Below are 55374 nucleotides of genomic sequence, written 5' to 3'. Positions count from 1 at the left end.
GCCTCGTCGCCGACTTGCGCGAAAAGCTCAGCCAGGTCGCCGGCGGCGGCGGCGAAGCCTCGCGCAAGCGCCACACCGCGCGCGGCAAGATGCTGGCACGTGAGCGCGTCGATCTCCTGGTCGATCCCGGCACCTCGTTCCTGGAGCTGTCGCCGCTCGCGGCCTACGGCCTCTATGGCGGCGATGTGCATTCGGCCAGCGTCATCACGGGGGTGGGCCGCATTTCGGGGCGCGAATGCGTGATCGTCGCCAACGATGCCACCATCAAGGGCGGCACCTATTATCCGATGACGGTGAAGAAGCATCTGCGCGCGCAGGACATTGCGCGGCAGAACAATCTACCCTGCGTCTACATGGTGGATTCCGGCGGCGCCTTCCTGCCGCTGCAGGACGAGATCTTTCCGGACGAGCGGCACTTCGGCCGTATTTTCTACAATCAGGCGCAAATGTCGTCGCAGGGCATTCCGCAGATCGCGATCGTGATGGGCTCCTGCACCGCCGGCGGCGCCTATGTGCCGGCGATGTCGGACGAGAGCATCATCGTGCGCAACCAGGGCACCATCTTCCTCGGCGGCCCGCCGCTGGTGAAGGCCGCGACCGGCGAGGTCGTAAGCGCGGAGGAACTCGGCGGCGCCGACGTGCATTCGCGGCAATCCGGCGTGACCGATCACTACGCCCAGAATGATGCGCATGCGATCGGCATTGCCCGGCGTATCGTCGGCACGCTCAAGCCTTCCGCCCGGCCGAACCTGAACATGCATCCGCCGCGTGATCCGCTGTTCGCGGCGGAGGAAATCTACGGCGTGGTGCCGGTCGACGGCCGCAAGCCGTTCGACGTGCGCGACATCATCGCGCGCATCGTCGACGGCTCGGAGTTCGACGAGTTCAAAAAGCTCTATGGCACGACGCTGGTGTGCGGCTTCGCCCATATCTGGGGCTATCCGGTCGGTATCATCGCCAACAACGGCATTCTGTTCAGCGAGAGCTCGCTGAAGGGCGCGCATTTCATCGAGCTGTGCTGCCAGCGCGGCATTCCGCTGGTGTTCCTGCAGAACATCACCGGCTTCATGGTCGGCAAAAAGTACGAGGCCGGCGGCATCGCGCGCGACGGCGCCAAGCTGGTGACCGCGGTCGCGACCGCCTCGGTGCCGAAATTCACCGTCGTGATCGGCGGCTCCTACGGCGCCGGCAATTACGGCATGTGCGGCCGCGCCTACGCGCCGCGGTTCCTGTGGATGTGGCCGAACGCGCGCATCTCGGTGATGGGCGGCGAGCAGGCCTCGATGGTGCTGAGCCAGGTCCGCCGCGACAATATCGAGGCCAAGGGCGACAGCTGGTCCAGGGAAGAGGAGGACAAATTCCGCGAGCCGATCCGCGCGCAATATGAGAGCCAGGGCCATCCCTATTACGCGACCGCGCGTCTCTGGGACGACGGCGTGATCGACCCCGCCGACACGCGCCTCGTGCTCGGCCTCGGCCTCTCGGCCGCGTCGAATGCGCCGATCGAGCCGACCAAATTCGGCCTGTTCAGGATGTGATGTGATGGATAGCTCGAAGCTCTACCGGCGTTTTCACACGCTCCTGATCGCCAATCGCGGCGAGATCGCCTGCCGCGTCATTCGCACCGCGCGCGCCATGGGCCTGCGCACGGTCGCGATCTATTCCGAGGCCGATCGCGAGGCGATGCATGTCGCGCTCGCGGACGAAGCCGTGCTGCTCGGGCCCGCCCCGGCCCGCGACAGCTATCTCAATATCGAGCGCTTGATCGAGGCCGCACGCAAGACCGGCGCGGAGGCCGTGCATCCCGGCTACGGCTTCCTCTCCGAGAATGCCGAGTTCGCGCAGGCCTGCCTCGATGCCGGCCTCGTCTTCGTCGGGCCGACCGCCGAGATGATGAATGCGATGGGCTCGAAGTCCGGCTCGAAGGCGCTGATGGAAAAGGCCGGCGTGCCGCTGGTGCCCGGCTATCACGGCGAGGCCCAGGACGAGGCGACGCTTGCCAAGGCGGCGGACAAGATCGGCTTTCCCGTGCTGGTGAAGGCTTCCGCCGGCGGCGGTGGGCGCGGCATGCGCATCGTGCGGTCCGCCGATGAGTTGGCACCCGCGATCGTCAGCGCCAAGCGCGAGGCCAAGGCCGCGTTCGGCGACGACCGCATGCTGATTGAAAAGTATGTCGACAATCCCCGGCATATCGAGGTGCAGATCATCGGCGACAGCCACGGCAATCTGCTCTCGCTGTTCGAGCGCGAATGCACCTTGCAGCGCCGGCACCAGAAGGTGATCGAGGAGGCGCCGTCGCCGACGCTGAACGCTGCCCAGCGCGAGACGGTCTGCGCCGCCGCGCGCAAGGCGGCGGGTGCGGTCAACTATGTCGGCGCCGGCACGATCGAGTTCGTCTCCGACGGCAAGGACGTGTTCTTCATCGAGATGAACACGCGCTTGCAGGTCGAGCATCCCGTGACCGAGCTGATATCAGGCATCGACCTCGTCGAGTGGCAGCTGCGCGTCGCCTTCGGCGAGGCGCTGCCGCTGAGGCAGCACGAGATCAGGCTCAACGGCCATGCCGTCGAGGCGCGCGTCTACGCTGAGAACCCGACCAAGAACTTCATGCCGTCGGTCGGCAGGATCTCGACCTGGCGGCTGCCGGCGGAAACCGGGGGCTTGCGCATCGATGCCGGCTATCGCGAGGGCGATACGGTCTCGCCGCATTATGACGCCATGCTCGCCAAGGTGATCGCGTGGGCGCCGACGCGGGACGTCGCGATCGAGCGGCTGAACCGCGGGCTGGAAGAGACCGACGTCCGCGGCATCGTCACCAACATCCCGTTCCTGTCGGCGCTGATGACGCATCCGAAGGTGCGGGCGAATGCGATCGACACCGGCTTCATCGAGCGCGAGCTGGCCGTGCTGACCGCCGCCGCGCCGGCGCCTGGAGAGCTTGAGCTCTGCGCCGCGGTCGCCGCAATTGTCAACGAGGAGCGGCAGACGGCGCAGGCGGTAGCGAATTCTCCGTGGCAGACCTTTGGCTGGCAGCCGGTCGGCCGCCGCCAGCGCGGCTTTGCGTTCCGTGTCGGCCATGGTCCGGAGCAGAAGATCACGCTGAACTACGGCAGCGGACCGTCGACGCTGGTGATCGGCGAGCGCGAGCTGGCGTTTACGATCGCGGCGAAGGACGGCGGCTTCGATCTGACGCTCGACGGCGTCAAATCACCGGTTGCGGCTGTGATCGACGGCCATGAGCTGTACCTGCGCACGCGCAACGGCCGCTTCGACCTGCATTGGATCGATCCGTTCGGCGGCGAGAGCGAGGAGCATGTGGGCGAGGACAAGATCGCAGCGCCCTTGCCCGGCACGGTGGTTGCCGTGCTGGCCGAGGAGGGGGCCAAGCTGGAGAAGGGCGCGCCGATCCTCACGCTGGAAGTGATGAAGATGGAGCAGACGCTGCGCGCGCCCTATGCCGGCGTGCTTAAATCCATCAAGTGCAAGGTCGGCGACATCGTGCAGGAGGGCGTCGAGCTCGCTCTGGTCGAACCTTCAGGGGAATGAGATGAGCGATCCTGTCCGCATCATCGAAATGGGGCCGCGCGACGGCCTTCAGAACGAGAAGACGCCCGTCAGCGTCGAGGCCCGCATCGCCTTCATCGAGGCGCTCGTGGCGGCCGGGCTGCACACCGTGGAGGTCGGCGCCTTCGTCTCGCCCAAGGCGATCCCGCAGATGGCAAGCTCGGATGCGGTGCTGCGCGGCGTCGCCCATGTGAAGGACGCCGAGTTCCACGTGCTGGTGCCGAACGAGAAGGGCTATGACGCCGCGCGTGCCGCGGGCGCCAAAGTGGTCTCCGTGTTCGCGGCGGCCTCCGAAGGGTTTTCCCGGGCAAACATCAACTGCACGATTGCGGAGTCCGTCGAGCGCTTCAAGCCTGTGCTGGCGCGCGCTAGGGCCGATGGCGTCAAGGTGCGCGGCTATATCTCCTGCGTGCTGGGCTGCCCGTTCGATGGCGAGATCAAGCCGAAAGCGGTGGCCGATCTCGCGAGCACGCTCTGGGATCTCGGGTGCTATGAGATCTCGCTCGGCGACACCATCGGTGTCGGCACGCCTGACAAGGCGAAGGAGATGCTGCGCGCGGTTGCCGTCAACATCCCGCCGGCCAGGCTCGCGATGCATTTTCACGACACTTACGGCCAGGCGCTCGCCAACCTCTATGCGGGCCTGGAGGAGGGCGTCCACGTCATCGACGCCGCCGCCGGCGGGCTCGGCGGCTGCCCCTATGCGCCGGGTGCGACCGGCAATGTTGCGACCGAGGATGTCGTCTACATGCTGGAGGGCATGGGCGTCAGGACGGGTGTCGATATGGCGAAGCTGCTGGCGGCGACGAACGAGATGAGCATCGTGCTAGGCAAGCCGCCCGTGAGCCGCGTGGCGTCCGCGCTGAACGCCAAGAAGAAGCGTGCGGCTTCGTAGGGTGGGTTAGACCAGCGGCCGCGCAAAGCGCGGTTGCTGGGCGTAACCCACCTTTTTACGTTTCCGCCGAGACGAACGGCGGTGGGTTACGCCTTCCGACTGCGCTTCGCGCAGCCGCAAGGCTAACCCACCCTACAAAGCGTGCCCTAAGCCGCCTTCAGCCCGACATCCGGCAAACGCGGCCGGTTCTTGAGCGCCTTGGCCATCATGGCTTCGACCTCGGCCTTTTCCTGCGGCAGCAACGCCAGGCGCGGCGGGCGGGTCAGCGCGGTGCCGCGGCCCATGATGTGCTCGCACAGCTTGATGCACTGGACGAGGTCCGGGCGGGCATCGAGGTGCAGGAGCGGCATGAACCATTCGTAGAGCGGCATCGCCTCGGCCAAGCGCCCGGCCTTGGCGAGGCGGAACAGCGTCTCGCCTTCGCGCGGGAAGGCGTTGGACATGCCGGAGACCCAGCCGACGGCGCCCATGGCGACGCTCTCGACGATGACGTCGTCGAGGCCCGCGAACAGCACGAAGCGGTCGCCGACCATGTTGCGGGTGTCGATGAAGCGCCGCGTGTCGCCAGAGGAATCCTTGAAGCAGACCACGGTCTCGACGTCGGCGAGCGAGGCGAGGATGTCTGGCGTAACGTCGTTCTTGTAGATCGGCGGGTTGTTGTAGAGCATCACCGGCAGGTCGGTCGCAGAGGCGACGGCGCGGAAATGCGCGGCGGTCTCGTGCGGCTTGGAGGAATAGACCAGCGCCGGCATCACCATGACGCCGTCGATGCCGACGCGTGCGGCCTCCTTCGCGGTTTCCACCGCAAACGCGGTGGTGAATTCGGCGATGCCGCACAGCACGGGCACGCGGCCCTTCGCGACCGACTTCGCGGCCTCCATGATCGCGACCTTCTCCTTGCGCTCCAGCGAGGTGTTCTCGCCGACCGAGCCGCAGACGATCAGGCCGGAGACGCCGTCGCGGATCAAACCGTCCATCACCTTGGCGGTCGCGTCGATGTCGAGCGAGAGATCGTCATGGAATTGGGTGGTGACAGCCGGGAAGACGCCTTCCCAGGCAACGCGGCGGCTCATGGTTTGACTCCAGGTGAATATGCCGGCGGGGGGCTGGAGCCGCCGGCTCTTGTGAAAAGGATGGCGGATGGGATCAGAGCGTCGCGCCGACCTTGCGCAGCTCGGCGAGGACGGGGGCCTTGGGCAGCCAGATCTTGTCGAACTCGGCAATGACGGCCTCGGTGTCCTTGGCGTCGACCTGGCGGATCGGGATCGGCGCCTTCTTGAAGTTCTCGATCAGCGTAGGCTCGTTGCCGGCGAGCTCGTCGATCTGCGCGTCCAGCGTCGTCTTGATCGTCTTGGTGATCAGCTCGCGGTCGGCGGCGGGCAGCGATTGCCAGACGCGGCCGGAGACGACGGCGGCCATCGGCATGAAGACGGCGTTCATCTGCAGGATCACCTTCGACACCTTGTCGAAGCGCTGGTTCCAGGAGAATTCGAGATCGGCCTCGAGGCCGTCGACCTGGCCGTTGGCCATGGCGTCGAACACCTGCGGCGTCGGGATCGGCGTCGGTGCTGCGCCCAGCGAGGAATAGAAATCGCGGTAGACCGGCGTCGGGTTGATGCGCAGCTTCATGCCCTTGATGTCGGCCAGCGAATTCAGGTCCTTGGAGGAGAACACCGCGCGCATGCCGGTGATGCCCCAGCCGAGCCCGATCGTGCCGGTCTCCTGCGGCAGCACCTCGAACAGCTTCACCGCCGCCGGATGCCGCACGAACTTCGCCACCGCCGGCGTCGAGCGCACGATGTAGGGCGCGTTGATCGCGGCGATGTGCGGCACGCGCGAGCCGAGCTCGGCGGCCTGGATGAAGCCCATGTCGAGTGCGCCGGACTGCAATTGCTGCATCATCGCGGTCTCGTTGCCGAGCTGGCCGGAGTGAAACACGGTCAAGGTCAGACGGCCGTTGGTGGCAGCCTTGAGCTCGTCGCCGAATTTGAGCGCGGCCTTGTTCCACGAATGGCCGTTCGGCGTGATCAGGCCGAGGCGGAATTCCTTGGCCTGGGCGAGCGCCAGCGACGGGGCGAACACCGAGGCGGCGGCACTGGCGGCGAGGAAGCGGCGGCGGGAAAGCGGCATGGTCGGGCTCCTTTCGGATGGGACTATTTGACGATGATCAGCGAGAGCGAGGGATAGAGCGAGAGCAGCACCAGGAGGACGCAGGAGATGACGAAGAAGGGCAGCGTCACCATGAACATTCTGCCGGGCTTGGCGCCGGTGACGGCGGCCGCGACGAAGAAGCAAAGCCCGACCGGCGGCGACAAAAGGCCGAGCACGAGGTTGATCACCACGACGACGCCGAATTGCCGGGGGTCGATGTGATAGATCTCGGTGGCGACCGGCAGCAGGATCGGCACCGTCATGATCAGGCCGGGAATGCCGTCGATGACCGTGCCGATCACCAGCAGGATGACGTTGCAGATCAGCATGAAGCTGACCGGGTCCTTGGCGACGGTCTGGATCCAGGCGGCGGTCTCCTGCGGCACCTTGCCGAAGATCAGCACCCAGGAGAACACAGCGGCGGCCGCCACCAGGAACAGCACGATCGCCGAATAGATCGCGCTGCGCAGCATCATCTGCGGCAGCTGCGAGAACTCGAACTCCTTGGTCCAGAACTTTCCGACCAGAGCCGCGGCGACGGCGCCTACGGCCGCCGATTCCGTCGCATTGGCGAGGCCGCCGAGGATGGTGCCGACGATGACGATCGGGATCAGCAGCGTCGGCGAGGTCCGCAGGATGGTCATGACGCGCTGGCGCGGCGTCTGATAGTCCGCGCGTGGATAGTTGTAGATGTAGCCCATCAGCGCGATGACGAGGCAGAACATCACGGTGAGGATGACGCCCGGGACGATGCCGGCGATCAGCATGTCGCTGACCGAGACCTGCGCCAGCACGCTGTAGACCACGAACATCACCGAGGGCGGAATGATCGGGCCGAGCATCCCGCCATAGGCGGTGAGGCCCGCAGCGAAGGTCTTGTCGTAGCCCTTCTTCTCCATCTCCGGGACCATGATCTGCGCCATGATCGCGACCTGCGCGGTCGCCGATCCCAGGATGGACGAGATGAACATGTTGGCGAGGATGTTGACATAGGCGAGCCCGCCCTTGAGCGAGCCGACGAAGGCCATCGCCATGTCGACGATGCGCCGCGTGATGCCGCCGCCATTCATGATCTCGCCGATCAGGATGAACAGCGGGATCGCGATCAGGCCGTAGCTGTCGACGCCGCCGAACAGCTGCAGCGGATAGGACTGGAACAGCACCGGGTTGCCGGACGCCGCGATATAGACGAGTCCAGCGAGGCAGAGGCAGAGGCCGATCGGCACACCGACCAACATGAACGCCATGAAGGCTGCTGACGTGATCATCAATTGACCCCGTCGAGCTCGGAGAGCTGGAAGCCCTTCGGCGGCGTGCGCGGGACCAGCTCGAGATCTTCCAGCAGGTTGGCGAGACCATGAACGGTCATCGACACCGCGAAGATCGGCAGCGTCAGATAGAGCACCCAGGTCGGCCAGTTCAGCGTCTGCGTGCGCTCAGTGTAGAGGAAGTTGAAGGTGTCGGCGGCCAGCTTGCGCCCGTCGAATCCTGCGCGGGCGAGGCCGACCGGGTCCATCCAGAGCACGCAGGTGGCGATCAGCGCGACGCCGAACACCACGACGAGGCCAGTCGAGATCACTTTTGCAAATTTCTGGTGCTGAGCGGACAGTCGCTCCGTCAGCATGGTTACCGCAAAATCGAGTCGCAGCCGCGTCATCGCGGACGCTCCGATGAAGGTCAGCCAGACCACGCAATAAACGGCGGATTCATCGATCCAGTAGATCGGGAAGTGCGAGTAGCGGGTGACGACGTTCACCAGGATCAGGCCGGTAAGCAGGTACATCAGGCCCATCAGCGCGAGCCGCTCGCAGGCGAGCAGGGCACTCGACATCCGGACGATCATGCGTCGGAGGCTGAGTGCGCGCGTGGCCGGCATGGTCTGCTCGATCATGAAAGAGGCCCCGACCCCCAAGATTTGTCGTGCGACTGCCAAATGTATAATTTATACATCTTGGGAGTCAAACGGAGTTTGCGGTCATTTCGGCGGCAGGGGGCGCGTTTGCTGGGCACTTTGCTCGTGATGCCCGGCTTTTGCCGGGCAGCTCGACATGCAAGACAGGGACCGCGTCGGCCGCACGAGTCGGGAAGGACAACGGACGATCAGATGAAACAGCCTCTGAAGCATCGCACCCTGTCGGCTGCGATCGTCGACCAGCTCCGCCAGGCGATCCTCGACGGCACCTATCCGGCCGGATCGCAGCTGCGCCAGGACGCGCTTGGCGAGGCCTATGGCGTCAGCCGCATTCCCGTGCGCGAGGCGCTGTTCCAGCTCGAGGCGGAAGGCCTGGTGCGGATCGTGCCGCAGAAGGGTGCCATCGTCTCGGAGCTGTCGCTGGACGAAATCAACGACGTCTTCGACCTGCGCCGCATCCTGGAGCCCCGCCTGCTAGCGGAGTCGGCGCCGCGTTTCACCCCGGACGATTTCGACGGGCTCGACGACATCCACCGGCGCTTCGAGAAAGCGATCAAGGCGCGCAACGTCAGTGAGTGGGGCCAGCTCAACGCCGACTTCCACATGGCGCTCTACGTCCACGCCCCGCAGCCGCGCACACGCGCGATCGTGTTGTCGCTGCTGCAGACCAGCGACCGCTACACGCGGCTACAGCTCTCCAACACCAAGGCGATGGGCATTGCCGAGAAGGAGCATGCCCAACTGATCGCGCTCTGCCGTGCGCAGAAGGTCGACGAGGCCTGCCGTTTCCTGGAGCGGCACATCGAGGCGGTGCGCAAGGACCTGTTGCAGGTGGTGGCGAGCGCGCCGAAGTCGCGGCGGAAGGAGAATTCGTAGGGTGGGTTAGCCCTGCAGATGCGCGACGCGCATCTGCAGGGCGTAACCCACCACTGTGCGCTTAAGCGGAAACAGAAGAGAGGTGGGGTACGCCCAGCGACTGCGCTTTGCGCAGCCGCTGGTCTAACCCACCCTACGGCAGTTGCGATTGTCGCTACCTGCTCCCGTCCGGTCCCATCACGAGGTCCGGCAGCCAGGTCGAGATGCCCGGCACCAGGCACAACAGCAGCACTGCGAGCATCATCAAGAGCACGAAGGGCAGCGTGCCCCAGATCACCTCGCGCAGGGGAATATCGGGCGCGACGTTGCGGATGACGAAGATGTTGAGGCCGACCGGCGGATGGATCAGCCCCATCTCCATCACAATGGTCATGACGACGCCGAACCAGATGATGTCGAAATTGGCGGCGCGGAGTGGCGGCAGGATGATCGGTGCCGTCATCAGGATGATCGAGACCGGCGGCAGGAAGAAGCCGAGCACGACGACCATGACGAGGATCGCAAACAGCAGCTCCCAGCGCGGCAGGTGCATCGCGACGATGGATTCGGCGACCGATTGCGAGATGTGCAGATAGCTCATGACGTAAGAATAGAGCAGCGACATGCCGATGATCATCATCAGCATGGTCGATTCCCGGATCGTCGACTTCATGATCGGCGCGAGGTCGCTCGGGCGCCACACACTGTAGATCGCGGCGATCAGCGCCAGCGCGAGGAGGCCGCCGAGGCCGGCGGTCTCCGACGGCGTGGCGTAGCCGCCATAGAGCGCGATCATGACGCCGGTGAGCAGCAACACGAAGGGGATCACACGCGGCAGCACGCTGAAGCGTTCGGCAAGCGTATACTCGTCGCGGGTCAGGATCGCAGCCTCCGGGCCGCCATCCTTGTAGACCGCTTCGGCCGCCTTGTATTCCTGGCGGAAGCGGATCACGGCATAGGCGCCGAACAGCGTGACCAGCAGCAGGCCGGGCCCGATGCCGGCGAGGAACAGCCGCCCCAGCGACTTTTCGGCGGCGACCGCGAACAGGATCATGGTGATGGAGGGCGGAAGCAGGATGCCGAGTGTGCCACCCGCCGCGATGATGCCAGCGGCGAAGCCGCCGGAATAGCCGCGCTTGCGCATCTCGGGGATACCGGCCGAGCCGATCGCCGAGCAGGTCGCGGGCGAGGAGCCCGCCATCGCCGCGAACAGCGCGCAGGCGAACACGTTGGCGACGCCGAGACCTCCGGGCACGCGATGCAGCCAGGCATGCAGCGCCGAATAAAGATCCTGGCCCGCGCGCGACTTGCCGATCGCGGCGCCCTTCAGGATGAAGAGCGGGATCGACAGGAGCGTAATCGAGGCCATTTCCTCGTAGACGTTCTGCGTCACCGTATCGAGCGAGGCTGAGGGCATGTAGATGCCCATGAACACGACCGCGACCGCGCCGAGCGCGAACGCAATCGGCATCCCTGAGAACATCACCAGCAGCGTCGCAATGCCGTAGGCGAGGCCAATGCCGAAAACGCTCATGACCGCCTGGCTCCGGTGAAGGGCAGCGCAAGCTGCACGAGGATCTGGAGGCAGAGCAGGCTCATCCCGAGTGCCATCAGCGCGTAGGGGATAGCGAGCGGCGGCGACCACATCGAGTTGGAGACCTGGCCGTCGACATAGGCCTCATGGGCCAGGGTCCACGACTTCCAGGTAAAGAAGGCGCAGAACAGGAACGTGGCGGCATCGACCAGCCAGAGGCGAACCTTGTTCGCGAATGGCGACAGCAGGCCGACGAAAGCCTCGATGCCGATATGACCGCGGTTCTGCTGCACATAGGCGGCCGTCATGAAGGTCGCGCCGACCAGGAGGAACACGGCGGCCTCGTCCTGCCAGTAGTTGGCGGCTTTGAACAGCGCGCGGCTGAGCACGCTGTAGCTCAGGATGATGCAGGCCGCGACCAGCGCAATCGCGGCGAACACGACGATGATGCTGTTGAGGACGGCGAGACCGCGATCGATCGCCGCCGCAGGACCGGTCCCTGCGGCAACGCCCGCGCGGTCGTCACGATCCGGAAGCGGACCGTGGCTCATGCCGCGACGTCGACGGCGAGCTTGAGCAGGTTTGCGGCGGTCGCGGTCTTGGCGCTGTAGTCCTTCCACGCGGTGTCGCGGGCGATGTCGCGCCACTTGCCGACGGTCGCGGCATCGAGCACCGAGATCTTGGCGCCGGCCTTCTCGTAGACCTTGGCGACCTCGACGTCGTCGTCCTGCGCGCCCTTGCGGCCAAAGGCTTCGAGCTCGGTGCCGACCGCGAGCAGGATGTCCTGATGATTCTTCGGCAGCTTGTCGAAAATCGTCTTCGACATCATCAGCGGCTCGAGCATGAACCAGTACGAGGTGCCCGCGCCCGAGGTCAGCGACTTTGCGACCTCTTCGAGCCGGAACGAGATCAGGCTGGTGGAGGAGGTGATGCCGGCGTCGCAGGCGCCGGTCTGCATCGCCGCGTAGATTTCGTTCGACGGCACCGACAGCACCGAGGCACCGGCGGTCTGCAGCACCATGTCCATCTCGCGCGAGCCGCCGCGCACCTTCATGCCCTTGGCATCCTCGGGCGCGACGATCGGCTTGGAGCGGCTGGCGACGCCGCCGGCCTGCCAGACCCAGGTAAGCAGGATGATGCCCTTGTCGGCGAGGAAGTCGGTGAGCGCCTTGCCGACGGGCTCCTTCTTCCAGCGCAGGCCCTGGTCGTAGGTGGTCACGAGGCCCGGCATCAAGCCGATATTGGTCTCCGGCACTTCGCCGCCGGCATAGGGCATCGGATAGAGGCTGATATCGAGCGCGCCCTTGCGCATGGCGGAGAACTGCGCGTTGGTCTTGATCAGCGAGGAGTTCGGATAGATCTCGGCGGCAATGTCGCCATTGCTGCGCTTACTCACTTCGGCGGCGAACATGCGGCACAGTCGATCGCGGAAATCGCCCTTGTCGATGGTGCCGCCCGGGAACTGATGCGAGATCTTCAGCGTGGTCGCGGCCTGCGCGGTGCCGGTGCCGAAGCGGAGAATGGCAGGTGCCGCGATGGCGGTCGCGAGCAGATGGCGGCGCGTGAACATGATGTAATCCCCTTGGACTGTTCTTGTTGGTGTGATTTGGGTCGGGTCTTGTCAGACCGGCGTTCGGGCCCATCCTAGCCGGTCTTCCACCCGATATTCTCTCATCTGATAGTTCGAGACCGAACGCCGCGGCAAGTGCCAGCCGTGCTGCGCTGCACACTTCCTGAGTTTCTTGCCGAGTTCTTGCGCGCCGAGGCATTTTTCGAGCGTTGGTGTCCCGGAGGCCTCGCCAAAATTTATCGGCAGCGGCGTAACAACGCCGACCGGCGATCCGTCGAGCTTGAATAGCGGCGTCCGTCGCTGACAAACACCATCTCGAAGGAAAGATGAACCATGACCATTCGCACCCGCATCGCGCTCGGCGTCTCGGCTGCCGCTCTCTCGCTAGGCCTCGCGTTTGCGCCGGCCGCCTTTGCTCAGGACAAGATGGGCAAGGATGAAGGCATGATGAAAAAGGACACGATGTCCAAGGACGGCATGATGAAGAAGGACACCATGTCCAAGGACGGTATGATGAAGAAGGACCACATGTCGAAGGACGGCATGAAGAAAGACGACGGGATGATGAAAAAGAACTGATCCCTGGTCGTCGTCGCGCATGGCCCCATTGGCGGGCCGCGCCCTCTCGCATTCCGGCGGCGGCATTTGCAGCCGCCTCCGGAATGATGGCTCAGTTCAAGTTCAATTGAACGTGACCAGCGAGTTTTACTTGCGCTTCGCCTTGCGGGCGGCGTAGCGCGCATCGCGCTTGGCCTTCTGCTCGGCCTCGAGCGCAGCCTGCCTCTCAGCCGCTTCCTCGGCTTCCCGCGCGATCCGCGCAGCTTCGGCGGCCTTGGCCTCTTCCTCGAGGCGCTTCTGCTCGGCCTTTTCGGCCTCGCGCGCAGCCTTTGCCTCGGCGCGCTTGGCCGCGAGCGCCTCGCGCTCAGCGCGGCGCGCGATCACCGCCGGATCATCGGGGCCCGGCTGCGACTTGAACTTGTTCAAAAGATTCTTGCGGGCGTCCTGAGCCGCCTTTTGCCGGTCTGCAAAGCCGGGTTCCCTGAATCCACTCATCGACGAGCCTTGTCTTCCTCGCTTTCGATCCTACATCGGTGCCTGTTGGTACGTCGGCTGGGCATAGCAGGCGCCACGCGACGCAGAAGCGTGTACATCTTCGCGCGTCGCGAAGCCACCCATAATCGCAGCCGATCAGGTCAACGAAAAATCGCCCCCCGACGATCTCTCGTAGCCCGAAAAAACTGCTGAAATGTGATGTCCCTCATAGGGGAGCACACGGGCGACGCCTAGCGTCCGCCCCGCTACGAGACGGAGCACGGGCATGACGATCTCAAGACCAAGCCTGAAGGCGCTCGCGATTGCCTTTGCCCTGGCGGGCGTGGCCGGCGCCGCGCTGCTGCTGGCTCGTCCGCAGCCCATTGAAAGTGCAGTGCTGGGAGCGGATTGGGAGTGCACCCAGACCGCGTTCGTGCTCACGAGTTGCGCACCGCGGGTCCAGCAGGCGATCCCTGCGGTCGAAACCTCGCGCAGGGATCCGGTCCCGCCGACCCGAGGCTGACCAGGATGTGACGCGACGCCGCAGAGGTGGTAAAGCCAGCGCGCCAGCGTGACCGGGCGGCCATGTCGAAGCCAGAGTCCAGATCCGAACCGGGCGAGGAGCCCCATCCTCGACCGAACCGTCAGCCCAAGCTGCCGTCCAAACCTCCGTCCGGCGGCGATCGCCGCGGCGCGCTCGCAGGATTGATCATCGCGGTCGTGATCCTCGGCGTCGGCTGGTGGCTTGCCCGGGATCTGACGGCAGCCAGCAAGATGCAGGATTGCCTGATGTCCGGGCGAAGCAATTGCAACGTGATCGAGCCGGCGCGCTAGGCACGCTCCAGCACGGCCTATGGGGCTGAAAAAAATGCCCTGGTCTTAATCATTTGTAACGGGACTTAGCCGATCAAGCAGGGCAGTGATTTCGGCCGGCATCAGCCCGGCGCGCGGCGATTCGTCGATCACGCCCCGGACTCATGGCCATTGAGAGAGCAGGGGGCGAGCACGCATGAGTGCGTCGAAACGCATCAAGATCATCATTCCCGCGGTTTCCGCCATCTCGTTGCTCGCGCTGTCGGCGCAAGCGCAAGAGGCCAGGCCGCCGAAAGACGGCATCGCACCGCCGGCCGGGCCGGCTGCAGGTGCGCCGCCACAGGCCAATCCGACCACGCGCAAGGGCCCTCCGCCGCAGCAGGCGACCCGGCCTGCGCAGCCCGGCGGTCAGCCCCATGCGGGTCACGGTGCCGGCAGCCCGCAGCCCGGACGTCACGTCGCGCGCGGTCCTGCTCCCGCACGTGATTGGGGTGGACACACCTATCGCGGCAATCTTGCGTGGGAGGGTGGGCGCTGGCGCCACGACGTCCGCCATGGCCGATCCGGCTGGTGGTGGGACGTTGGCGGCGTCTGGTATTATTATCCGCAGCGTATGGCCGGCCCGCCCGCCTACATCTCAGATGACTATATCGACGACGTGCCGGTGGCCTACGCCCCGCCTCCGGTGGCCTATGCGCCGCCACCTCCGCCGCCGCCACCGGCTGATCCCGGCGCCAGCGCGCTTGGTGGCGCTATCGTCGGTGGCCTGCTGGGCGGACTGATCTCGGGCAATGCGACCGGGGCCGCCGCTGGCGCGGTCCTTGGCGGCGCGACCGGCGCGATCGCCGGCGCGACCGCGGCGTCCCAGCCCGGCTATTACTGGGCGCAGGGCACCTGCTACTACCGCTATCCGAACGGCCAATATGTGCAGGCCGATCCCCGCGCCTGCTATTGAGTTTTCCAGGCCAGATCGACCATGGAGGCGGGCTTCGGCCCGCCTCATCCTTTTGCACGCGGCGGTTGCTTTGAATTAGCTCTGGTGCTCGTCGTCCCCTCACGTCAATTTCAAAGAAAAATGACGGGATGATTCGCAGGGGATGTGGGACATGCTGGATGCCATCCAGATCAGCGCGGCGCTCTGGGCCATGATCGTTTGTGCCGGAATTAAACTCTCGCAGGCGTTGCCCTACCTGCTCTAAGGCGGGATGGGCGGGCAGGCCAATTGCCTTGCTCCGTCAGGACACGAGCCAGTCGAAGAACGCGATCGAGGCCCAGACCAGGCCCGCGATCCAGGCCACCATGACGACGCCGATGGTGCCGAGGTAGGCGACGCCGAGCAGGTCCGCTTGATGTCGCTGCGTCGGGACAATGACTTCAGTTGCTGCTTTGCGCGTCATGACCGGACATCACCCATGAAGCCTGGACACCTGTTTAGCGGAGATGTCGCGGACAGGCTGTGACGTGGTTCACAGATCGGTCCCGAAGGCTGGCGGCGGACCCCGCAATCATACGGACGAAATTGCCACGCGCTCGTCCAGATGGCCGGCTAGAGTCTGCCTCATGTACACCGAGTACGATCCGCAACATGAGGCTGAGGCCGCAATGAAGCGCGCCGCGGAGGCCGAGGGTGCCGACAGGCAACGGCTGATTCAGCTGGCCCTGGCATGGCACGAACTCGCCCGCGATCTGCGCGATGAGCAGGCCGGCCACTCGCATCCAGCGGGGCACAGGCCTTCGGCCCGATAGCGCTGAGATGAGAAAAACCCCGTGCTCGGGGGACAAGCACGGGGTCCTTCAAAGCCGACCGGGGCTGGCGGGTCGGCACCACTCTGTTCGGTGACCCAATGCGCTGATGGCGCATTCGTTCCCGATCGATCCGCAGCGCTGAAATCCATCGAATTGCAGCGATCTTCAACCGCAGGAAGCCATCGTTAACGAATGCTCCGTGACCGAAATCGCGAACGCGATTCGGGCCTCGCGAACGAAGCGGAGTCGGACCGTGAACAAACAAAAAGCCCCCGCAGGGGCTCAGTGTTTTTCACGCGGCTTCCGTCTTCGGGACGGCGTCGGCATTCACCGACAGCTTGACCACGTCGCCTTCGACGGCACCGACATATTTCGTGTCGATGTAGTGGTGGTGGTCCTTGTGACCTTCCGGGCTGTCCTTGCGCGTCAGCTTGATGCGGTTGCCCTCGAGACGATCGACGGTGCCGACATGTGCGCCGTCCTTGCCGATGATTTTCATGTGCTCTCTGATGTCAGCCATGCTGTCCTCCTTGCATAGGGACAACTGCGAAGGCGCCGGTTCGTTGCAGCAGGCATGTTGGACCCGCCGCGTTTTCCGGACGTTGACGCTTGATTGGATCTGTCAAGAAGCGCAATGGAGACCATTCGGGCCTATCTGGAACGCAAGCACGAGGAACTCAGGCTGTTGAACGACGGCCTGAGAAACCCGCTCGATTTGGCGCATCCGTGTTCCGTCGACGACGTCGTCAGGTTCAAATTCCAGATCACGGCGGCGCTCAGGGCGGAGCACGAACTGCAGGAGTGGAAGGCGACGGAGACAGCCTGGTCGCACACGGCCGATCCCGCCAGCGGGCCGTTCGAGTTCAGCTACGATTACCAGCGGGCCGATCTCACGGTCCGCGGCCCGTCATTCTACGAGCTCGACGAGGCCTGCACGAGCACGGCGATCTACACCGCCTCGGGGATGGCGGCGATTTCCGCAGTGCTGCTTGCTTGCGCGCGGATCGTCGTGAAGGCCGATATCCTGGTGCTGCTAGGCTCCTATGGCGAGACGCTGGAGCTGATCCGAAACTTCATGCCGCATTTGCGGATCGAGCCCTTGCCGCTGCCGCTCGGTGATGGGCTTGCGCAGGGGAGTTCACCTCGAATCCTGCTGCTGGATTCCTGCTCCGTCGCCGGCGCCATCGAGGCGGTGCTGCGCCGCGACGGCTCGGGCCTCGATCTCCTGGTTTTCGATACGACGTGCTTTGCCGGCAGGTCAGGCCGCGTCAGACGCGTCATGCAGTGGGCCAGGCGACAAGGAATTCCGCTGGTCTTGGTGCGAAGCCATAACAAGCTCGATTCGCTCGGAGCGGAATATGGCCGGCTCGGCTCGGCCGTCTTCGTGCACGGGCCTGAGCATCGGCCGCGGGCAGGGCGCGTTGAATGGATACGTCTCGCGTCCGAAACCCGCAACGCAGTGCGGCTGCTCGGCGGCGCGGCATTGCCGGCCCACTTCCCGCCCTTCGCCGGCAGCGCGGCGTACTGGGCGCTGACCAAGCGGCGCGTGGCTGCGATCTTGCGTAACGGCCGAAGCTCGGCGCGATACTTTGCCGCCGAGATCCCGGCGCTCTCCGCTCAGCTTCGCTTCGCCCACGGGCTGTACGTGACCCTTCGCGGAAGGCGCGCGCTCGACGAGGCGACAGCGCGGCAGTCAGCCGAGGACATGAGCTGCGAATTGCGCCGCAAGGGCTTTCCCATCCGCCACGCCGGCAGCTTCGGCTTCGATTTCGCAGCGACCGAGTGGTTTCACGACGCAACAACGGATCAGTACAGCGTTCGGGTGGCGGTCCCGGACCTGCCGACGGAGGTGTGGGACGATCTCACCGTCGCCATTGCGCGGTGGTGGCGCGGTCATCAGTCCGCCGCTGGCGATACATGAGTTCTGCCGACAGCCCGGCGGGAGGACGGTCGATCAGTCGACCGCCAGGCAATACTCCAGCTGCGGCTTCGCGTGGCCACGGCGCGTCCGGTCCTGAACGGTAAAGGCAGGCGGGCGTTGTCCCGTTGCGGCGCCAACGGTCGAGGCCTGAGCCACAGTGAGGGACCTCGTGATCACATTGGTGTTCACCAGACCTGCGTCGACCGCCAAATACGAGATCGCAACGATCGCGACCGCAGACGCGATCGCCATTCTCGTCAATTCGGATTGCTGCATTCAGAACCTATCGGGCCCTTCTCGCCCGGCGCTTACATAGGGGCGATCGGCGCCGTTCAAAGGCCGGCATATGGTTACCCACGCGTTCGTGAAGAGCGGGGGGAGAGGGGCTGAACAAGCAACGAGCTGGCGATCCCGGCAGGACTGATAGAATTCAGCTAATTCAATGGCTTGAGGTCAAGGTTAGGCACTTTTTCGGCCATTGCTTTCCGAGAGAGATTTTCGATGATTGCCTAACCCCACGAGCGCCCGGCGCGCACCTCAGATTAAATTCGCGACGCTCTATCATTTGAGACTCTACGCGAGAGTGTCAGGCTGGACGGTGCCGACCGGCGTGCCGCGTTGAGTATGGTGCGTCGGGCGGTCTCGGTGCGTCTCGGCCCAGCCCCGGAGATGCCCGAGGCCGTTCCGGGCATCATCTCCGCTCTAATACAACCCGCACAACCTAAGAAATCGCGTTTAGGTTGTCGGCAAGAACAAACAGGGGGCGCTGCAGTCGAGGGACGGCCCCGGCCAAGGCTGAAGAGGGGACGTGAGGCCGGGGCCGCTGGAGGTTGCCTGACCTTGGGCAAGCAAGGTCAGGCGGAACGAGCCTATCCAAATGGAGGAGCGTTCCTCTGTTCGCTTCAGCACTGTTCCGTGCAGGAACTTCCAGGGTTGGGATTTCTGGCTTCCAGTCTCGGGTGGAACCGGGCGCGCCTACTTCGGCATCCTGCCCCTGGGGTCCGGCGTTTAGCGTTTCCCCGCGCCACCCGTACTACTCGTGTAAATCCTCACCAGGAGCCATCGATGGTTTTGCGCGACGGAAGCTATATCGACGACTTGATTTATGGTGGTGGTCACGCGGTAACCGTTAAGGTTTGGGACGGCCACGATGACGACAGCGTTGAATGGCGTACGGAGCCGCTATCTGCAATGCCGCGCGAGTGGCTGAGCGAAGTCAAGACCGCCGTTGAAAGTGCTCTCCGTGCCGGCTGAGAAGGCTGAGCGCAAAGCAGTCGCAGGGAGCCTTCTTTCGCAGTGGTGGACGCTGGGAGCCCTGACCCGCGATAAGAGGGTGCGCTCGCGACACTATAGGGCTGCCTGGGTCATTCTCGACAGGTACATGCAGGGCCGTGGCAAGGGACGCGCCTCAGTACGCTATATCGCTCATGCCACCGGCCTCGCCCAGCGCGCTGCTGTTGCCGCTTGCCGAGAGTTGACCGACTGGGGATACACACAGCGTATCGTTGGAAGCGGTTCTCGACCGTCCGAATACATGCCCAACTGGTAACAACTGCTCCCACCACCACCCGCAAGGTCGATTTTGCGGCGATTTGCGGTACCCACGAGGACAGCACTATTGGTACCCACGTGGGGTGCACAAATCCGCTTAGCGATACCCACGGGTGTCACGAATCCGACTTACCTCTAACCGGCGTAGAAGCCGAGTTAGGGGTAAGTAAATCAGTATCCGCCAGCGGGCCGAACGCTGAGGCGCCGGCCTTGGCGGGAAGAGATTTCGAGCGCATCTGGAAGGCCTACGGCCGCTACGGCAACAAGCAAGCCAGCAGGCGCGCGCTCGAAGCCATACCCAATCCCGACGTCGACCACATCGCAAGCCGCGCTGCTGCATGGGCCGCTAGCGCGAAGCCAGGCCAGCGCAGGATGCCGCTGGAGAAGTGGTTAGAGGCTGAGAAGTACGACGAAGCAGATCGCAGCGTGAAGCTGAAGGCCAAGTCAGCAGTTCCAGATGAGTATCCGGATGAGGAGCCTGAAGTGGCGAGACGCCGCACTGATGCCGATACTGCGGCCGAAGCCGCTGAGCGTGCCAGAACAATCCGGAAATCTGCCATTCAAATTGATGTCCCGCGCGGCGTCCCGCTGACCGTTGTCGCTAGCGCTATACAGAAGCGGGGAGAAGATACTTGGCTAGCCCTTGTCACCGATCAAGGTAACGTTGGGCTCATGATCGAGGGCAGCCGCCAAGAGCAGCAGGCCGAGGGTCAGGCCCACTTGATGCGCCTGGGTCATGCGTGCGGCCTGGATGAGGTCTATGACTCGGCCGAGCTGCACGGCAGGCCGTTCATGGTGGTTGGTGACTCGTTTGCTCCTGTAGATGCCGAGGAGCAGGCAGCCTGACTGGGCGAGGGGTCACCGCAATCCCCGGCAACTCCGCCAACTAACACCGGCCGCCCAGTTGCACGCCAAATCCCGCAAGTTTTCAGATCATCACAAAGGCTCCAGAAGAGGGCCGAACAGCACATCACGGAGCACACATGATCCCTGCCAACGACAACGGCCCCGTCGCGGCCGACAGTTTCACCGACCTTGCAGCCCGCCGCGCCTGGCTAGCTACCGCGCCGGCCACCCACGCCGCTCACCACGCTCAGCCGCCCTGCATTACTTGGTGCAAGCGCGAGAAGGATGAAGCGACCTTCATAGGCCTCCGGCTATGGCGCACCCTCAATGAGCCGCCGCGCGTCGCTGCGAACGATAACGAACCGGATCAGGAGGAGACCGAGGCCGGCGAGCAATTGTTCGCACCTAGTGTGGACCGCGAGTTAGTAGACGTCGGCGCGAGACAGTTGGTCTGGGCCTTCAACAACAATCGGACGCGGTGGGTGGGTAATCGGCTCGTGAGGGTCTGGAACGGACACGCTTGGGTAAGCCCCGATGCGGAGTTCGGCGAGGTGCGAACGCGCAAGAGTGAGAAAGCCGACACTGAGAGTTGGGATGCCGATGTACCGGATGCTCAGGCCGAGCTGGCTCGGTCCATGGATCTGGAACGTTTGCGGGCCCGGGTTGGCCACAAGGCGACCAAGATCTTGGACATGGCGGCGGGCGACAGCACCTTGGTGGAGATCGGCGAAGATCTGGGCTTCGCTGGCCAATATGCAACGCGCATGGCGGCCAAAGAAGTTCGGGCTGCGGTTGCTGCGCTGAATGCGGCCGTTATTGAGGGCGAGAGGGCGGCTGCTTAGGCGCACTCTCGCTCCTGATTTCATTCCGAAACGTGAACGTCAAACCGATAAGGACGCACGTCGGCCTTGGCCAAATAAGACGCGGGGGCGTCGGCCCCAAAGACCGCAGCTACGTGGTCACCGACGCTGCAACAAGTTAGTCATCTCCCGCGTGAACAATCAGTCCGGCTCCGCACCCGTGCGATACTCAAAGGAACTCTAGTGAAGGAAAGTGATTGACTAGTCGATTCCAGAGAGAGAGAGGCGGGCGCGGCTGCCTTTTGGCATCTCTAAAGGCTAAACACCGCGGTGCTAGTCTCATTCCAAAATAAAGGTTCGCTCCAGAGACACTCTGACCGCCCTGTACACTAACAGTCGGGTCAAAATGATTTCTTATCAAGTCTGTCGTATGCTCCACGGAACCTGCCGCTGTATTGTCGTAAGCTGCAACGTATCTTGTTGAAGCCTTGAGAACTCGCTGTCCTTGGCAAACGTATTCCCCATTTTCTAGATACCGCCTCACTTCCCGATCACAAGACTCTCGCTGGAACAGCTCGTCTGCGATGATCGCTAGCTCCTCAAGCGAGATTTCCAACACTTGCACGTCATCGAGTTCGAGTCTTAGAGATTCTGCCAACTGCGCATCGGTCCGCGACTGAATCGAATGCACAATTTTCGAGTCAAGCGCATACTGAGCCCTTCGTAATTCGGAAGTGACTTGGGTGGTTGAAGCTGAGCTACGAGTCACGCCAACTAGTCGGTCCGGCGAAACTTCGCACAGCATGTCGTAATCTTGGCCGTTTGCAGAGACATGATAGATTGAGCCAGGAGCGCGCAAAAGCATAGGTGGCGTTATCGGGTGAAAGCCGATAGCGGAGATTGCTTCATTGAGTCTATTCGGGGGCTTGTGTAGATAAATCGCAGCCACGAATGCTAGCGGTGCGATGCTCACGATTGCCACTAATGCCCCCCATTTTGCCAATGGGCGCATTGGAATCCTCCGCCGATTACCCGCAACAATAATTGCCACAAGGGCGTGCGCATGCGTACGCCGAACCTGCAGGAGCAGTCGCAAGCGCGGCGAGAGTGAAGATAAAGAGGAATGCTGCGAACTTCATGATCTGTCCTCCCTTTGATTGACAGATGCTCGCTGCGATTTGACGTCCGGAAACCCGCAACGCACCTCGGCGATGGGAAGCGAGACATCTAATTGCAAGACTACTCCTCCTACAGGGCCGCAGATGTAATCTAGTTCACATTCGATCCTAAATTGTATGGCTGGCGCGACGTCGGTCCTCACGATCAACACAGCCACCGTCATGTACGCTCCCAAGGCGCTCAATCTCTTTAGTCCTTAGCGGCAGATTTCTGCCCCGACGTGTTGTGCACTTAACGCCGGCTGAGGTCGGCGGCCCTTTTACCGGCCTTTGGCCGTGAAGCCGCAGAGCGGCTTATTCCCATAACCAATCAATCGACACTTTCCACTGAGGAGAAGTAAACGTGGCGAAACTCGCCGACGTCCTCGCCGCGGTCGACTCCCTTGGATTCGACCCCGCACGAGTCAAGCACGTAGCCCGCCGGCTGAGCGAAGCGGGTAAAATCCCATCAGGTGGTCCTGCACGGTCTCCCGACCTGAGCGAGGATGACGTTCTGCGCCTGATCATGGCCGTGGCGACTTCGCCGAAACTCCGCCAGGCAGAAACGTCCGTCGAGACCTACGGGGCGCTGACACCGATCGGCGCGCATATCGAGAGCGATGCTCCCCAGTCCGTACCTCGGAATGCGTGCGACGCCATCGCGGTTGAAGTCGAGATGGCTCGCCGCGGCGATGCACAGGCGCGGCATTCGTTCCTTAACTTCGTCCGGTCTTGGCCGGAGATCGTAATCGAGCCGCCAGGCGGCAAGGTCGTGCGCTTTCGTCAGTCGGGCTCGAACGCAGGGCACTGGGCTCACGACGGGCACCGAACAGCGACCACGATTCCGGTTGCTGCCGTTGCCGATATTCTCGACACACTATTTGGAAAGGCTCAAGCCTGATGGCTCCGCTTAGAAAGAAACCGGCCGACGAATACCGCGTGCCCTCTCTGAGCGAGGCCAGCCCCGAACACGCTAGCCTTCTAACGAAACAGGCTGAACTGCAGACCCGCTATGGCGAGTTAAACACTGAGCGCGGCCTGCTTCGTCGGGAAATCGAAGTGGCCAAAGCGGCGGGCGGAAAGCACCCTTCGCTCGCCGTGGCAGAATTGCTGGGCGATGAAACCGAAGCAAGCGTCGCCGGCCTGTCTAAAAAGCTGCGTGAAGTTGCGTCCGGGATGGCCGACATTGAGGCGGCGCAAGAGATCTTGCGCAGGCGCACCGATGAGGCACGCGACGCGGCCAGCAAGCTCGTTTGCAGCGCTGTGCTGCCGGAATACAGGCGCCGTTTGGCCGAATTGTGCGCCGCCGCGCGTGCTCTTGAAGCGGCTCGCGAGAGCCATGACGCGCTTCTGGACCAGCTCGACGCCGAAGACGTTCGAAAGGACTATTTGCGGCCGGTTCATCCGTTTTTCATGGGCGATCGGCGCGATGGTCGCGTGAGCCAGTTCCTTCGTGAAGTGAAGGAGGCGCATAATGTCTAAAGGATCAGAACGCACCTCCGACGTCGCCGATCGAAAGCCTGTCCGCCGCAGCGTCAAGCTTCCGGGCGAGAGTAGGTACTGCGAATGCTCGGACTCGCCTGCTGTGATCGCACGCAAGATCATGCAGGAAAAGCGCGAGAAGCGAATGCGAGCGGCGCAGCGTGGCAGATAAAATCTCTGGATTCGCCATTTCCTGGAACCGGCCGGCGATCATCGCGGGACTCTTTGAGGAACGCTTTGCGCGCGGAGCATTCGACAAGCATCTTGCGCAGAATCCTGATGTCGCCGCGCTGTGGAGTCATGATCCTTCAAGACCGCTGGGAAGAATTCTTAACCGGACGCTTTCCCTCCGGTCGACAAATGCCGGCCTCTATTACGAGCTAACGCCGAATCCTGATGCACCGTTGGGACAAGAAGCATTAGCGACGGTCGGCAACGGCACGGTCAACGAGGTAAGCGTTTCATTCACCCCCGTTGTTGAGGAATGGGACGACAGTTCCGATTTACCGAAGCGCCTTATCACCGAGGCGAAGCTCTACGAGATCAGCTTGGTTCTTTGGGGGGCTTACGGCAAGGACACATCAGCTCAGATCAGCCGGGCGAGTACCAACGGCGAGGCCGCGCTCCGGCGAATCCGAGAAGCGCAGCGGAAGCGAGGAATCCTGAAATGGTAATCACCGGCTTGGTTCATGGATGGGACACTCGCAGGCACCGCGGCATCGCTCAACTCGACGATGAACGTACCGTCAAGATTGATGCGCGCGATCTCGGTGCGGCCAAGCGACTGCCGGAATGGCGGGGACAATTCAGGATGCACATCGGTGATCGAGCTGAGTTCGTCGTCAATGATGACGGCAAAGTGGTCGATGTTCTGCGAGTGTGGTGAGGCAGGCTGGGGTGGGGTGGGTCAAATCTCTCGGCCTGTGGGGGCCTCGAACCGGTTCCGGGCCAAAATACGCGAAACCACAATTCAGAATATGGGGTCTAAGTCGTGGTCCGGCAATTGGGACGGTATTGCCGGTCATGACCCGACCAATCCGACTTCGGGCGGTGGCTTCACCTTTACGGCCGGGACTTCAATGTTCCCCTTCGCGACCTTCGGCAGCGGCCTTGTCGGCCCAACGGGGCAGACTGCCAATATATTCATGGCTAACTTCGGCGCTTTTGCTTTTGTCGGCGCGGTAACGTCTGGGTACACGTCAGGCTGGACCGTTTTAAAGTGTAGGCATCGGATCTCTACCACGTTTGGAGGCGGACACTCGCGAGACCGATCCCGCCTAAGTATAAGCACGCGCCAGTTGCGACTCATGAGGCTGTTGGTCATTCTAAGTACGAATGGAACCGCACCGAGGCTATACTAGGCTTCCTTTCTGTTTTGACGCGCGGCCTCGTTGGCGTTTACCAGCACGTCGATAAGAAGCATCTAAACCGGTATTTAGTTAGACAAAACAACCGGTAGAAGTTGGGAGTTGACGACGTGCATTGCGCCAAGCATGCTATCAGAGGTATGGCTGGTAAACGCCTAACCTACTTGGACTCGTCAGCATGACGGTAATGCCTGTCAGGCCCGATTTGATTACATGGGCACGGGAGCATCGAGGCCTTAAACTGCAGGAGGCCGCTACACTGCTTGGCATCACCGCCGCAGAGCTCCAACAATTAGAACAAGGTGGCAAGCCGTTACATCTGACGATGTTTCGGAAAATTTCCAATGCGCTGCGCATCCCGCAGGCGACGCTATTGCGGCGCACGCGTCCTAATCTGCAGCCGATGCCGCGCGACTTTAGATCCATTGAGGGACGAGGAGCGCGGATTGGCCTGCAGACGCGCTTCGCAATCGACTACGCTCGCACCATCGCGGCGAACGTAATGGAGCTGGTTGAAAGCGGTATCGGGCCAACGACGCCTATACTTCCGCATCTAACCCGGGGTGAGGATGCCGCGGAAGCTGGCGAGCGCGAGAGAGAAAGGCTTGGTATTCCTGTCATAAATCAGATGGCATGGCCAGCCAAGGACGCCTTCAACAACTGGCGCGCGCTCATAGAACGGACCGGATGCTTTGTACTTCTACAAAAATTCGACGTGGAAGAATGCAAGGGCTTTGCGCTTTACGACGATCAAAACACACCGATTATCATGATCAGCAAGGCCGATGAATTTGATCCGACTAAGACCTTCACGCTGATCCACGAATATTGCCATTTGCTGTTGCGCGAACCTGGTATCTCGGATCAGAACCGCGAAAACCCTGTGGAAGCTTTCTGCAACAAGTTTGCTGCGGCCTTCCTGATTCCGCGCGCTGCATTGCGAGCCGTGTTGCCATACTGGCCCACCGCGCCGGTAGAATGGTCCCGGCACGACCTAAGGGAATGGGCGCGACAACTGAAGGTAAGTCAGCAGGCCTTGGCGCTGCGACTTGAGGAACTCGGCGTTGCGCCCCGCGGATATTACAGCCGTATTGTCGCGGGCCAAGACAAGACCAGCAAAGCCAAAAGCAAGGGCGGCAATTACGTTTCTACAAACGCATTTGAGATGGGGAACAGATACGCGTTGGCCGTGCTAAATGCGCAGGCACGCGGGGATATTCCGACGGCTGAAGCAGCTGAAATGGTGCAGCTGGCTCCCCAGCATTTTGAGCAAGTCAGAGAGCAGGCTGACAAGCGATTTGAATTTGCCGGGGCGGTAGGCGGCGGTGTACCTCATTGATTGCGATGCGATAGCACATCTTGACGGTGTATCGCACTGCGACGCCGTGCTAGCTGGACTAAAGCAACTTGTAGGCATCGGGACACTTAAGACGGTAGAGCAGGTCTTCGACGAGCTAAGGAGATGGCCGCACCTTCAGGAGCAGTTTAAGCCGGTCAAAAAGCAGTTCCTCATCGAGGATCAGCACAGCCCTGCGATAGCCTCGATGGCTGGCCAGATCGCGGAGGATTTTGAATTTCTGTTCGATCAATCGGGCAGCAGAAATCCTGATCCGGCGGACCCTTGGCTTATTGCAGCGGGAAAGGTGCTTGGGTGGACGGTGATTACTGATGAACGCAAAACCAGCACGCGAAAAATTCCCTATGTCTGCCGACAGCAAAGTATCCAGGTCAGGTGCATCAGTGGCCCGGAATTCTTCGCCGAGATCGGCGTCTTCACATGACGACCCGGAGCAGTCTAAGAGGCGTTCAACGCCGTGGTGAAGCCCCGGAAGCCAATGTGATGCGATCAAGCGAAACATGGAAGGCGCTTGGCATTGCCGTCCTGGTGTGGGGTAGCATGTTCCTGTTCCTTTGGCTCATTGACTACAAGCCGCGGATCAAGGGGCCGTCTACCGGCGAAAGCTGCGTAGAGTTCGTCAACCGGCTCTTCGCCCAACGAAAATTCCACACGCCGACCGAGTCTGAGATGAGGGACTTAGACGTCTGCGACGTTCGGTAAGTAAAACTTCGCCTTTAGATATGTTCGCGGCTAAGCTTTCTGCCTCACAACCTCGACGGCCACGGTTCGCACGCAATTCCATCGCCGTCGCGATCATGATGTCGCCAATAGCCGGGCTGGCCTCGCCTCGCAGGTGCCAAGCCGACCAACCTGGCAAAAGGGCAATTCGGGGCGGACCCGATATGTCGAAGCGTTGTCGTAACCGGCCAGGGGCTCGAAACAAGGAGCCAAATAGCCGGATAGACAACCAAAAGGATAGCGATGGCGCTCAATGCGGCAACGGCCCACCGCACCTTGATGGTGCGATCACGGCGCGCAGATGCCGCGAAAAAACGTCGCTGTAAATTACGCAGGCGGCGCTCAGCTCCGGGACGAACAGGATCTGGACTAGCAAGATGCTCCATAGCTTTGGCTCAAGCACTCCTCAATGCCCATTTTCGCGCGGTTCTGCGCGTTGGGACTGCAGGCTGATATCGCTCAGGCAATCGTCAGACTTTGCCTGAAGGTTAGCTCAATCTCAGGGCGCGAAAACCGCCCCTGAGAGGCTTGGCAAATCACTGATTACGGCACCCGCCTTTCGGCTTGGAGCGGTGGTCATGACCTCGATCCCATAAGGAGTGACCGCATGCCCGTTCGCATTGTTGAAGCGCAGACACTTGAGCCCTGAGAGGTGCTCGATGGACACAGCGGCTGCCGTTTGTCGCAGATGGTAGGCTTCCACCAAATCGGCTTCGTGGAAGTAAGGTTTGCCGCTCTTCGACCTCTCCATCCCTAAGAACGTCTGTTGGTTGCCACTGGCGAATGGGTTTCAACGAATTCTGAACGCACGAGATCGGAACAGTTTGGGTCCATTGCGTTGGCGAGAAGCGCCGCGAAAATGTCTTGCAGTTCTTCACGCGGTTCGCCTTGCGAAGCCTCCAGTAAGGAGACCGCTAGACTCTCCGGAATCGCGTGGTTTTGTCTACAAGATCACGCTCTTCAATGATGCGCTTTGTCTTCCTCTGCAAGTGATCTAAGTTCCGCTCGCGAGCCTGCGCGATGCGATCGCCGATCATCCAGTCGTAGATATTTCCGATCGCGGGACTTGCCTTGTCGACTAGATCGACGACCTTCCCGGTAGCCTTGGCCGTTTCAGTTATTGCCTTCTCATACGGCATCTCAGGGCGTTCGCTCATAACGCGCGTCTCCCGAGTGGCTCTCGGGTGAAACCGACTAAAAAGTCAGACCTGGCTCTTACTGGTTTTTCGCACCTGGGGGACCACCCAGACTTGCGGGTCCCTCCCCGGGATAGTTCCGCTGGATGGTCACGCTATGGCCGTCCTGCTGCTGCCGGGTTTCCGACACTGTGGTCCCCACCGGCTGCTCGGGGTTAGGTCGGGTTGGCACCTTGTCCGGGTCAACACGCCCGCAGCCCGTGTCGGTGCAATAGTAGCCGAAGAAGTCCCGGGCTAGCTGTCCGTCCTTCTGATCTCGCGTGCCGTAGATTTTAACGTAGCCCTGCGTCTGCTCGATGATCACCATTGCGCGATGAATGATGCGGCCGTCGGGAGCATATGCCGTCAGCAAGGTCCGGCCGGGCCTGAGGCCGCGCAGCGTAAAGGCCCGGTCGGTCTCCGGCACGATTAGCGCAACGCCCTCAACAGTGAGTGAGAGGCGCCCGAACGGTTCCTCGAAGGCGAAGGTCCGCGCGTCCTCCGCGCGAAGCTGAATCACGTTGTTGGTGACGATCTCTTTCGGTGGCTCGGCAACCGCCGTGCCGACCATGACAAACAGCAGAACCGCACAATTCAGCAACAAAGAGCGCATCGGAAATCCCCCTCGCTTGAAATATGCAGCGATGCTAGTGCAACCTTGGCTTGTTTGGAAGCCTTAAGGCGAAAGGGCGGAATTTTACAGGATTGGCAAGTGCTCAACTCACTAGAAACAAAGGGAGAAGTCGGGCTTGAGGCCCGAAAAGCACTCAGTCGATCGGCATTGCTCCCAGTACTGCCCGAGCTAGCGCGGCCGTATGTCTGCAGCGGCATGCGCTGCCCCCCGCGGCAGCGCTGGTGCTGAGCGCTCACAGCGTGGTGCGGCGCTGCCGGCCGAGGTGATCGATACCGTTAGGCGGACGAAGTCGGGAAGGGTGATGTGATAGTTGGGGAAGGTAGGTCTATCGCACGGACCCTGTCGCTTTTGACAGGTGCGGCCCTTCCGACCTGAGCGCATGATCGGTGTCAAAGGGTGAGGGCGGCTATGCAGCGCTATTATTTTCCGATCATTCACATGGGCGAGACGCAGACCGACGAGGTAGGAGAGCTATTTGGCTCTGCTGAGCTAGCAGTCCAATACGGCGCCCGCATCGCTAGGATATCGCCAGCGATCCCGAATGCGACCGCGACGCCGGCACCGTCGTAGTGGTGGTTGACGCCACCGGGGTTGAGATCGCGCGGCATGACGTGTTGTCGCGACGGTAAAGCGGGGCCGGTCGGGGAGGGTTTTGTGAGGGTGGGGCGGTGCGGCGGGTCAGCCGGTGGTTAACGAATTATCACCACTTTCTTGTGATTCTCTGTGCCTGAAAGGGTGCTTGTCATGGCAGAAACTTCAATCGAATGGACCGACGCGACGTGGAATCCTGTGGCCGGTTGCACCATTCTCTCGCCGGGCTGCACCAACTGCTACGCTATGCGCATGGCAGCGCGCCTCGATGCCATGGGCCTTGCAAAGTATAAAGGGCTGACGCGGAAGAGCGGTGGCCGAGCCAAGTGGACAGGCAAGCTTTATCTCGATCGCAAGGCGCTAGAGACGCCAAAGAGCTGGAGCAAACCGCGACAGATCTTTGTGAATTCGATGTCGGACCTCTTCCATGAAGAGGTGCCGGCGGATTTCGTTGCTGAAGTCTGGTCGACGATGGCGGCGACACCACAGCATACATATCAGATCTTGACCAAGCGGCCTGATCACATCGCTAAGATCACTGCAGGTCTGCCATTGCTGCGCAACGTTTGGCTCGGCACCAGCGTGGAGAGCGCGGACTATCTCGGCAGAATTGACGAACTGCGTGAGGTGCGCGCAGCGGTGCGGTTTATCTCGTTTGAGCCACTGCTAGGCTCAGTCGCCAATGCCAACCTCAAGAATATTCATTGGGCAATTGTGGGCGGGGAGAGTGGCCCGAACGCTAGACCGATGGATGCGGAGTGGGTTCGCGAGATTAAGTCCGCCTGTCGCCGCTACCGCACCGCGTTTTTCTTTAAGCAGTGGGGCGGCAAGAACAAGAAGACCACCGGTCGCATGCTAAACGGCCGGACGTACGACGAGATGCCGGCGGCTTCCCCTTAGAACAGGTTCCCCTGTCTTTCCGGGTTTGAAGCGGACTTCCAGAACTTGTGAGCTAGTTCATGCTTCGCCACTAGCAGCAGCCAGTAGAGGTGCTGGCCACCACTATTCTTTAAAAGCTTCATCTCGGTGGATGCCTTAGTACCCAACCCGGATACAAGGTCTCTCCAATGATCGATAATTTCGTTGCGGATGCCACGCTGGGCCTGTTCAGCGTCAATCACATCTTTCCAGCCCGGGGCGAATCTATCGAATGCTGATACGGCCGACCCGATATTCTCGTCTAGGTTTCGCTGGAGGTCCATTTTGCTGAGGTGAACCAGCATATCCATTCGAGTCCGGCGCGAGAGTGTTCTGAAGATGTTGAAGTCCAAGGCGCCTAAACTGTATGGATCGATGAAAGCGAAGTGCAAGCCCTCCGGTTCCAAGCGCTTCAGGATTGCGAGCGACGTCTCGACAGCTTCGCCATGGATGGCGGCAACAGGTGCGCCAAGGGCGCGCAGGCGTTTTGTCGCTGCATTGAGCCGCTCCTCATCCATGTCGGCGATATACATGTGCGAAAAAGGCGCCCTGCCGGCTACGCTCTTCCGCCACGCCGCAACGCAGCTTCCGTCGATGAAGGGACCGCCCTTGATCTTCGAACGGCCAGGTCCACAAAATAGGTCTATGTAGGTGGTTCCTGCTTTGCTAGGACCGATAAACTTCGCACGTGCACCGCGCGAGATATCGACGTATCTGCACAAAAGGTCCTGCTTCTCTTGAGCCCAGGGTCCGACCTCTTCGGCGGGGAGTCCGTCGTCGCCCGCAACAAGTTTGCCCATCCCTAATTCGTCCCTATCGCCGAGGACAGCTTGATGCGACGCTGTACCAACATTTTGTAGCGTTGCCCCACGCCGCAGCCTTCGAAATGGCGCACCCACGCATTCAAGAACCGCAATTCAAGTTGTCGCATTCGGGCTTTCGCCAAAATGACGCAAATGCGCCAAGCATAAAAAGGAGCTGGTGGTTCGCCGTTGTTAAGATATTCGGCGAAGGCCCCTGACACGATGGCGACGTTCGCCCCAAGGTCCTCTTGGATCGACTTAATGTAATCGCGTGCGTCAGGTCTATTCAGGAAGCTCATCGTTCCGCCGTTGGCCTCGCCGTAGGATTTGCCATCCTCAAGCATAGCAGGAACGACTTCAAGAACGTGGGCACTGTAAAGGTGCTCCACATCTTCGTTCGAGAGAGTCGGCGTGGTCTCCAAGCAGTCTATTAAGACAGCCAGAGCGTCGAGATCAAAATTCGGAGGGGCGGTCACTCATGCCGCAGCAGCTATTTGCAGGGCCATGCCTGACTGAGAGCGGTCATAGCCAGGATGCGGAACGGTTGATGCAGGTCTTGTGGATGGGATTGTAGGTAATTGACCACAACCCTCACGGCCTGGGCGCTTGTCACACCTTTCGGGTGGCACACCTTGAATCCGTCCGGTAACGATTCTCGCAGGAATAGAAGAGTATCGACCGTACCTCCGCAGTCGCCGTCCCACACCTCGTATCGGTAGTTATCGGTCACGTAATGTTGGCAGTGGGGGAGCATGAAATTTCCACTTTGGAAATCGGGGGCAGCTCTGCACGTCTCGCTCAGCGCGACGGCAACAGCCAGAAGCACAATTTGAAGAGAGATCCTCACAGATCAAGCACCATTCACCTCGGGATTTCCGTCAGATTGCGCCAAATAGGTCGGCCTGTTGCCCTGGTGAAACGCGCGGCAATCTCGTCGAAGTTTTCATCGTCGTCGGTTAAGATGAGGACGCCATCAATGCCGTCCTCAATCATGCTGGTCACTGCCGTGGGCACGTGGCCGAAAGGGCCAATAGAGACCTCGTGCCCTCGCTCCATCAGTGTTGCGGTATACCACCCTGCGACATCGGCAGCGGACAGAATTGCGATCTTCATTTCGTGACGCCTAGAGTGGATGAATCACGCGTAGAAAGCTCCGCGCGCTGGGTTGCAGACTTCATCGATCATACTTCTTGCCGCCAGTGCTGATTCCATAGAGAGTTGCAGAATAGGGAAGCCGAGCGAGAATGGTCGCGTTCTTCGCTATAGCGCCTGCCGTGACGCCTCGGCAGAGGAGCGTGACACCTCCACTATTCCGCTCGCAGAATGCATCCGGGCTATCGATAAAGGCTAGCCCCTTTTGGCCGGTCCAAGGTTTGCGAAGTAAAATGACGGTTCGGCCTTCGGGAAGCGCTCCGATCGGCTGGACGACGAATATGGATATAAACTGCGCTCCGACGATCCCCGCAACGATTACAAACAGAACAGCTAGCCAGCCTTTCATCCGCCGCGCGTCTCCCCCTATTGAAGCTGTGACTCAATCGCAACCAAGGCGAGAGCGCAAGCCGTAGTGCACCGGGCGTGCAAATCTTTAGTTGTGAAAATGAGGAGCCGGTCGCTTTACCGCCCCCGACTCAGGGTCACCACCAAAGCACGAACAGCTGACGTGCGCTTTCGCCACCGGAGAGAAATACCGAAGCCAGTCCAGAGAAATAGGTAAATGGTGAAGTACGGGGACTGGTGCTCTTATTGAGAACAAGCAGTAAAGACCTTCGCATCATCTCGATCAGTGCAAGAAGGATCAGAGATGGCAACGTGATGATGCAGGCCCAAAGACCAACGCTTGCAAGAAAGAAAATCGGACCGACGAGCGCTACCACAATTCCGGCAAGTATGGCCCACCACCACGCAGTTTCGGAAGGAAGGTTCATCGAACTTACCGGCGTATCCGGATCAAAATGATGAAACTGCATCATAAAAATGGGGACCGCCACGGCAGTCGTTAGCTGCAGAGCATAACGGGCGACGGGCGGCCGCTGTTTAATCGACTGTCCTGTTCTGATGTCGAATGCTGGCGGTTCGTGCATCCTGTTGAACCAACTGATGATGGGCTGACAGCCCTTCTTGAGGCGCGATGGGGCGTCGTAGAGCCAAAGATAGAACGAGATCAGGCGAGTCCGGATTTTTTCGATCGTTGTTACTTCGAGGTGTTGTTTGTCGAGCCAATTTCCTAGCACCATCAGAAAGACAACGAGAACACCTAGGGTCGCCAGCGCTTTCATCGTTCCCTGCCTCACAAAGGCGTCGCAAATCTTAAATTCCGCATGTTGCCTTAGGCCTAAAGTGTCATCCAATAGCAACTGGAGCGGGAGAGCAAGTTGCTGTGCAGCGGAAGCACGAGAAATGAGCGAAGGGAAAAAATATAGAGGGCAGGCCGGCCTTCGTTAGCTAGAGACGCACTTAGCCCCTCGGCTTCGCGTTCAGCGCCTGCCGCATCAGCGTTCTGATGGCCTCCGGGCGGGTAGGGGCTTTGTCCTGCTTCGCTATCCAGTCATCAACTGCAATGAGGTCATCCGGCTGCAGCCGGACCTGAATCTGCGTGCCCTTGCCGGTTGGGGCAGGCCCTCGCTTTTTCCGTACTTTCACGGCTTGGCGCTTCATGGAATCTGTGGTACCACAGTTTCGGGGCCGGTCAAACGACCGGACTAAACAAGGGCGGGAAAGTAATGTCAGAACTCAATATAAATGCCAGCACGGGAATCGAAGCATCAACACTTTTGCCCGAGGACGTATTTCCGCGGGCTGCGGGAAGCCGGGGTGATGCCTCATGCTTGTTCACATGCTGGCCGAGATTCGAGTGGCCAATGGTGTGACGACCCGGCCGCCAACAGGAACGCCAGCCCGTGGTATGCTTGGGCGCGCGAACAAGACCCCGATCAGAAGCAGATCGGTGCCTACCTCGTGGGCCTGCTGGATAAGCACCGCCGAACGGACGACGACCTTGTGGTGCTCCAGCTCGGCATTTGCGACGACGAAATCGAGCCCGAGGTTCACCGGATTCCGGTGAAGGCGCGTCGGGAGGGCCAGCCCGAGCTGGCCTAAGCGGCATGGTATACTGAGGGGAAGGGTAGTGAATCGCCGGCCACTGGATTGCTGACACCCAGCAGCGAAACGCCAGCGGTTCACCACCTGTGCGTCGGTCTCGACCGGCGAGGTAAAGCAGAGCTTTTATTTTCGAGGGGCACGCTCTTGCCCAACCCAGCCAATGACAATCGTGTGCAGCCGCGTGGCCTCCGTCGCGCGGCTGCAGCGCGCTATTTGGGAATCAGCCCGACACACTTCGACAAGCAGGTGCTGGCTGGCGCCGTCCCCAAGCCGCTGGATCTGTTCGGCGTGAACATCTGGGACCGCGCGGCCCTCGACCGCCTGTTCGATGGTGCGCCTCAGCCGGTCAACGACAATGAGGACTATTGGGACAAGGCATGCGGCAGCGAAAGCCCAAGTACGTAAACGAGTACATCGATAGGCACGGCAAGCCCCGCGTATACCTGCGACGACCGGGCAGGGCGCAAATAGCTCTGCCTGCGCCTCTGTACACGCCCGAATTCTGGACGGCCTACCGTGCGGCCATGAGCGCCGATGAGCCGACGTCGCCGGCAGCGATGCGGCGCGTTAAGGCCGGCAGCATAGCAGCCGCCGTGAACGGCTATTACGGCTCGACCGAATTCAAGGTGCTGGCCGAAACGACAAAGGCTACCTATCGCGGCGTTTTGGACCGCTTTGTGGATAAGCATGGGGCGGGACCGATTGCTGGCCTTCAGCCGAAACACGTTAACAAGCTAATTGACGAGATGGCCGATACGCCGTCCGCCGCGAGCAACTTCCGGAAGCGGCTCAAGGGTCTGATGGACTATGCAGTGTCGGCCGGGCTGCGAGCCGATAATCCCGTAGTCGTCGCCAAGAAAGTGAAGCTCAAGACGACCGGCCACAGGACTTGGACCGAAGAAGACATCACCAGGTTCCGCAGGCATCACGAGGTTGGCACGCCGCTACGGCTCGCGTTCGAGGTGCTGTTGCATACTGGCCTCCGCCGCTCCGATGCCGTGCGCCTTGGCTGGCAGCACCTGAGCAAGGACGGCTTTGTCATCACCACAAAGAAGAGCCAAGGCCATGTTGAGCTGTGCATTCCGGTGCACAGCGACCTTGCGCGCTATATCGCCGATTGCCCTAAGGATGGCCCGGCCTTCATCGCAACCATGTACGGCCGTGCCCGCAGCGAGAAGGCGTTCTCTACGTGGATCAGCGAAGCGGCAAGCGACGCTGGCCTTCCTCCGAAGTCGTCGCCACATGGCGTGCGCAAGGCCGCCTGTCGGCGCTTGGCTGAGGCTGGATGTAGTGCTCTGGAAATCATGTCCATCACCGGCCACACCGATATCCGCGAGATCGAGCGTTATTGCCGCGAAGCCGCGCGCAAGAAGCTTGCGGTCGCAGCAATGACGAAGCTCGAAGGCGGATTTGACATCAGATTGCCTAACCAACCAGAGGAGTTAGGCAATAATGACGATAACCTATTGAATTCGTTGGCTGCAGAAACAGTTTGGCGATCCCGGCAGGACTCGAACCTGCAACCCGCGGAGTAGAAATCCGCTACTCTATCCAGTTGAGCTACGGGACCGTCTTGGGCCGGCCTGATCGGGCGGCTGGCCATTCTGTAGCATGCCAATATGAAAAAACTGGTGTTTCGCCAAGTCTGAACCGAACCGTTTTCCTCAGTGCGACGACAAAGCGGAACGGTGGGGTGTCAGGGTGCCAGGTTGAGCGGCAGCGGACTGGACGATGGATCACATCGCCGGGAACGCTGAACAGCTTCCGGGAGACGGCCGCCGGTCGATCGGTCAGGTAGTGCTGCGCCATCAGGACGGCGTGCGCGGCAATATCTCGGCCGGTCTCCTCTGGGCTGGCCTTTGTCATGGCGAAAGCGACGCTTTGCACCTTATGGTTCCATCGCCTTGAGTCCGTCACCTTTCCGCGCATTTCATTTGCCGCCGCGGCGTTCGTCCGCGCTTTCCGGGAGTCCTCCATGATCGGTCTTGTTCGCGCCGTCACAATCTGCGCCGCGCTGGCGCTCGGCCTCGTCGCTGCGCAGGCCGCCGACAAGGCGTTCAAACGCGACGACCTCGCCGACTCCGCGATCAAGCTGGAGGCCCAGATCAAAAGCGAGGCCGGGCCGGTCGCCAAGACCAATGCAACGCTGAAGACGGACGCCGACGCCGCCTTCCGGCGCAATGATTACCGCACCGGCCTTTCTGTGCTCGGCCAGATCGCCGCGACCACGCCCGAGGATGCCGGCAACTGGCTGCGGCTCGCCAAGGTCATCTTCCAGATCTCGCCGAAGAGCTCGAGCGAGCAGACCTTCTTGCTGGAGCGCGCTTCGACCGCCGCTTACATCGCCTACCAGCGCGCCGGCAATGCGAGCGAGGAGGCCGACGCACTTGCCGTGCTGGGCAAGGCGCTGGCCGAACGCAAGCTGTGGCGGCCGGCACTGGACGCGCTGCGGCTGTCGCTCGACATGCGCGAGGTCGCCGACGTCCGCGGCCAATATGAGAAGATGCGCGACGAGCACGGTTTCCGGCTGCTCGACTATACCGTGGACTCGGACTCGGCTAGCCCGCGCGCCTGCTTCCAGTTCTCCGAGGAGCTCGCCAAGCGCACCGATTTCGCACCGTTCCTGGCTCTCGCCGGGCAGGACAAGCCGGCGCTGTCGGCCGAAGGCAAGCAGCTCTGCGTCGACGGGCTGAAGCACGGCGAGCGCTACAACATCAATTTGCGCGCCGGTTTGCCGTCGACCGTGAAGGAGGGGCTGCCGAAATCGGCCGAATTCAACATCTATGTGCGCGACCGCAAGCCGTTCGTGCGCTTCACCAGCCGCGCCTATGTGCTGCCGCGGACCGGCCAGCGCGGCATTCCCGTCGTCAGCGTCAACACACCCGCGGTCAACATCAACGTCTTCCGGATCGGCGACCGCAACCTGATCAACACGGTGGTCGACAGCGATTTCCAGAAGACGCTGTCGAAGTACCAGCTCAGCGAGCTTGGCGACGAGCGCGGCGTCAAGGTCTGGACCGGCGAGCTTGCGACCGCGACGACGCTGAACCAGGACGTCACCACGGCATTCCCGGTCGACCAGGCGCTCGGCGAGCTCCAGCCCGGTGTCTACGTCATGACGGCCGCGGCCCGGGCCTCGGACGAGGACTACCAGCTCGCCACGCAATGGTTCATCGTCTCCGATCTCGGCATCGCCGCCTACTCCGGCAATGACGGCATCCATGTTTTCGTCAACTCGCTGGCGTCGACCGATCCGGTCGGCAAGGCCGAGGTGCGCCTGGTCGCGCGCAACAACGAGATCCTGGCGACGCGCAAGACCGACGATGCCGGTCACGTGCTGTTCGAGGCCGGCCTTGCGCGCGGCGAGGGCGGATTGTCGCCGGCGATGCTCACGGTCACCGGCGAGAAAGCCGACTATGCCTTCCTGAGTCTGAAGACGTCGGCCTTCGACCTGTCCGACCGCGGCGTTTCCGGGCGCGCCGTGCCCGCCGGCGCCGATGCCTTCGTCTATGCGGAGCGCGGCGTCTACCGATCCAGCGAGACCGTCTTCCTCACCGCGCTGCTCCGCGACGGGCAGGGCAATGCCGTCACCGGTGGGCCGATGACACTGGTGGTCGAGCGGCCCGACGGCGTCGAATATCGTCGCGCCGTGCTGGCGGATCAGGGCGCCGGCGGCCGCACGCTGTCCGTGCCGCTCAACTCGGCCGTACCGACCGGAACGTGGCGGGTGCGCGCCTTCACCGATCCGAAGGGGGCTTCGGTCGGCGAGACCACCTTCATGGTCGAGGATTATGTCCCCGATCGGATCGAATTCGAGTTGTCTGCCAAGGACAAGCTGATCAAAGCTAACGTTCCAGTGGAGCTTAAGGCCGATGGTCATTTCCTCTATGGCGCACCTGCTTCGGGCCTGCAGCTCGAAGGCGACATGCTGATCGCGCCCGCGGCCGAGCGGCCCGGCTTTGCTGGTTACAAGTTCGGCGTCGACGACGAGGAGACCACCTCGAACGAGCGCACGCCGCTGGAGAACCTGCCCGAGGCCAACTCCAATGGCGTCGCGACCTTCCCGGTGACGCTGGACAAGCAGCCGGCCTCGACCCGTCCGCAGGAGGCGCAGATCTTCGTCCGCATGGTCGAGACCGGCGGCCGCGCCGTCGAGCGCAAGATCGTGCTGCCGGTCGCGCCCGCCACGGCGCAGATCGGCATCAAGCCGCTGTTCGGCGACAAGAACGTCACGGAGGGCGACAAGGCCGAGTTCGACGTCGTGTTCGTCTCGCCGGAGGGCGAGAAGCTGCGCCGCGACGGTCTGCGCTACGAGCTCCTGAAGATCGAGTCGCGCTACCAATGGTACCGCCAGAACAATTACTGGGAGTACGAGCCGGTCAAGTCGACCTCGCGCGTCGCCGATGGCGACGTCACTGTTAGGGCCGATAAGCCGACGCGGATCTCGCTCACGCCGCAGCCCGGCCGCTACCGGCTCGACGTCAAGTCGAACGAGGCCGACGGGCCGGTGACCTCGGTCCAGTTCGATGTCGGCTGGTATTCCGACGGCAGCGCCGACACGCCGGACCTGCTGGAGACCTCGATCGACAAGCCGCAATACGCCTCCGGCGACACCATGACGGTGTCCGTCAACGTGCGCAGCGCCGGCAAGCTCACGATCAACGTGCTCGGCGAGCGGCTGCTGACGACGCAGACCATCGACGTCAAGGAAGGCACCGCGCAGGTCAAGCTCCCGATCGGCAAGGACTGGGGCACCGGCGCCTACGTGGTGGCGACGCTGCGCCGGCCGCTTGATGCCGCCGCCCAGCGCATGCCAGGCCGTGCAATCGGGCTGAAATGGTTCGGTATCGACAAGCAGGCCCGCACCCTGCAGGTAAAGCTGTCGCCGCCTTCGCTGATCCGGCCGAACTCGACGCTGAAGATCCCGGTCAAGCTCGATGGGCTCAATCCGGGCGAGGACGCCAAGGTCGTCATCGCCGCCGTCGATGTCGGCATCCTCAATCTCACCAATTACAAGCCGCCGGCGCCGGACGACTATTATCTCGGCCAGCGTCGCCTCAGCGCGGAGATCCGCGATCTCTACGGCCAGCTGATCGACGGCATGTCGGGCACGCGCGGCCAGATCAAGTCCGGCGGCGATGCCGGTGCGGGCGAGCTCCAGGGCTCGCCGCCCACGCAAAAGCCGCTCGCGCTCTATTCCGGCATCGTCACGGTCGCTGCCGACGGCACCGCGGATGTGAGCTTCGATATTCCGGAGTTCGCCGGCACCGCGCGCGTGATGGCAGTGGCTTGGACCGCGACCAAGCTCGGCCGCGCCAACACGGACGTCGTGATCCGCGATCCCGTGGTGCTGACGACGACACTGCCGCGCTTCCTGCTCAGCGGCGACCACGGCACGGTCAACCTCGAGATCGACAATGTCGAGGGCCAGGCCGGCGACTACGTCATCAACGTGAAGGCGGGCGGCCCGGTGAAGATGACCGGCAATCCCGCCACCACCGTGAAGCTCGCCGCCAAGCAGCGCAATTCGTTCTCGCTCGCACTCGATGCGACCGCGGCGGGGCAGGCGACGCTCGACGTCGACATCAAGGGACCGAATGGCCTCGCGCTGGCGCGTCACTACGCGTTCGACGTCAAGGCGGCGACGCAGGTGCTGGCGCGGCGCTCGATCCGGACGCTGGCGAAGGGCGAAAGCCTGACGCTTACCTCGGACATGTTCTCCGACCTCGTGCCGGGCACCGGCAGCGTCTCGGTCTCGGCCAGCCTGTCGACCGCGCTCGATGCGGCAACGATCCTCAAGGCGCTCGACCGCTATCCGCATGGCTGCTCGGAGCAGATCACGAGCCGGGCGATGCCGCTGCTCTACGTCAACGAGCTCGCGGCCGGCGCGCATCTTGCCATGGACACCGAGGTCGACCAGCGCATCCGCGACGCCATCGAGCGGCTGCTGGCGCGTCAAGGCTCGAACGGCTCGTTCGGCCTGTGGTTGGCCGACGGCGACGATGCCTGGCTCGATGCCTACGTGACGGACTTCCTCACCCGCGCCCGCGAGAAGGGTTTTGCGGTGCCGGACGTGCTGTTCAAGAACGCGCTGGACCGTATCCGCAACTCCGTCGTCAATGCCAACGAGCCGGAGAAGGACGGTGGCCGCGATCTCGCCTACGGCCTCTATGTGCTCGCGCGTAATGGCGCAGCTCCGATCGGCGATCTCCGCTATCTCGCCGATACCAAGCTTGCCAACCTCGCGACCCCGATCGCGAAATCGCAGCTTGCGGCAGCGCTCGCCCTGGTCGGCGACCGCAACCGCGCCGAACGTGTCTATGCTGCTGCGCTCGACAGCCTCGCGCCCAAGCCCGCGCTGGAATTCGGCCGCACCGACTACGGCTCGCAGCTGCGCGATGCCGCTGCATTGGTGTCGCTCGCCAGTGAAGGCAACGCGCCGAGGGCGACGCTGACGCAGGCGGTGTCGCGGGTCGAGACTGCCCGGGGGCTGACGCCCTACACCTCGACGCAGGAGAATGCGTGGCTGGTGCTGGCGGCGCGGGCGCTCGCCAGGGAGAATCTCTCGATCGAGGTCGATGGCCAGCCGGTCAGGACCGCCTTGTACCGCAGCTACAAGGCGGACACGCTGAGCGGCAAGCCGCTGAAGATCACCAATACCGGCGATGCGCCGGTGCAGGCAGTCGTTTCAGTGTCGGGCTCGCCGGTCACGCCGGAGCCGGCGGCGTCCAACGGCTTCAAGATCGAGCGCAGCTACTTCACCCTCGACGGCAAGCCCGCCGACATCAGCAAGGTCAAGCAGAACCAGCGCTTTGCGGTGGTGCTGAAGATCACCGAGGCCAAGCCGGAATACGGCCACATCATGGTGTCCGACTATCTGCCGGCGGGCCTGGAGATCGACAATCCCAAACTGGTCTCGTCCGGCGACAGCGGCACGCTGGACTGGATCGAGGACGGCGAGGAGCCTGAACATACCGAATTCCGTGACGACCGCTTCACCGCGGCCGTCGACCGGGCCTCGGATTCCAAGTCGGTCTTCACGGTGGCCTATGTCGTGCGCGCCGTCTCGCCCGGCAAATACGTGCTGCCGCAGGCCTATGTCGAGGACATGTACAATCCCTCGCGCTATGGCCGGACCGGCACGGGTAGTGTCGAGGTGCGGGCGGCGAAGTGAGTGAGATGAGCGAGGCTGAGCCACACACACCGTCGTCATGCCCGGGCTTGACCCGCCTGCGCGGCCGAAGCCGCTACGGCGCGGCGAAGGCCCGGGCATCCACGGCCGCGCCGGCGATGGGTGACGGCGTGGATGGCCGGGTCAAGCCCGGCCATGACGGGCGGAGGGGGCGGATCGCCTTTCGCCTTCTCTCGGCAGCTGCACTCACCTTTATCCTCGCCATCATCGGCTTCGTGGCCTGGGTCTACTCGCTCGGTCCGCTCCCGCTCGACGAAGCCCGCCAGGTCTCCACCACCATCGTCGATCGCAACGGCAAGCTGCTGCGCGCCTATGCGATGGCGGATGGGCGCTGGCGGTTGCCGGTCGATGCCAAGGCCAACCTCGATCCGACCTATCTGAAACTGCTGTTCGCCTACGAGGACCAGCGCTTTTACGCCCATGATGGCATCGACCCGCTGGCGCTGGGGCGCGCCGCTCTGCAGCTCGGAACGCGCGGCCACATCGTCTCGGGCGGCTCGACCATCACGATGCAGCTGGCCCGCCTGATGGAGCCGCGGCGGCAGCGCTCGCTCTACGCAAAATTGCGGCAGATCGTGCGTGCGATCGAAATCGAGCGCAGCATGAGCAAGGAGCAGATCCTGGATCTGTATCTGGCGCTCGCGCCTTATGGCGGCAATCTCGAAGGCATCCGCGCGGCGTCGATCGCCTATCTCGGCAAGGAGCCGAAGCGGCTGTCACTGGCGGAGGCCGCGTTGCTGGTCGCGCTGCCGCAATCGCCGGAGACGCGCCGGCTCGACCGCTTCCCGGAAGCTGCGCGCAAGGCGCGCGACCGCGTGCTCGACCGCATGGTCGAGGAGCACGTGGTCAGTGCCGACGACGCCAATCAGGCCAAGGCGGTGCCGGTGCCGAAACTGCGCAGGCCGATGCCGATCCTGGCGCCGCATGCCTCCGACTCCGCGCTGTCGACGGTCAAGGACACGCCGATCATCAAGCTGACGCTCGATGCGAATTTGCAGAAGGTGCTCGAGCCGCTGGCGCGCGACCGCGCGATTGCGCTCGGTCCGAACATCTCGGTCGGCATCATCGTGGTCGACAACGAGACCGGCGACGTGCTCGCGCGAGTCGGCTCGGCCGATTATTTCGACGAGAGCCGGGCAGGGCAGGTCGACATGACCCGCGCCATCCGCTCGCCAGGCTCGACGCTCAAGCCCTTCATCTACGGGCTCGCCTTCGAGGACGGCTTTGTCCATCCCGATAGTTTGATCGACGACCGCCCGGTCCGCTTCGGCTCCTACGCGCCGGAAAATTTCGACATGACCTTCCAGGGCACGGTGCCAGTGAGGAAGGCGCTGCAATTGTCGCTGAACGTGCCGGCCATCGTGCTGCTCGACCGCGTCGGCTCGAGCCGGCTGACCTCGCGGCTGCGGCAGGCCGGCGGCAACCTCATCCTGCCCAAGGACGAAGCGCCCGGCCTTGCCATGGGCCTCGGCGGCGTCGGCGTGACGCTCCAGGACCTCGCCCAGCTCTATGCCGGCTTCGCCCGCCTCGGGACCACCAAGCCGCTGCGCGAGATCGTGACGGCCAAGGATGATAGGGAGCCGCTGCGGCTGCTGGATCAGGTCGCAGCCTGGCAGGTCGGCAACGTCCTGCTCGGCACGCCGCCGCCGGAGAACGCCGCCCACAACCGCATCGCCTTCAAGACTGGCACCTCCTACGGCTATCGCGACGCCTGGTCGGTCGGCTTCGACGGTCGCATGACCATTGGTGTCTGGGTTGGCCGTCCGGACGGAGCGCCGGTTCCCGGCCTGATCGGACGGGTCGCCGCCGCGCCCATCCTGTTCGATGCCTTTGCCCGCAGCGGCAAGACGCTGGCGCCCTTGCCGAAGCCGCCCAAGGGAACTCTGGTCGCAAGCAACGCGAAGCTGCCGCTACCCTTGAAGCGGTTCCGTCCCGTCGGCGAACTGGTGCGAAGCGGGAACGAGCAGGCCCTTCACATCCAGTTTCCCCTGAACGGTTCGCGGATCGACGTCGATCGATCCGGTGGCCGGGAAAGCGCAGCGATGCCGGTCAAGGTCGCCGGCGGCGTGCTGCCTATGACGGTCATGGTTAACGGCGCCGCCATCGGCGAGATCGACGGCCGCCGGCAACGGCTGATCGATCCGCCCGGCCCCGGCTTTGCACGGCTCACCGTGATCGACGCCACGGGCGCCGCGGACACAGTCGTCATTCGAATTCAATGACCCTGCCTTAAGCGGTTGTGGCGATGGCGGTTTCAGCGTAAGCGGAACCAATGGCCGAGACCTACCCAAGCCCCCGTTTTGGTGCCCCCCGCGAACCGAAATCGCCCGCAAATCCGGGCAGCGGGCTCGTGCGCATGCTCGACATCGTCACGGCCAGCCACCCGCGCGCGGTCGGCTTCCTGGTGCTGTGTGCGCTGCTGCTGTTCCTGCCGGGCTTCTTCACCATCCCGCCGATCGACCGCGACGAGGCACGGTTTGCCCAAGCCACCAAGCAGATGGTCGAGAGCGGCGACTATGTCGATATCCGCTTTCAGGAAGACGTCCGATACAAGAAGCCAGTCGGCATCTACTGGTTGCAATCGGCAACCGTCGAAGCCGCCTCGATGCTCAAACTGCCGAAGGCCGAATTGCGCATCTGGGTCTACCGGCTGCCATCGCTGATGGGCGCGATCGGCGCCGTGCTCATGACCTATTGGGCCGCGCTCGGATTCGTCACACGGCGCGCCGCGGTGCTGGCGGCGCTGATGATGTGCGCCTCCGTGCTGCTCGGGGTCGAGGCGCGCCTGGCCAAAACCGACGCCATGCTGCTGCTCTGTGTCGTCGCCGCCATGGGCGCGATGGCGCGCGCCTATTTGTCCTGGCAGCGCGCCGAGGACGAGACACATCCCCCGTGGAGCTGGCCCGCGATCTTCTGGACCGCGCTCGCGGTAGGCATCCTGATCAAGGGCCCGCTGATCCTGATGTTCGCCGGCCTGACCATCGTCGCGCTTGCGATCCAGGACCGCGACGCCTCCTGGCTGTGGAAACTGCGGCCGGTCTGGGGCCTGATGTGGATGCTGGTGCTGGTGCTGCCCTGGTTCGTCGCGATCTTCTGGCGTGCGGGCGAGACCTTCTTCGCCGATTCCGTCGGCGGCGACATGCTGAGCAAGCTTGGCGCCCAGGAATCCCACGGCGCACCGCCCGGACTGTACCTGGCGCTGTTCTGGATCACGTTCTGGCCGGGCGCGCCGCTGGCAGCGATGGCGGCCCCCGCGGTGTGGCGGGCCCGCCGCGAGCCCGGTGCGCAGTTCCTGCTGGCTTGGCTGATCCCGTCCTGGATCGTGTTCGAGGCGGTGTTGACCAAGCTGCCGCATTACGTGCTCCCGCTCTATCCGGCGATCGCGATCTTGACCGCCGGCGCGGTGGAGCGGCGCGTGCTGTCGCGCTCCTGGCTGATGCGCGGCTCGGCCTGGTGGTTTGCGATCCCCGCAGCCGCCTCGATCATTGCGGTGGTCGGCTCGGTGATACTGACGCGGCAGCCCGCTTTCGTGGCCTGGCCGTTCATTGCAGCCGCGCTGATCTTCGGTCTGTTCGCCTGGTGGCTGTTCGATACCAATCGCGCCGAGCGCTCATTGCTCAACGCCCTGGTCGCAGCCCTGATGCTCGCCGTGACGATTTACGGCATCGTGCTGCCGTCGCTGACGCCGCTCTTTCCAAGCATCGAGATCGCGCGCGCGCTTCGTAACGTCACCTGCGTGGGACCGAAGGCGGCTGCGGCCGGTTATCACGAGCCGAGCCTCGTCTTCCTGGCGGGCACCCGGACCGTGCTCACCGACGGCTCCGGTGCGGCGGACTTCCTGCGGCAGGGCAGCTGCCGCTTTGCGCTGATCGAGCAGCGCTCGGAGCGCAGCTTCGTGCAGCGCGCCGAGGCGATCGGGTTGCGCTACAAGGTCGGCGCGCGGATCGACGGCTATAATTTCTCGCAAGGGCGCGCGATCTCGATCTCGATCTTCCGTTCGGAAGGTACCGAATAGGATGCGGGCTCCGACCGACATTGCGCCGCATGCCGGCTATCCCGGTCAATTGTTCGCGGTGTCCTGGCGCGCGCTGGCGCAGCTCGTGCGGTCGCCCTCGCATTCCCGCCGCGCCGAGGCGGCCCGGAAGCTGGCGCGGCATTCGCTGTGGCTTGCCGCGGCGGGGGCAGCGCTCGTCATCGTCCTGATGGTCGCGTTCGATCAGACCGAAATCCTGCTGATGCCGCCTCGCGGCACGCCGAGCCTATGGCCGATCCGCATCCTCACCGATTTCGGCAAGGACGAGTATATCCTATCGGTGCTGGGGACTGCGCTGGTGGTGCTGGCTCTCGTTGCGGCCGGGCTGCGCGGGAGCCGCCGAGCGCTGCTGCTCGGCTTCGGCACGCGGCTGCAATTCATGTTTCTGTCGGTTGCCGTGTCAGCCTTCGTGGCCGAGATCCTGAAATATCTCATCGGTCGCGGACGTCCATTCGTCGGGGGCAAGGCCAATCCATTCAACTTCGTCCCGTTCGAGGGGACGGGGGCTTACGCCAGCCTGCCGTCAGGCCACGCCGTGGCCGCGTTCGCCCTGGCGTTCGCCGTCTCGGCACTCTGGCCGCGTCTGCGCGTCTTCATGTTCACTTACGCAATCGTGATCGTGCTGACGCGCCTGGTGCTGCTGGCGCATCATCCGAGCGACGTGGTCGCCGGCGCTCTGGTCGGAACGGTCGGCGCCATGGCCGTCCGTTACTGGTTCGCGGCCCGAAAGCTCGGATTTGCCATCTGCGCCGACGGCACCATTGTGCCGCTTTCAGGGACGTTTTCCGACCGCCTCAAAAGGGTTGCCCACCGCCCATCCGCCCCATAAAAGCGGCTGCCTGCCGGGACCGCTGGTTCCCCTGGGCAGGTCAATTCCAACCACGAGCCTCGATTTGTCGACGTCCCAGCCTTCGGTTTCCATCGTTGTTCCCGTGCGCAACGAAGCCGACAACATCGCGCCGCTGATCGCGGAGATCGGCGCGGCACTCGATGGCCGCTGGCCCTATGAGATCATCTACGTCAACGACGGCTCGACCGACGCCACCGGCGAACGGCTTGGCACCATTATGAAACAGCGGAGCAATCTGCGTCAGCTTCGCCATGCACGATCGGGCGGCCAGTCGGCGGCCGTGCGCAGCGGCGTGCGTGCGGCGCGCGGAGAGATCGTGGCGACACTCGATGGTGACGGTCAGAACAATCCGGCCTTCCTGCCGGACCTGATCGCGGCAGTGGAGAAGGGGGCAGGGCGCGTTGGTCTCGCTGCCGGCCAGCGGATCGGGCGCAAGGACACCGGCTTCAAGAAATTCCAATCGCGCATTGCCAACAGCGTTCGCAATGCCATCCTGAAGGACGGCACGCGCGACACCGGCTGCGGACTGAAGGCGTTCCGCCGCGACGTCTTCCTGATGCTGCCCTATTTCGACGGGCTGCATCGCTTCCTTCCCGCGTTGGTCCGCCGCGAAGGCTATGACATCGCCTATGTCGACGTGATCGACCGGCCGCGCCATTCCGGCGTGTCCAACTATGGTTTCTTCGACCGGCTGTGGATCGGCATCATGGATCTCGCCGGCGTCTGGTGGCTGATCCGCCGCAAGAAGCCGACGCCTGAGGTGACCGAGGTGAACGCATGATCATTCAATACGGTCAGGCGCTGAGCAACTATCTCTACGACGTCTTCGTCGCCAAGTTCGACTTCTGGCTGGCATTCGGCCTGGTCGCGCAGCTGTTCTTCACCGCCCGCTTCCTGGTGCAGTGGATCGCGAGCGAGCGTGCCGGCAACAGCGTGGTGCCGATGGCGTTCTGGTTCTGCTCGATGGGCGGCGGTCTGATGACGCTGGTCTATGGCGTCGTGAAGCGCGAGCCGGTGATTATCCTTGGACAGTCGCTCGCGACCATCATCTACGTCCGCAATATCATGCTGATCTGGAAGAACCGCGGCACCGCCTCGAAGACGCTAGACCGTTGATCCAGCGTTCGGCTCCGCTTTTTCAATCCCGCCGGTTGGCTGCATCACACTTTGCAGTGGCGCCTTTGCCAGGCGAGATGCCCAATCCTGATGCTCAGATTGCCGCTTTCAGGGCAGCGAAGCCGCGATCGAGATCGGCCTTGAGGTCGTCGGTGCTCTCGAGCCCGATGTGGAGACGTAGCGTCGGGCCGCCGGGCGCCCATTTGGTCGCGGTGCGATAGGCATCGCAATCGAAGGGAATCGCAAGGCTCTCGAACCCGCCCCAGGAAAAGCCCATCCCGAACAGCTTGAGCGTGTTGAGCATGGTGTCGACCGCCTTCTGCGGCGCCGGCTTCAGCACGATGCTGAACAGCCCGGAGGCGCCGGTGAAGTCGCGCTTCCAGATCGCATGACCTGGATCGGTCTCCAGCCCAGGATGCAGCACGCGCGCAACCTCAGGCCTCTCCGCCAGCCAGCGCGCCATCTCGAGCCCGGAGCGATTATGCTGCGCCAGCCGCACCGACAGCGTGCGGAGGCCGCGCAGCGCCAGGAAGACGTCGTCGGGGCCGGCGCAGACGCCGAGCAGGCGGATGCCTTCGGCAATCATCGGCCAGGCCTTGGCGTTGGCCGAGATGGTGCCGAACATGATGTCGGAATGGCCGCCGATATATTTCGTGGCGGCCTGCATGCTGATGTCGACGCCTTGTTCCAGCGAGCGGTGATAGAGCGGCGTCGCCCAGGTGTTGTCATCGATGACGAGCGCGCCGCGCCCATGTGCGACTTCGGCGATGGCGCGGATGTCGGGCATCTCGAACGACTGCGAGCCCGGTGCCTCCACCAGAACGGCCCGGGTGTTGGGCTTGAACAGCTTGTCGATGCCGGCGCCGATCAGCGGATCGAAATAAGTCGTCTCGACGCCGTAGCGGGTCAGCATGCCGTTGCAGAAATTGCGCGAGGGTCGGTAGACGTTGTCGACCACCAGGATGTGGTCGCCGGCCTTCAGCACCGAGAGCAAGGTGGTGGAGATCGCCGACAGCCCCGACGGCACGATACCGACGCCGGCGCATTGCGGACCCTCCAGCGCCATCAGCGTCTCCTGGAACGCCTTGGTGGTTGGGGAACCGTGACGGCCGTAGGTGAATTCGCCGCGATGGGCATGCAGGTCCTCCGCGGTCGGATAGAGCACCGTCGAGCCGTGGAAGACCGGCGGATTGACGAACCCCTTCTGCGCCTTGGTGTCGCGGCCGGAGGTGACCAGCCGGGTCTCGGCGTGCTGCTCTTGGGGGGACGAAGAATCCATGCGTCTGCTTTCAAAACCGCGTTTCCACCGGACGCGTCGCGCCCCTGGGGCGGCCAAAAGGCCGCGGTCGTTAATAACAGAACACAGAAGAGTCCCGTCAACCCCTTGACCCGGCTCGCCAGTCGTTCTGTGATGCGCAGGTGCTATTCAGTCGCCGCATGTTGAGGGGCCTGCCGCGACCTTCGATCCATTGCCTGACCGGACGTCGCGTCACAGCCAAAAGATGGCGGGCGCCGGCGGCGGGGATGAAGGTATGGCCTCCCGAGATCGGCGAGTGTTCGGCAAGGTTTTCCAGCATGACTCTTGCAAGGCCAGATTCTTAGAAGACCTGGCCTGGCAGAAACGATCCTAAAGACAACATTCCTGACCTTGAGACGACCTTGAAAGGCCCAAAGCCCATGAAACGCGTAACCCTGGCTCTCACCCTTGCTCTCGCCGCCGGCCTCACCGCCCAAGCCGCCGATGCGCAAACGCTCAAGACCGTCAAGGATCGGGGCATGCTGTCCTGCGGCGTCAGCCAGGGCCTGCCGGGCTTCTCCTCGCCCGACGACAAGGGCAACTGGACCGGCATCGACGTCGACGTCTGCCGCGCCATAGCCGGTGCGATCTTCAATGATCCGACCAAGGTCAAGTTCGTGCCGCTGTCCGCCAAGGACCGCTTCACTGCGCTGCAATCCGGCGAGATCGACGTGCTCTCGCGCAACACCACCTGGACCATCTCGCGCGACACCTCGCTCGGCGCCAATTTCACCGGCGTGACCTATTACGACGGGCAGGGCTTCATGGTGAAGAAGTCGCTCAAGGTGAATTCGGCGCTCGAGCTCAACAGCGCATCGGTCTGCGTGCAGACCGGCACCACGACCGAGCAGAATCTCGCCGACTACTTCAAGGCCAACAACATGAAGTACGAGGTGATCGCGTTCGCCACCAACGACGAAACCGTCAAGGCCTATGAAGCCGGCCGCTGCGACGTCTTCACCACCGACCAGTCGGGCCTGTACGCCAATCGCCTCAAGCTCGCCAATCCCAACGACCACATGGTGCTGCCCGAGATCATCTCGAAGGAGCCGCTCGGCCCGATGGTGCGGCACGGCGACGACCAGTGGTTCGACATCGTGAAATGGACGCTGTTCGCGATGCTCACCGCCGAAGAGCTCGGCGTGACCTCGAAGAACATCGACGAGAAGGCGAAGCTGGAAAATCCCGAACTGAAGCGCGTGCTCGGCAGCGACGGCAATTTCGGCGAACAACTCGGCCTGACGAAGGATTGGGTGGTGCGGATCGTGAAGACCGTCGGCAATTACGGCGAGGTGTTCGATCGCAACGTCGGCGCCGGATCGCCGCTCGCCATCAATCGCGGTGTCAACAATCTCTGGAACAAGGGCGGTCTTCAGTACGCGCCGCCGATCCGCTGATCAGCCCTGATCGGCCGGCAGCGGCATGAGCACCGAGGCTCGAAAACCGCCGCCCCAGATCGCGCTGAAGATCCGGCGCATTCTGGGCGGCAAGGCAGGCTGGAACGGCGTTGCCGTCCAGTTTGCCTTCGCGGCGATCCTGGGCTGGATCGGCTACGAGATCGTCTCCAATGCGCGTGCCAATCTCGAGAACCAGCACATCGCCGCCGGCTTCGGCTTCCTCAGGAACAATGCCGGCTTCGACGTCAACCAGACCCTGATCTCCTATACCGGCTCGGACACGTTCCTGCGCGTGTTTGTGGTCGGGCTGCTGAATACGCTCGTGGTCTCCGTGGTGGGCATCTTCTTCGCCACGGTGATCGGCTTCATCGTCGCGCTGTGCCGGCTGTCGCCCAATTGGCTGCTGTCGCGGGTCGGCGAGATCTATGTCGAGGTCATCCGCAATCTGCCGCTGCTGTTCCAGATCCTGTTCTGGTATCTGGCGGTGCTGGCGGCCTTGCCCAATCCGCGGCAGAGCATTTCCCTGTTCGGCATTGCCTTCATCAGCAATCGGGGCCTCGTCGTTCCCAGCCCGATCGGCCAGAGCGGTCTCGCGCCGTTCCTCGCGGTGCTGGCGTTCGGCATCGTCGCCTCGCTGGCCCTGCATTTCTACGCAAGACGAGCGCTGTTCCAGCGCGGGCAGGTGATCCGCATCTGGCCTTCCGTGCTGGCCCTGCTGTTCGGGCTTCCGCTGGCCACGATGCTGGTCTTCGGTCTGCCCTTCACTTTCGAGCTTCCGCAGCTGAGGGGGTTCAACTTCGCCGGCGGCTCACGCATCATCCCGGAATTCGTGGCACTGGCGGTGGCGCTGTCGACCTATACCGCCGCCTTCATCGCCGAGATCGTGCGCGCCGGCATCCTGTCCGTTCACAAAGGACAGATGGAGGCGGGATCTTCGCTCGGCCTCAGCCGCGGCGCCACGCTCCGCCTCATCGTCGTGCCGCAGGCCATGCGCGTCATCGTGCCGCCGCTGACCAACCAGTACCTCAATCTCACCAAGAACTCGTCGCTGGCGGTCGCGATCGGCTATCCTGACCTGGTATCGGTGTTTGCCGGCACGTCGTTGAGCCAGACCGGGCAGGCGATCGAGATCATCGCCATGACCATGGGCGTCTATCTCCTGATCTCGCTCCTGACCAGCGCGATCATGAGCGTCTATGGTTGGCGCGTCAGCCGGAGTCTCGGCGCATGAGCGATGTCATCTCATCCAGCTTTGTCCGCCAGGACCTGCTCGCCGAGCGTCCGGCGCCGGTGAAGACCACGGGCTTCATCGGCCTGATGCGCACGCGCCTGTTCAACTCGCCGACCAACATCCTTCTGACGATCCTCGGCGCTTTGCTGCTCTGGTTCACCATCGTTCCCTCCGTCAAGTTCCTGATGGTCGATGCAGTCTGGAGCGGCAAGGATCGCGCCGCGTGCCTTGCCGAGAACGCCGGCTTTGCTGTCGGCGCCTGCTGGCCTTACATCCAGGCGAAGCTCCCGCAACTGATCTACGGCTTCTATCCCGAGGCCGAGCGTTGGCGGGTGAACTTGACGCTGTTGCTTGCAGTCGTCCTGCTGTTGCCGCTGCTCATTCCGCGGCTGCCGGCCAAGAGCCTGAATGCCGGCCTATTCTTCGTCGCCTTTCCGGTGGTGGCGTTCTTCCTGCTGCACGGCGGCGGCATCAAGGGCTTTGGGCTGAGCTGGACGGCCGGGCTGCTGCAATTGTTCGACGAGAGCATCGTCGGTGCAGGACAGGCGCTGCTCACCTCGAGCAAGACTTCCGCGGTCGGTCCGCTGCTGTGGGTGCTCGGGAGCCTCATCGCGCTGCTCGGCACGGTGATCCATTGGCTGATCTTTCCGCTCACCTGGCTGCGCGATTACATCCAGGGCACGGGCCAGTCGGTCTGGACGGATTTCGCCATCACGGCCGCGATCGTCTGCCTGATCGCCTTTGTTCTCGGCGGCGGTGTTCGCACCGGCGGGCGGGCTCTGGCATCGAGCATCGCCACTTTCGTCGCCATCGCCATCGTGATCAAGCTGATGGATATCGACCACGGCGGCTTGCCGGTCGTGACGACGAATTTGTGGGGCGGCCTCCTGGTGACGCTCGTGGTCTCCGTCACCGGCATCGTCACATCGCTGCCGATCGGCATTGCGCTCGCACTCGGCCGCCGCTCGACCATTCCCTTGATCCGGATCTTCTCGATCGCCTTCATCGAGTTCTGGCGCGGCGTGCCGCTGATCACCGTGCTGTTCTTCGCAACCTACATGCTGCCGCTGTTCCTGCCCGGCAATTTCACCGTCGATGGCCTGGTGCGTGCGCTGATCGGCATCGCGCTGTTCACCGGCGCCTATCAGGCCGAGAACGTCCGCGGCGGGCTCGCGGCGATCCCGCGTGGCCAGAGCGAGGCGGCCGCTGCCCTCGGGCTGTCCTGGTGGAAGACGACCTCGCTGATCGTGCTGCCGCAGGCGCTGCGGCACGTCATTCCGAACCTCGTCAACAGCTTCATCTCGCTGTTCAAGGACACCTCGCTGGTCTCAATCGTGGCCCTGTTCGATCTGCTCGGCTCGCTACGCGCCTCGTTCGCGGATCCGAAATGGTCGACGCCATCGACTGCGTTCACCGGCTTTGCCTTCGCCGGGATCATCTACTTCATGTTCTGCTTTGGAATGTCGCGCTATTCCCTGTTCGTCGAGCACCGCCTCAACGCCCACCGCCGCAACTGATCGAGGCCACCATGTCCGAGCCCATCGTCAAGATTTCCGGCCTGAACAAATGGTACGGCGAATTCCACGTCCTGCGTGATATCGATCTGGCGGTGCAGAAGGGCGAGCGCATCGTGATCTGCGGCCCCTCGGGCTCGGGCAAGTCCACGCTGATCCGCTGCATCAATGCGCTGGAGGAATTCCAGGAGGGCGAGATCGTCGTCGACGGCATCGAGCTCGGGCCGAACCTCAAGCACATCGACGCGGTCCGCCGTGAAGTCGGCATGGTGTTCCAAAGCTTCAACCTGTTCCCCCACCTGACCGTGCTGGACAATTGCACGTTGGCGCCGATCTGGGTCCGCAACATCCCCAAGAAGGACGCCGAGGCGACGGCGATGAAGTTCCTGGAGCGGGTGAAGATCCCGCACCAGGCCAACAAGTTTCCGGGTCAGATGTCCGGTGGCCAGCAGCAGCGTGTCGCGATCGCCCGCGCCCTGACCATGAACCCGAAGGTGATGCTGTTCGACGAGCCGACCTCGGCGCTCGACCCCGAAATGGTCAAGGAGGTGCTCGACACCATGGTCGACCTCGCCGAGGAAGGCATGACCATGCTGGTCGTCACCCACGAGATGGGCTTTGCCCGCGAGGTCGCCAACCGCGTCGTGTTCATGGACGCCGGGCAGATCATCGAGGCCAACACCCCGAACGAGTTTTTCGCCGCCCCGCAGCACGCCCGCACGAAGCTGTTCCTGAGCCAGATTCTGCGCTGAGTCCGGCGGCCGGCGCCCTCGCTGGTCTGACCGCAAGCCTGGCACCATCCGAATCGGTTTGCCTCTGTTCGGACCATCCTCCGGAGAGAGACCTTGCAGAGCAGTGCCGGCGTGCGCGCATACCAGAATGCGCGACTGGAAAAGAAGCTGAAGAAGCAGGCGGACGCCGTCATGGCCTTCGCCATCGAGGCGCTCGGGCAGGGCAGGCCTGATGAGGCCGAGATGCTCTGCCGCGAGATCTTGAAGGAGGTGCCGGATCATTTCCATGCCACGCACCTGCTCGGCCTGCGCGCGTTCGACGGCGGGCGGCTCATTGAGGCGGAATTCCTGCTCGAGCGTGCGATTGCGCTCGATCCGCGTTCCCCCGATGCGCACGGCAATCTCGGGGCAGTCTATTTCGCGCGGGAGAAATTCAACGACGCCCGCGCCTGCCAGGAGAAGGCCATCGCGCTCAAGCCGAATTGTCCGATCACCCTGACCAATCTCGGCAATACGTTGCTGCACATCGGCCTCGGCAATGACGCGATCCGGCTGCACGAACGGGCGATCAGGCTGAAGCCGGATTATGCCGATGCGTTTTGCAACCGCGGCATGGCGGAATTGATGACGGGCCAGTTCGAGCGCGCCAAGGCGAGCTTTGAGCGTGCCCTGTCATTTCAGCCATCTCATGCCGAGGCGATCGCGGGCAGGGGCATGGTCAGCCTCGAGCTCCGGCACTTCGCGGAGGCGGGCGCCGCCTTCGATGCCGCGCTGGCGATCAAGCCGGGTTCGCCGCGGATTCTGCTGCAGCGTGGACGGCTCAAGCTAACTCTGTCCCGGCTGGAGGAGGCGGCCGCGGACCTCGACGCGGCGCTGGCGCAATCGCCACGGCTCGAGCTCGCGCTGTGCTGGCGGGCGCAGATCGACATTCTCGCGGGAAACACGGCGCGGGCGATGGCGGTGGTCAAGACGCTGCTTGAGGTCAATCCGCGATCCGAGATGGGGCTGGCACTGCTGGCCGCCTGCCATGTGAACCAGGGAGATATCGGGACCGCGCTCGGTTACCTCGACGCGGCGCTCGAGATCGCGCCCGACTTTCCGGAGGCGATCGGATACAAGATTTTCGTGCTGGACTACCTGCCGGAGGCCGATTTCGCCGCGCAGCAGGCCGCGCGAAAATACTGGTGGGACGCGATCGGCGCGAAGCTGCCGCAAAGAGCCCTGGCGCCGCGGCCGCTCGATCCGGACCGGCGGATCGTGATCGGATACGTCGCGTCCGAATTCAGGAACCACTCGGCGGCATATTCTCTGTTGCCGGTGCTGCGCAATCATGATCACGCCCAGTTCAAGATCGTCTGCTATTCCTGCTGGCCGGTGCAGGACGAGATGACAGAGAGATTCAAGCCTCTCGCGGATGTCTTTGTCGATGCCGCACAATTGTCCGACGACGAGCTCGCCGACCGCATCCAGGCCGATGGGATCGATATTCTGATCGACGTCTCCGGGCACACGACGGG

At 62.9% G+C, this 55374-nt stretch carries 57 protein-coding genes and 1 tRNA gene (2 of these 58 running past the window's edge); 35 read left to right on the top strand and 23 right to left on the bottom strand.

The features are described from left to right. The 3 genes in view from HZZ16_RS25665 to HZZ16_RS25655 are tightly spaced (at most 4 nt apart) and all read left to right on the top strand, a layout consistent with a single transcriptional unit that may run on beyond the window. A protein-coding gene (locus tag HZZ16_RS25665) for a carboxyl transferase domain-containing protein (protein WP_197952643.1) crosses the window boundary here: on the top strand, positions 1-1538 show its 3' portion. It extends 67 nt beyond the left edge of the window; the window shows 1538 of its 1605 coding nt (coding positions 68-1605); its start codon lies off the left edge, out of view; the stop codon is at positions 1536-1538. A gap of 4 nt (positions 1539-1542) precedes the next feature. Then, positions 1543-3546, top strand: a complete 2004-nt coding sequence (locus HZZ16_RS25660; RefSeq protein ID WP_197952642.1) for an acetyl/propionyl/methylcrotonyl-CoA carboxylase subunit alpha — start codon at positions 1543-1545, stop codon at positions 3544-3546. A gap of 1 nt (position 3547) precedes the next feature. Further along, positions 3548-4459, top strand: a complete 912-nt coding sequence (locus HZZ16_RS25655) for a hydroxymethylglutaryl-CoA lyase (protein WP_197952641.1) — start codon at positions 3548-3550, stop codon at positions 4457-4459. Between the two features lie 146 nt (positions 4460-4605). On the opposite strand, the gene HZZ16_RS25650 is transcribed toward HZZ16_RS25655, so the two are convergent. The 4 genes from HZZ16_RS25650 to HZZ16_RS25635 all read right to left on the bottom strand — a co-directional run bounded on the left by HZZ16_RS25650 (position 4606) and on the right by HZZ16_RS25635 (position 8486). Continuing rightward, positions 4606-5532 (bottom strand): dihydrodipicolinate synthase family protein, encoded by a 927-nt coding sequence (locus HZZ16_RS25650; protein ID WP_197952640.1) that lies wholly within the window; start codon positions 5530-5532, stop codon positions 4606-4608. A gap of 73 nt (positions 5533-5605) precedes the next feature. Next, positions 5606-6589, bottom strand: coding sequence for a TRAP transporter substrate-binding protein (locus HZZ16_RS25645; protein ID WP_197952639.1), 984 nt, complete (start codon positions 6587-6589; stop codon positions 5606-5608). A 23-nt stretch (positions 6590-6612) separates the two neighbouring features. After that, positions 6613-7878 carry a TRAP transporter large permease gene (locus HZZ16_RS25640; protein ID WP_197952638.1) on the bottom strand — a complete coding sequence of 422 codons (1266 nt, stop codon included), beginning with the start codon at positions 7876-7878 and terminating at the stop codon, positions 6613-6615. After that, positions 7878-8486 carry a TRAP transporter small permease gene (locus HZZ16_RS25635; protein ID WP_197952691.1) on the bottom strand — a complete coding sequence of 203 codons (609 nt, stop codon included), beginning with the start codon at positions 8484-8486 and terminating at the stop codon, positions 7878-7880. Before HZZ16_RS25635 ends, HZZ16_RS25640 begins: the two co-directional genes overlap by 1 nt. A 228-nt stretch (positions 8487-8714) precedes the next feature. Here HZZ16_RS25635 and HZZ16_RS25630 point away from each other — a divergent pair, with 228 nt between their 5' ends. After that, positions 8715-9398 (top strand): GntR family transcriptional regulator, encoded by a 684-nt coding sequence (locus tag HZZ16_RS25630; protein WP_197952637.1) that lies wholly within the window; start codon positions 8715-8717, stop codon positions 9396-9398. A 154-nt stretch (positions 9399-9552) separates the two neighbouring features. Here the strand turns inward: HZZ16_RS25630 and HZZ16_RS25625 are convergent, their stop codons facing one another. Genes HZZ16_RS25625 through HZZ16_RS25615 form a run of 3 tightly spaced genes read right to left on the bottom strand, consistent with a single transcriptional unit; the run spans position 9553 to position 12481 of the window. Next, a complete protein-coding gene (locus tag HZZ16_RS25625; RefSeq protein WP_197952636.1) occupies positions 9553-10911 on the bottom strand; it encodes a TRAP transporter large permease in 1359 nt (452 codons plus the stop codon). Then, entirely contained in the window at positions 10908-11462 is a 555-nt protein-coding gene (locus HZZ16_RS25620; protein WP_197952635.1) for a TRAP transporter small permease, read from the bottom strand. Before HZZ16_RS25620 ends, HZZ16_RS25625 begins: the two co-directional genes overlap by 4 nt. Next, positions 11459-12481: a TRAP transporter substrate-binding protein gene (locus HZZ16_RS25615; RefSeq protein ID WP_197952634.1), complete on the bottom strand. Its 1023-nt coding sequence runs from the start codon at positions 12479-12481 to the stop codon at positions 11459-11461. Before HZZ16_RS25615 ends, HZZ16_RS25620 begins: the two co-directional genes overlap by 4 nt. A gap of 333 nt (positions 12482-12814) precedes the next feature. Between HZZ16_RS25615 and HZZ16_RS25610 the strand changes: the two genes are divergently transcribed. Further along, positions 12815-13060: a pentapeptide MXKDX repeat protein gene (locus HZZ16_RS25610; protein WP_197952633.1), complete on the top strand. Its 246-nt coding sequence runs from the start codon at positions 12815-12817 to the stop codon at positions 13058-13060. A 126-nt stretch (positions 13061-13186) separates the two neighbouring features. On the opposite strand, the gene HZZ16_RS25605 is transcribed toward HZZ16_RS25610, so the two are convergent. Next, positions 13187-13534, bottom strand: a complete 348-nt coding sequence (locus tag HZZ16_RS25605) for a DUF6481 family protein (protein ID WP_197952632.1) — start codon at positions 13532-13534, stop codon at positions 13187-13189. Positions 13535-13799: 265 nt separating this feature from the next. On the opposite strand from HZZ16_RS25605, the gene HZZ16_RS25600 reads away from it, so the two are divergent. From HZZ16_RS25600 to HZZ16_RS25590, 3 genes are all read left to right on the top strand, one after another. Beyond that, the gene (locus tag HZZ16_RS25600) at positions 13800-14036 is read left to right on the top strand and encodes a hypothetical protein (RefSeq protein ID WP_197952631.1); all 237 of its coding nucleotides are present in this window, start codon (positions 13800-13802) and stop codon (positions 14034-14036) included. A gap of 62 nt (positions 14037-14098) precedes the next feature. Then, positions 14099-14347 carry a hypothetical protein gene (locus HZZ16_RS25595; protein WP_197952630.1) on the top strand — a complete coding sequence of 83 codons (249 nt, stop codon included), beginning with the start codon at positions 14099-14101 and terminating at the stop codon, positions 14345-14347. A 175-nt stretch (positions 14348-14522) separates the two neighbouring features. Then, positions 14523-15281 (top strand): hypothetical protein, encoded by a 759-nt coding sequence (locus HZZ16_RS25590; RefSeq protein ID WP_197952629.1) that lies wholly within the window; start codon positions 14523-14525, stop codon positions 15279-15281. 280 nt (positions 15282-15561) lie between these two features. Here the strand turns inward: HZZ16_RS25590 and HZZ16_RS25585 are convergent, their stop codons facing one another. After that, positions 15562-15723: a hypothetical protein gene (locus HZZ16_RS25585; protein WP_197952628.1), complete on the bottom strand. Its 162-nt coding sequence runs from the start codon at positions 15721-15723 to the stop codon at positions 15562-15564. Positions 15724-15886: 163 nt separating this feature from the next. On the opposite strand from HZZ16_RS25585, the gene HZZ16_RS25580 reads away from it, so the two are divergent. Beyond that, positions 15887-16072 carry a hypothetical protein gene (locus HZZ16_RS25580; protein ID WP_197952627.1) on the top strand — a complete coding sequence of 62 codons (186 nt, stop codon included), beginning with the start codon at positions 15887-15889 and terminating at the stop codon, positions 16070-16072. Positions 16073-16364: 292 nt separating this feature from the next. On the opposite strand, the gene HZZ16_RS25575 is transcribed toward HZZ16_RS25580, so the two are convergent. Continuing rightward, a complete protein-coding gene (locus tag HZZ16_RS25575) occupies positions 16365-16592 on the bottom strand; it encodes a DUF2171 domain-containing protein (protein ID WP_025036201.1) in 228 nt (75 codons plus the stop codon). A 114-nt stretch (positions 16593-16706) separates the two neighbouring features. Between HZZ16_RS25575 and HZZ16_RS25570 the strand changes: the two genes are divergently transcribed. Beyond that, complete coding sequence (locus HZZ16_RS25570; RefSeq protein ID WP_197952626.1) at positions 16707-17993, top strand: hypothetical protein; 1287 nt, start codon at positions 16707-16709, stop codon at positions 17991-17993. A 33-nt stretch (positions 17994-18026) separates the two neighbouring features. Here HZZ16_RS25570 and HZZ16_RS25565 read toward each other — a convergent pair whose 3' ends face one another. Further along, positions 18027-18269: a hypothetical protein gene (locus HZZ16_RS25565; RefSeq protein WP_197952625.1), complete on the bottom strand. Its 243-nt coding sequence runs from the start codon at positions 18267-18269 to the stop codon at positions 18027-18029. Positions 18270-19058: 789 nt separating this feature from the next. Between HZZ16_RS25565 and HZZ16_RS25560 the strand changes: the two genes are divergently transcribed. The 9 genes from HZZ16_RS25560 (at position 19059) to HZZ16_RS25520 (ending at position 26977) form a co-directional block, all read left to right on the top strand. Continuing rightward, positions 19059-19247: a hypothetical protein gene (locus HZZ16_RS25560; protein WP_197952624.1), complete on the top strand. Its 189-nt coding sequence runs from the start codon at positions 19059-19061 to the stop codon at positions 19245-19247. A gap of 507 nt (positions 19248-19754) precedes the next feature. Then, positions 19755-20390, top strand: coding sequence for a hypothetical protein (locus HZZ16_RS25555; RefSeq protein WP_197952623.1), 636 nt, complete (start codon positions 19755-19757; stop codon positions 20388-20390). A 137-nt stretch (positions 20391-20527) separates the two neighbouring features. Next, positions 20528-21232 (top strand): hypothetical protein, encoded by a 705-nt coding sequence (locus HZZ16_RS25550; RefSeq protein WP_197952622.1) that lies wholly within the window; start codon positions 20528-20530, stop codon positions 21230-21232. Positions 21233-22711: 1479 nt separating this feature from the next. Beyond that, positions 22712-23248, top strand: a complete 537-nt coding sequence (locus HZZ16_RS25545) for a hypothetical protein (protein ID WP_197952621.1) — start codon at positions 22712-22714, stop codon at positions 23246-23248. Next, a complete protein-coding gene (locus tag HZZ16_RS25540) occupies positions 23248-23829 on the top strand; it encodes a hypothetical protein (RefSeq protein ID WP_197952620.1) in 582 nt (193 codons plus the stop codon). Before HZZ16_RS25545 ends, HZZ16_RS25540 begins: the two co-directional genes overlap by 1 nt. 161 nt (positions 23830-23990) lie before the next feature. Beyond that, the gene (locus HZZ16_RS25535) at positions 23991-24503 is read left to right on the top strand and encodes an HK97 family phage prohead protease (RefSeq protein WP_197952619.1); all 513 of its coding nucleotides are present in this window, start codon (positions 23991-23993) and stop codon (positions 24501-24503) included. After that, positions 24497-24715 carry a hypothetical protein gene (locus tag HZZ16_RS25530; RefSeq protein WP_197952618.1) on the top strand — a complete coding sequence of 73 codons (219 nt, stop codon included), beginning with the start codon at positions 24497-24499 and terminating at the stop codon, positions 24713-24715. Before HZZ16_RS25535 ends, HZZ16_RS25530 begins: the two co-directional genes overlap by 7 nt. A gap of 659 nt (positions 24716-25374) precedes the next feature. Further along, on the top strand, positions 25375-26535 hold the full coding sequence (locus HZZ16_RS25525) for a helix-turn-helix domain-containing protein (RefSeq protein ID WP_197952617.1): 1161 nt from the start codon (positions 25375-25377) through the stop codon (positions 26533-26535). After that, complete coding sequence (locus HZZ16_RS25520) at positions 26522-26977, top strand: DUF4411 family protein (protein WP_197952616.1); 456 nt, start codon at positions 26522-26524, stop codon at positions 26975-26977. Before HZZ16_RS25525 ends, HZZ16_RS25520 begins: the two co-directional genes overlap by 14 nt. A 322-nt stretch (positions 26978-27299) precedes the next feature. On the opposite strand, the gene HZZ16_RS25515 is transcribed toward HZZ16_RS25520, so the two are convergent. The 4 genes from HZZ16_RS25515 to HZZ16_RS25505 all read right to left on the bottom strand — a co-directional run bounded on the left by HZZ16_RS25515 (position 27300) and on the right by HZZ16_RS25505 (position 29061). Then, positions 27300-27659: an excalibur calcium-binding domain-containing protein gene (locus tag HZZ16_RS25515; RefSeq protein WP_197952615.1), complete on the bottom strand. Its 360-nt coding sequence runs from the start codon at positions 27657-27659 to the stop codon at positions 27300-27302. Between the two features lie 367 nt (positions 27660-28026). Then, on the bottom strand, positions 28027-28143 hold the full coding sequence (locus HZZ16_RS38570) for a hypothetical protein (protein WP_446479846.1): 117 nt from the start codon (positions 28141-28143) through the stop codon (positions 28027-28029). A gap of 44 nt (positions 28144-28187) precedes the next feature. Beyond that, positions 28188-28430 carry a hypothetical protein gene (locus HZZ16_RS25510; RefSeq protein WP_197952614.1) on the bottom strand — a complete coding sequence of 81 codons (243 nt, stop codon included), beginning with the start codon at positions 28428-28430 and terminating at the stop codon, positions 28188-28190. Positions 28431-28488: 58 nt separating this feature from the next. Next, positions 28489-29061, bottom strand: a complete 573-nt coding sequence (locus HZZ16_RS25505) for an Ig-like domain-containing protein (protein WP_197952613.1) — start codon at positions 29059-29061, stop codon at positions 28489-28491. Positions 29062-29826: 765 nt separating this feature from the next. Here HZZ16_RS25505 and HZZ16_RS25500 point away from each other — a divergent pair. Beyond that, positions 29827-30573, top strand: a complete 747-nt coding sequence (locus HZZ16_RS25500) for a DUF5131 family protein (RefSeq protein WP_197952612.1) — start codon at positions 29827-29829, stop codon at positions 30571-30573. Here HZZ16_RS25500 and HZZ16_RS25495 read toward each other — a convergent pair. The 6 genes from HZZ16_RS25495 to HZZ16_RS25475 form a co-directional block, all read right to left on the bottom strand. Beyond that, a complete protein-coding gene (locus tag HZZ16_RS25495) occupies positions 30570-31391 on the bottom strand; it encodes a three-Cys-motif partner protein TcmP (RefSeq protein ID WP_197952611.1) in 822 nt (273 codons plus the stop codon). The genes HZZ16_RS25500 and HZZ16_RS25495 overlap by 4 nt on opposite strands. A 2-nt stretch (positions 31392-31393) precedes the next feature. After that, on the bottom strand, positions 31394-31816 hold the full coding sequence (locus tag HZZ16_RS25490; RefSeq protein ID WP_197952610.1) for a hypothetical protein: 423 nt from the start codon (positions 31814-31816) through the stop codon (positions 31394-31396). Between the two features lie 68 nt (positions 31817-31884). After that, positions 31885-32148 (bottom strand): Rap1a/Tai family immunity protein, encoded by a 264-nt coding sequence (locus HZZ16_RS38395; protein ID WP_376707593.1) that lies wholly within the window; start codon positions 32146-32148, stop codon positions 31885-31887. 107 nt (positions 32149-32255) lie between these two features. Further along, positions 32256-32507 carry a hypothetical protein gene (locus HZZ16_RS25485; protein ID WP_197952609.1) on the bottom strand — a complete coding sequence of 84 codons (252 nt, stop codon included), beginning with the start codon at positions 32505-32507 and terminating at the stop codon, positions 32256-32258. Between the two features lie 524 nt (positions 32508-33031). Further along, the gene (locus HZZ16_RS25480; RefSeq protein ID WP_197952608.1) at positions 33032-33673 is read right to left on the bottom strand and encodes a hypothetical protein; all 642 of its coding nucleotides are present in this window, start codon (positions 33671-33673) and stop codon (positions 33032-33034) included. A 178-nt stretch (positions 33674-33851) separates the two neighbouring features. Further along, complete coding sequence (locus HZZ16_RS25475) at positions 33852-34052, bottom strand: hypothetical protein (RefSeq protein ID WP_197952607.1); 201 nt, start codon at positions 34050-34052, stop codon at positions 33852-33854. A gap of 300 nt (positions 34053-34352) precedes the next feature. Between HZZ16_RS25475 and HZZ16_RS25470 the strand changes: the two genes are divergently transcribed. The 3 genes from HZZ16_RS25470 to HZZ16_RS38390 are packed head-to-tail and all read left to right on the top strand — an operon-like array spanning position 34353 to position 36031. Next, positions 34353-34493 carry a hypothetical protein gene (locus HZZ16_RS25470; protein WP_197952606.1) on the top strand — a complete coding sequence of 47 codons (141 nt, stop codon included), beginning with the start codon at positions 34353-34355 and terminating at the stop codon, positions 34491-34493. Between the two features lie 48 nt (positions 34494-34541). Then, positions 34542-34901 carry a hypothetical protein gene (locus HZZ16_RS25465; protein WP_197952605.1) on the top strand — a complete coding sequence of 120 codons (360 nt, stop codon included), beginning with the start codon at positions 34542-34544 and terminating at the stop codon, positions 34899-34901. Beyond that, positions 34874-36031, top strand: coding sequence for a tyrosine-type recombinase/integrase (locus HZZ16_RS38390; protein WP_197952690.1), 1158 nt, complete (start codon positions 34874-34876; stop codon positions 36029-36031). The genes HZZ16_RS25465 and HZZ16_RS38390 overlap by 28 nt, the downstream gene beginning before the upstream one ends. Here the strand turns inward: HZZ16_RS38390 and HZZ16_RS25455 are convergent. Beyond that, positions 35990-36066 (bottom strand) — tRNA-Arg (locus HZZ16_RS25455). The genes HZZ16_RS38390 and HZZ16_RS25455 overlap by 42 nt on opposite strands. A 161-nt stretch (positions 36067-36227) precedes the next feature. On the opposite strand from HZZ16_RS25455, the gene HZZ16_RS25450 reads away from it, so the two are divergent. The 7 genes from HZZ16_RS25450 (at position 36228) to HZZ16_RS25420 (ending at position 47687) form a co-directional block, all read left to right on the top strand. Then, complete coding sequence (locus tag HZZ16_RS25450; protein WP_197952604.1) at positions 36228-36404, top strand: hypothetical protein; 177 nt, start codon at positions 36228-36230, stop codon at positions 36402-36404. Between the two features lie 67 nt (positions 36405-36471). Then, positions 36472-41670: an alpha-2-macroglobulin family protein gene (locus tag HZZ16_RS25445; RefSeq protein ID WP_197952603.1), complete on the top strand. Its 5199-nt coding sequence runs from the start codon at positions 36472-36474 to the stop codon at positions 41668-41670. Between the two features lie 128 nt (positions 41671-41798). Beyond that, on the top strand, positions 41799-43910 hold the full coding sequence (pbpC, locus tag HZZ16_RS25440; RefSeq protein ID WP_197952689.1) for a penicillin-binding protein 1C: 2112 nt from the start codon (positions 41799-41801) through the stop codon (positions 43908-43910). Positions 43911-43960: 50 nt separating this feature from the next. Next, positions 43961-45703 carry an ArnT family glycosyltransferase gene (locus HZZ16_RS25435; protein WP_197952602.1) on the top strand — a complete coding sequence of 581 codons (1743 nt, stop codon included), beginning with the start codon at positions 43961-43963 and terminating at the stop codon, positions 45701-45703. Position 45704: 1 nt separating this feature from the next. Then, a complete protein-coding gene (locus tag HZZ16_RS25430; protein ID WP_197952601.1) occupies positions 45705-46550 on the top strand; it encodes a phosphatase PAP2 family protein in 846 nt (281 codons plus the stop codon). A 64-nt stretch (positions 46551-46614) separates the two neighbouring features. Beyond that, positions 46615-47352, top strand: coding sequence for a glycosyltransferase family 2 protein (locus HZZ16_RS25425; protein WP_197952600.1), 738 nt, complete (start codon positions 46615-46617; stop codon positions 47350-47352). Continuing rightward, on the top strand, positions 47349-47687 hold the full coding sequence (locus HZZ16_RS25420; protein WP_027574511.1) for a lipid-A-disaccharide synthase N-terminal domain-containing protein: 339 nt from the start codon (positions 47349-47351) through the stop codon (positions 47685-47687). The genes HZZ16_RS25425 and HZZ16_RS25420 overlap by 4 nt, the downstream gene beginning before the upstream one ends. 94 nt (positions 47688-47781) lie before the next feature. On the opposite strand, the gene metC is transcribed toward HZZ16_RS25420, so the two are convergent. Next, positions 47782-48966: a cystathionine beta-lyase gene (metC, locus tag HZZ16_RS25415; RefSeq protein ID WP_197952599.1), complete on the bottom strand. Its 1185-nt coding sequence runs from the start codon at positions 48964-48966 to the stop codon at positions 47782-47784. 398 nt (positions 48967-49364) lie between these two features. Here metC and HZZ16_RS25410 point away from each other — a divergent pair, with 398 nt between their 5' ends. The 5 genes from HZZ16_RS25410 to HZZ16_RS25390 form a co-directional block, all read left to right on the top strand. Continuing rightward, the gene (locus tag HZZ16_RS25410) at positions 49365-50381 is read left to right on the top strand and encodes an amino acid ABC transporter substrate-binding protein (protein WP_197952598.1); all 1017 of its coding nucleotides are present in this window, start codon (positions 49365-49367) and stop codon (positions 50379-50381) included. A 25-nt stretch (positions 50382-50406) separates the two neighbouring features. Beyond that, positions 50407-51612 (top strand): amino acid ABC transporter permease, encoded by a 1206-nt coding sequence (locus HZZ16_RS25405; RefSeq protein ID WP_197952597.1) that lies wholly within the window; start codon positions 50407-50409, stop codon positions 51610-51612. Next, positions 51609-53129 carry an amino acid ABC transporter permease gene (locus HZZ16_RS25400; protein WP_197952596.1) on the top strand — a complete coding sequence of 507 codons (1521 nt, stop codon included), beginning with the start codon at positions 51609-51611 and terminating at the stop codon, positions 53127-53129. The genes HZZ16_RS25405 and HZZ16_RS25400 overlap by 4 nt, the downstream gene beginning before the upstream one ends. An 11-nt stretch (positions 53130-53140) precedes the next feature. Then, positions 53141-53878 (top strand): amino acid ABC transporter ATP-binding protein, encoded by a 738-nt coding sequence (locus tag HZZ16_RS25395; protein WP_197952595.1) that lies wholly within the window; start codon positions 53141-53143, stop codon positions 53876-53878. 93 nt (positions 53879-53971) lie between these two features. After that, positions 53972-55374, top strand: partial view of an O-linked N-acetylglucosamine transferase, SPINDLY family protein gene (locus HZZ16_RS25390; protein ID WP_197952594.1) — the 5' portion only. It continues 829 nt past the right edge of the window; only the first 1403 of its 2232 coding nucleotides appear in the window; the start codon lies at positions 53972-53974; its stop codon lies off the right edge, out of view.

Source organism: Bradyrhizobium glycinis (assembly GCF_016031655.1).
GTDB classification, from domain to species: domain Bacteria; phylum Pseudomonadota; class Alphaproteobacteria; order Rhizobiales; family Xanthobacteraceae; genus Bradyrhizobium; species Bradyrhizobium glycinis.
Note: the sequence above shows the minus strand (reverse complement) of the source record. Positions and strands in the feature narration are given on the sequence as shown.

Bases quoted from the DNA above. Each gene is read 5' to 3' on its own strand.
- HZZ16_RS25640 (WP_197952638.1), bottom strand. From the start codon at position 7,878: ATGATCACGTCAGCAGCCTTCATGGCGTTCATGTTGGTCGGTGTGCCG.
- HZZ16_RS25575 (WP_025036201.1), bottom strand. From the start codon at position 16,592: ATGGCTGACATCAGAGAGCACATGAAAATCATCGGCAAGGACGGCGCA.
- HZZ16_RS25590 (WP_197952629.1), top strand. From the start codon at position 14,523: ATGAGTGCGTCGAAACGCATCAAGATCATCATTCCCGCGGTTTCCGCC.
- HZZ16_RS25615 (WP_197952634.1), bottom strand. From the start codon at position 12,481: ATGTTCACGCGCCGCCATCTGCTCGCGACCGCCATCGCGGCACCTGCC.
- HZZ16_RS25650 (WP_197952640.1), bottom strand. From the start codon at position 5,532: ATGAGCCGCCGCGTTGCCTGGGAAGGCGTCTTCCCGGCTGTCACCACC.
- HZZ16_RS25505 (WP_197952613.1), bottom strand. From the start codon at position 29,061: ATGCGCTCTTTGTTGCTGAATTGTGCGGTTCTGCTGTTTGTCATGGTC.
- HZZ16_RS25435 (WP_197952602.1), top strand. From the start codon at position 43,961: ATGGCCGAGACCTACCCAAGCCCCCGTTTTGGTGCCCCCCGCGAACCG.
- HZZ16_RS25400 (WP_197952596.1), top strand. From the start codon at position 51,609: ATGAGCGATGTCATCTCATCCAGCTTTGTCCGCCAGGACCTGCTCGCC.
- HZZ16_RS25630 (WP_197952637.1), top strand. From the start codon at position 8,715: ATGAAACAGCCTCTGAAGCATCGCACCCTGTCGGCTGCGATCGTCGAC.
- HZZ16_RS25430 (WP_197952601.1), top strand. From the start codon at position 45,705: ATGCGGGCTCCGACCGACATTGCGCCGCATGCCGGCTATCCCGGTCAA.
- HZZ16_RS25510 (WP_197952614.1), bottom strand. From the start codon at position 28,430: ATGAGCGAACGCCCTGAGATGCCGTATGAGAAGGCAATAACTGAAACG.
- HZZ16_RS25580 (WP_197952627.1), top strand. From the start codon at position 15,887: ATGTACACCGAGTACGATCCGCAACATGAGGCTGAGGCCGCAATGAAG.
- HZZ16_RS25500 (WP_197952612.1), top strand. From the start codon at position 29,827: ATGGCAGAAACTTCAATCGAATGGACCGACGCGACGTGGAATCCTGTG.
- HZZ16_RS25550 (WP_197952622.1), top strand. From the start codon at position 20,528: ATGATCCCTGCCAACGACAACGGCCCCGTCGCGGCCGACAGTTTCACC.
- HZZ16_RS25485 (WP_197952609.1), bottom strand. From the start codon at position 32,507: ATGAAGATCGCAATTCTGTCCGCTGCCGATGTCGCAGGGTGGTATACC.
- HZZ16_RS25595 (WP_197952630.1), top strand. From the start codon at position 14,099: ATGTCGAAGCCAGAGTCCAGATCCGAACCGGGCGAGGAGCCCCATCCT.
- HZZ16_RS38395 (WP_376707593.1), bottom strand. From the start codon at position 32,148: ATGCTCCCCCACTGCCAACATTACGTGACCGATAACTACCGATACGAG.
- HZZ16_RS25480 (WP_197952608.1), bottom strand. From the start codon at position 33,673: ATGAAAGCGCTGGCGACCCTAGGTGTTCTCGTTGTCTTTCTGATGGTG.
- HZZ16_RS25655 (WP_197952641.1), top strand. From the start codon at position 3,548: ATGAGCGATCCTGTCCGCATCATCGAAATGGGGCCGCGCGACGGCCTT.
- HZZ16_RS25620 (WP_197952635.1), bottom strand. From the start codon at position 11,462: ATGAGCCACGGTCCGCTTCCGGATCGTGACGACCGCGCGGGCGTTGCC.
- HZZ16_RS25645 (WP_197952639.1), bottom strand. From the start codon at position 6,589: ATGCCGCTTTCCCGCCGCCGCTTCCTCGCCGCCAGTGCCGCCGCCTCG.
- metC (WP_197952599.1), bottom strand. From the start codon at position 48,966: ATGGATTCTTCGTCCCCCCAAGAGCAGCACGCCGAGACCCGGCTGGTC.
- HZZ16_RS25530 (WP_197952618.1), top strand. From the start codon at position 24,497: ATGGTAATCACCGGCTTGGTTCATGGATGGGACACTCGCAGGCACCGC.
- HZZ16_RS25600 (WP_197952631.1), top strand. From the start codon at position 13,800: ATGACGATCTCAAGACCAAGCCTGAAGGCGCTCGCGATTGCCTTTGCC.
- HZZ16_RS25660 (WP_197952642.1), top strand. From the start codon at position 1,543: ATGGATAGCTCGAAGCTCTACCGGCGTTTTCACACGCTCCTGATCGCC.
- HZZ16_RS25475 (WP_197952607.1), bottom strand. From the start codon at position 34,052: ATGAAGCGCCAAGCCGTGAAAGTACGGAAAAAGCGAGGGCCTGCCCCA.
- HZZ16_RS25565 (WP_197952625.1), bottom strand. From the start codon at position 18,269: ATGCAGCAATCCGAATTGACGAGAATGGCGATCGCGTCTGCGGTCGCG.
- HZZ16_RS25450 (WP_197952604.1), top strand. From the start codon at position 36,228: ATGGATCACATCGCCGGGAACGCTGAACAGCTTCCGGGAGACGGCCGC.
- HZZ16_RS25605 (WP_197952632.1), bottom strand. From the start codon at position 13,534: ATGAGTGGATTCAGGGAACCCGGCTTTGCAGACCGGCAAAAGGCGGCT.
- HZZ16_RS25525 (WP_197952617.1), top strand. From the start codon at position 25,375: ATGACGGTAATGCCTGTCAGGCCCGATTTGATTACATGGGCACGGGAG.
- HZZ16_RS25585 (WP_197952628.1), bottom strand. From the start codon at position 15,723: ATGACGCGCAAAGCAGCAACTGAAGTCATTGTCCCGACGCAGCGACAT.
- HZZ16_RS38390 (WP_197952690.1), top strand. From the start codon at position 34,874: ATGCGGCAGCGAAAGCCCAAGTACGTAAACGAGTACATCGATAGGCAC.
- HZZ16_RS25540 (WP_197952620.1), top strand. From the start codon at position 23,248: ATGGCTCCGCTTAGAAAGAAACCGGCCGACGAATACCGCGTGCCCTCT.
- HZZ16_RS25405 (WP_197952597.1), top strand. From the start codon at position 50,407: ATGAGCACCGAGGCTCGAAAACCGCCGCCCCAGATCGCGCTGAAGATC.
- HZZ16_RS25570 (WP_197952626.1), top strand. From the start codon at position 16,707: ATGGAGACCATTCGGGCCTATCTGGAACGCAAGCACGAGGAACTCAGG.
- HZZ16_RS25635 (WP_197952691.1), bottom strand. From the start codon at position 8,486: ATGCCGGCCACGCGCGCACTCAGCCTCCGACGCATGATCGTCCGGATG.
- HZZ16_RS25495 (WP_197952611.1), bottom strand. From the start codon at position 31,391: ATGGGCAAACTTGTTGCGGGCGACGACGGACTCCCCGCCGAAGAGGTC.
- HZZ16_RS25410 (WP_197952598.1), top strand. From the start codon at position 49,365: ATGAAACGCGTAACCCTGGCTCTCACCCTTGCTCTCGCCGCCGGCCTC.
- HZZ16_RS25515 (WP_197952615.1), bottom strand. From the start codon at position 27,659: ATGGAGCATCTTGCTAGTCCAGATCCTGTTCGTCCCGGAGCTGAGCGC.
- HZZ16_RS25560 (WP_197952624.1), top strand. From the start codon at position 19,059: ATGGTTTTGCGCGACGGAAGCTATATCGACGACTTGATTTATGGTGGT.
- HZZ16_RS25420 (WP_027574511.1), top strand. From the start codon at position 47,349: ATGATCATTCAATACGGTCAGGCGCTGAGCAACTATCTCTACGACGTC.
- HZZ16_RS25445 (WP_197952603.1), top strand. From the start codon at position 36,472: ATGATCGGTCTTGTTCGCGCCGTCACAATCTGCGCCGCGCTGGCGCTC.
- HZZ16_RS25395 (WP_197952595.1), top strand. From the start codon at position 53,141: ATGTCCGAGCCCATCGTCAAGATTTCCGGCCTGAACAAATGGTACGGC.
- HZZ16_RS25625 (WP_197952636.1), bottom strand. From the start codon at position 10,911: ATGAGCGTTTTCGGCATTGGCCTCGCCTACGGCATTGCGACGCTGCTG.
- HZZ16_RS25610 (WP_197952633.1), top strand. From the start codon at position 12,815: ATGACCATTCGCACCCGCATCGCGCTCGGCGTCTCGGCTGCCGCTCTC.